At 63.1% G+C, this 55,180-nt stretch carries 59 protein-coding genes (1 of these 59 cut by a window edge); 25 read left to right on the top strand and 34 right to left on the bottom strand.

Going from position 1 to position 55,180, the window contains the following annotated elements:
• The 16 genes from AC0QH1_RS27490 to AC0QH1_RS27415 form a co-directional block, all read left to right on the top strand.
• Window positions 1-812, top strand: partial view of a replicative DNA helicase gene (locus AC0QH1_RS27490; RefSeq protein ID WP_239367630.1) — the 3' portion only. 706 nt of this gene lie to the left of the window's left edge; 812 of the gene's 1,518 nt are visible here — the last part of the coding sequence; its start codon lies off the left edge, out of view; the stop codon is at window positions 810-812.
• A 195-nt stretch (window positions 813-1,007) separates the two neighbouring features.
• Window positions 1,008-2,045, top strand: a complete 1,038-nt coding sequence (gene alr / locus AC0QH1_RS27485; protein ID WP_324634631.1) for an alanine racemase — start codon at window positions 1,008-1,010, stop codon at window positions 2,043-2,045.
• Entirely contained in the window at window positions 2,042-2,824 is a 783-nt protein-coding gene (locus AC0QH1_RS27480; RefSeq protein ID WP_239367634.1) for an MlaE family ABC transporter permease, read from the top strand. Before alr ends, AC0QH1_RS27480 begins: the two co-directional genes overlap by 4 nt.
• On the top strand, window positions 2,821-3,579 hold the full coding sequence (locus tag AC0QH1_RS27475) for an ATP-binding cassette domain-containing protein (protein ID WP_324634630.1): 759 nt from the start codon (window positions 2,821-2,823) through the stop codon (window positions 3,577-3,579). Before AC0QH1_RS27480 ends, AC0QH1_RS27475 begins: the two co-directional genes overlap by 4 nt.
• Window positions 3,580-3,616: 37 nt before the next feature.
• Window positions 3,617-4,333, top strand: coding sequence for a hypothetical protein (locus AC0QH1_RS27470; RefSeq protein WP_324634629.1), 717 nt, complete (start codon window positions 3,617-3,619; stop codon window positions 4,331-4,333).
• Window positions 4,330-4,818 carry a paraquat-inducible protein A gene (locus AC0QH1_RS27465; RefSeq protein ID WP_324634628.1) on the top strand — a complete coding sequence of 163 codons (489 nt, stop codon included), beginning with the start codon at window positions 4,330-4,332 and terminating at the stop codon, window positions 4,816-4,818. The genes AC0QH1_RS27470 and AC0QH1_RS27465 overlap by 4 nt, the downstream gene beginning before the upstream one ends.
• A gap of 287 nt (window positions 4,819-5,105) precedes the next feature.
• Complete coding sequence (gene radA, locus AC0QH1_RS27460; protein WP_324634627.1) at window positions 5,106-6,470, top strand: DNA repair protein RadA; 1,365 nt, start codon at window positions 5,106-5,108, stop codon at window positions 6,468-6,470.
• Between the two features lie 43 nt (window positions 6,471-6,513).
• A complete protein-coding gene (locus AC0QH1_RS27455; protein WP_239323390.1) occupies window positions 6,514-7,068 on the top strand; it encodes a CvpA family protein in 555 nt (184 codons plus the stop codon).
• Between the two features lie 397 nt (window positions 7,069-7,465).
• Complete coding sequence (locus AC0QH1_RS27450; protein WP_324634626.1) at window positions 7,466-8,194, top strand: Hint domain-containing protein; 729 nt, start codon at window positions 7,466-7,468, stop codon at window positions 8,192-8,194.
• A gap of 453 nt (window positions 8,195-8,647) precedes the next feature.
• Complete coding sequence (purF, locus tag AC0QH1_RS27445; protein WP_239367642.1) at window positions 8,648-10,174, top strand: amidophosphoribosyltransferase; 1,527 nt, start codon at window positions 8,648-8,650, stop codon at window positions 10,172-10,174.
• A gap of 186 nt (window positions 10,175-10,360) precedes the next feature.
• Window positions 10,361-10,924 (top strand): DUF2199 domain-containing protein, encoded by a 564-nt coding sequence (locus tag AC0QH1_RS27440; RefSeq protein ID WP_324634625.1) that lies wholly within the window; start codon window positions 10,361-10,363, stop codon window positions 10,922-10,924.
• Between the two features lie 208 nt (window positions 10,925-11,132).
• Entirely contained in the window at window positions 11,133-11,396 is a 264-nt protein-coding gene (locus AC0QH1_RS27435) for a hypothetical protein (RefSeq protein WP_324634624.1), read from the top strand.
• Between the two features lie 89 nt (window positions 11,397-11,485).
• Entirely contained in the window at window positions 11,486-12,133 is a 648-nt protein-coding gene (locus tag AC0QH1_RS27430) for an SDR family NAD(P)-dependent oxidoreductase (RefSeq protein ID WP_324634623.1), read from the top strand.
• A 218-nt stretch (window positions 12,134-12,351) separates the two neighbouring features.
• Window positions 12,352-13,134 (top strand): 5'/3'-nucleotidase SurE, encoded by a 783-nt coding sequence (gene surE / locus AC0QH1_RS27425; RefSeq protein ID WP_324634622.1) that lies wholly within the window; start codon window positions 12,352-12,354, stop codon window positions 13,132-13,134.
• The gene (locus tag AC0QH1_RS27420) at window positions 13,131-13,778 is read left to right on the top strand and encodes a protein-L-isoaspartate(D-aspartate) O-methyltransferase (RefSeq protein WP_239323383.1); all 648 of its coding nucleotides are present in this window, start codon (window positions 13,131-13,133) and stop codon (window positions 13,776-13,778) included. The genes surE and AC0QH1_RS27420 overlap by 4 nt, the downstream gene beginning before the upstream one ends.
• A 126-nt stretch (window positions 13,779-13,904) precedes the next feature.
• Window positions 13,905-15,131, top strand: a complete 1,227-nt coding sequence (locus AC0QH1_RS27415) for a peptidoglycan DD-metalloendopeptidase family protein (protein WP_324634621.1) — start codon at window positions 13,905-13,907, stop codon at window positions 15,129-15,131.
• Window positions 15,132-15,202: 71 nt separating this feature from the next.
• Here the strand turns inward: AC0QH1_RS27415 and AC0QH1_RS27410 are convergent, their stop codons facing one another.
• Together AC0QH1_RS27410 and AC0QH1_RS27405 are read right to left on the bottom strand one after the other, a co-directional pair.
• On the bottom strand, window positions 15,203-15,925 hold the full coding sequence (locus AC0QH1_RS27410) for a YafY family protein (RefSeq protein WP_324634620.1): 723 nt from the start codon (window positions 15,923-15,925) through the stop codon (window positions 15,203-15,205).
• 18 nt (window positions 15,926-15,943) lie between these two features.
• Window positions 15,944-16,267: a hypothetical protein gene (locus AC0QH1_RS27405; protein WP_239367656.1), complete on the bottom strand. Its 324-nt coding sequence runs from the start codon at window positions 16,265-16,267 to the stop codon at window positions 15,944-15,946.
• Window positions 16,268-16,507: 240 nt separating this feature from the next.
• On the opposite strand from AC0QH1_RS27405, the gene AC0QH1_RS27400 reads away from it, so the two are divergent.
• The 4 genes from AC0QH1_RS27400 (at window position 16,508) to AC0QH1_RS27385 (ending at window position 19,126) form a co-directional block, all read left to right on the top strand.
• Complete coding sequence (locus AC0QH1_RS27400) at window positions 16,508-16,723, top strand: twin-arginine translocase TatA/TatE family subunit (protein ID WP_239323379.1); 216 nt, start codon at window positions 16,508-16,510, stop codon at window positions 16,721-16,723.
• Between the two features lie 7 nt (window positions 16,724-16,730).
• Window positions 16,731-17,219 carry a Sec-independent protein translocase protein TatB gene (gene tatB / locus AC0QH1_RS27395; RefSeq protein ID WP_239323378.1) on the top strand — a complete coding sequence of 163 codons (489 nt, stop codon included), beginning with the start codon at window positions 16,731-16,733 and terminating at the stop codon, window positions 17,217-17,219.
• Window positions 17,216-18,106, top strand: coding sequence for a twin-arginine translocase subunit TatC (tatC, locus tag AC0QH1_RS27390; RefSeq protein WP_324634619.1), 891 nt, complete (start codon window positions 17,216-17,218; stop codon window positions 18,104-18,106). The genes tatB and tatC overlap by 4 nt, the downstream gene beginning before the upstream one ends.
• A gap of 165 nt (window positions 18,107-18,271) precedes the next feature.
• The gene (locus AC0QH1_RS27385) at window positions 18,272-19,126 is read left to right on the top strand and encodes an ATP-binding protein (protein ID WP_324634618.1); all 855 of its coding nucleotides are present in this window, start codon (window positions 18,272-18,274) and stop codon (window positions 19,124-19,126) included.
• Between the two features lie 170 nt (window positions 19,127-19,296).
• Here AC0QH1_RS27385 and AC0QH1_RS27380 read toward each other — a convergent pair whose 3' ends face one another.
• The 4 genes from AC0QH1_RS27380 to AC0QH1_RS27365 form a co-directional block, all read right to left on the bottom strand.
• Window positions 19,297-20,148 (bottom strand): GNAT family N-acetyltransferase, encoded by an 852-nt coding sequence (locus AC0QH1_RS27380; RefSeq protein WP_324634617.1) that lies wholly within the window; start codon window positions 20,146-20,148, stop codon window positions 19,297-19,299.
• A 42-nt stretch (window positions 20,149-20,190) separates the two neighbouring features.
• Window positions 20,191-21,318, bottom strand: a complete 1,128-nt coding sequence (locus AC0QH1_RS27375) for an ABC transporter ATP-binding protein (RefSeq protein WP_324634616.1) — start codon at window positions 21,316-21,318, stop codon at window positions 20,191-20,193.
• A gap of 68 nt (window positions 21,319-21,386) precedes the next feature.
• Window positions 21,387-22,505 (bottom strand): hypothetical protein, encoded by a 1,119-nt coding sequence (locus AC0QH1_RS27370; protein ID WP_324634615.1) that lies wholly within the window; start codon window positions 22,503-22,505, stop codon window positions 21,387-21,389.
• A 3-nt stretch (window positions 22,506-22,508) separates the two neighbouring features.
• Window positions 22,509-23,288, bottom strand: coding sequence for an SDR family oxidoreductase (locus tag AC0QH1_RS27365; RefSeq protein WP_239323373.1), 780 nt, complete (start codon window positions 23,286-23,288; stop codon window positions 22,509-22,511).
• Between the two features lie 210 nt (window positions 23,289-23,498).
• On the opposite strand from AC0QH1_RS27365, the gene AC0QH1_RS27360 reads away from it, so the two are divergent.
• On the top strand, window positions 23,499-24,518 hold the full coding sequence (locus AC0QH1_RS27360) for a Hint domain-containing protein (RefSeq protein ID WP_324634614.1): 1,020 nt from the start codon (window positions 23,499-23,501) through the stop codon (window positions 24,516-24,518).
• Between the two features lie 101 nt (window positions 24,519-24,619).
• On the opposite strand, the gene AC0QH1_RS27355 is transcribed toward AC0QH1_RS27360, so the two are convergent.
• Complete coding sequence (locus AC0QH1_RS27355; protein ID WP_324634613.1) at window positions 24,620-25,003, bottom strand: hypothetical protein; 384 nt, start codon at window positions 25,001-25,003, stop codon at window positions 24,620-24,622.
• A gap of 4 nt (window positions 25,004-25,007) precedes the next feature.
• Window positions 25,008-25,301: an ElaB/YgaM/YqjD family protein gene (locus tag AC0QH1_RS27350; protein WP_239323370.1), complete on the bottom strand. Its 294-nt coding sequence runs from the start codon at window positions 25,299-25,301 to the stop codon at window positions 25,008-25,010.
• Between the two features lie 349 nt (window positions 25,302-25,650).
• Here AC0QH1_RS27350 and AC0QH1_RS27345 point away from each other — a divergent pair, with 349 nt between their 5' ends.
• The 4 genes from AC0QH1_RS27345 to AC0QH1_RS27330 all read left to right on the top strand — a co-directional run bounded on the left by AC0QH1_RS27345 (window position 25,651) and on the right by AC0QH1_RS27330 (window position 30,321).
• A complete protein-coding gene (locus AC0QH1_RS27345) occupies window positions 25,651-27,258 on the top strand; it encodes a peptide chain release factor 3 (protein ID WP_239323369.1) in 1,608 nt (535 codons plus the stop codon).
• Between the two features lie 55 nt (window positions 27,259-27,313).
• Window positions 27,314-28,267 (top strand): glycosyltransferase family 2 protein, encoded by a 954-nt coding sequence (locus AC0QH1_RS27340; RefSeq protein WP_324634612.1) that lies wholly within the window; start codon window positions 27,314-27,316, stop codon window positions 28,265-28,267.
• A 194-nt stretch (window positions 28,268-28,461) separates the two neighbouring features.
• Window positions 28,462-29,958, top strand: coding sequence for a DEAD/DEAH box helicase (locus AC0QH1_RS27335; protein WP_239323367.1), 1,497 nt, complete (start codon window positions 28,462-28,464; stop codon window positions 29,956-29,958).
• Window positions 29,959-30,147: 189 nt separating this feature from the next.
• Entirely contained in the window at window positions 30,148-30,321 is a 174-nt protein-coding gene (locus tag AC0QH1_RS27330) for an RSP_7527 family protein (protein WP_239323366.1), read from the top strand.
• A gap of 169 nt (window positions 30,322-30,490) precedes the next feature.
• Here the strand turns inward: AC0QH1_RS27330 and AC0QH1_RS27325 are convergent, their stop codons facing one another.
• The 26 genes from AC0QH1_RS27325 to AC0QH1_RS27200 form a co-directional block, all read right to left on the bottom strand.
• The gene (locus AC0QH1_RS27325; protein ID WP_324634611.1) at window positions 30,491-32,158 is read right to left on the bottom strand and encodes a ribonuclease J; all 1,668 of its coding nucleotides are present in this window, start codon (window positions 32,156-32,158) and stop codon (window positions 30,491-30,493) included.
• On the bottom strand, window positions 32,155-32,937 hold the full coding sequence (locus tag AC0QH1_RS27320) for a type III pantothenate kinase (protein WP_324634610.1): 783 nt from the start codon (window positions 32,935-32,937) through the stop codon (window positions 32,155-32,157). Before AC0QH1_RS27320 ends, AC0QH1_RS27325 begins: the two co-directional genes overlap by 4 nt.
• A gap of 14 nt (window positions 32,938-32,951) precedes the next feature.
• Window positions 32,952-33,668: a biotin--[acetyl-CoA-carboxylase] ligase gene (locus AC0QH1_RS27315; RefSeq protein WP_324634609.1), complete on the bottom strand. Its 717-nt coding sequence runs from the start codon at window positions 33,666-33,668 to the stop codon at window positions 32,952-32,954.
• A gap of 121 nt (window positions 33,669-33,789) precedes the next feature.
• Window positions 33,790-35,226: an NADH-quinone oxidoreductase subunit NuoN gene (gene nuoN, locus AC0QH1_RS27310; protein WP_324634608.1), complete on the bottom strand. Its 1,437-nt coding sequence runs from the start codon at window positions 35,224-35,226 to the stop codon at window positions 33,790-33,792.
• 12 nt (window positions 35,227-35,238) lie between these two features.
• Window positions 35,239-36,807 (bottom strand): NADH-quinone oxidoreductase subunit M, encoded by a 1,569-nt coding sequence (locus AC0QH1_RS27305; protein WP_324634607.1) that lies wholly within the window; start codon window positions 36,805-36,807, stop codon window positions 35,239-35,241.
• Entirely contained in the window at window positions 36,807-38,942 is a 2,136-nt protein-coding gene (gene nuoL / locus AC0QH1_RS27300; protein ID WP_324634606.1) for an NADH-quinone oxidoreductase subunit L, read from the bottom strand. The genes AC0QH1_RS27305 and nuoL overlap by 1 nt, the downstream gene beginning before the upstream one ends.
• Window positions 38,943-38,947: 5 nt before the next feature.
• The gene (gene nuoK, locus AC0QH1_RS27295) at window positions 38,948-39,253 is read right to left on the bottom strand and encodes an NADH-quinone oxidoreductase subunit NuoK (protein ID WP_324634605.1); all 306 of its coding nucleotides are present in this window, start codon (window positions 39,251-39,253) and stop codon (window positions 38,948-38,950) included.
• 3 nt (window positions 39,254-39,256) lie between these two features.
• On the bottom strand, window positions 39,257-39,859 hold the full coding sequence (locus AC0QH1_RS27290) for an NADH-quinone oxidoreductase subunit J (protein ID WP_005624623.1): 603 nt from the start codon (window positions 39,857-39,859) through the stop codon (window positions 39,257-39,259).
• Window positions 39,856-40,266: a carboxymuconolactone decarboxylase family protein gene (locus tag AC0QH1_RS27285; protein ID WP_005624621.1), complete on the bottom strand. Its 411-nt coding sequence runs from the start codon at window positions 40,264-40,266 to the stop codon at window positions 39,856-39,858. Before AC0QH1_RS27285 ends, AC0QH1_RS27290 begins: the two co-directional genes overlap by 4 nt.
• Window positions 40,263-40,757: an NADH-quinone oxidoreductase subunit NuoI gene (gene nuoI / locus AC0QH1_RS27280; RefSeq protein WP_005624618.1), complete on the bottom strand. Its 495-nt coding sequence runs from the start codon at window positions 40,755-40,757 to the stop codon at window positions 40,263-40,265. Before nuoI ends, AC0QH1_RS27285 begins: the two co-directional genes overlap by 4 nt.
• 1 nt (window position 40,758) lies before the next feature.
• Complete coding sequence (gene nuoH, locus AC0QH1_RS27275) at window positions 40,759-41,796, bottom strand: NADH-quinone oxidoreductase subunit NuoH (protein ID WP_065330698.1); 1,038 nt, start codon at window positions 41,794-41,796, stop codon at window positions 40,759-40,761.
• A 6-nt stretch (window positions 41,797-41,802) separates the two neighbouring features.
• The gene (locus AC0QH1_RS27270; protein WP_009178839.1) at window positions 41,803-42,153 is read right to left on the bottom strand and encodes a hypothetical protein; all 351 of its coding nucleotides are present in this window, start codon (window positions 42,151-42,153) and stop codon (window positions 41,803-41,805) included.
• 38 nt (window positions 42,154-42,191) lie between these two features.
• Window positions 42,192-44,174: an NADH-quinone oxidoreductase subunit NuoG gene (nuoG, locus tag AC0QH1_RS27265; protein WP_239367690.1), complete on the bottom strand. Its 1,983-nt coding sequence runs from the start codon at window positions 44,172-44,174 to the stop codon at window positions 42,192-42,194.
• A gap of 3 nt (window positions 44,175-44,177) precedes the next feature.
• On the bottom strand, window positions 44,178-44,627 hold the full coding sequence (locus tag AC0QH1_RS27260) for a DUF5333 domain-containing protein (protein WP_324634604.1): 450 nt from the start codon (window positions 44,625-44,627) through the stop codon (window positions 44,178-44,180).
• Window positions 44,628-44,725: 98 nt separating this feature from the next.
• Window positions 44,726-45,088: a hypothetical protein gene (locus tag AC0QH1_RS27255; RefSeq protein WP_324634603.1), complete on the bottom strand. Its 363-nt coding sequence runs from the start codon at window positions 45,086-45,088 to the stop codon at window positions 44,726-44,728.
• A gap of 9 nt (window positions 45,089-45,097) precedes the next feature.
• Window positions 45,098-46,396 carry an NADH-quinone oxidoreductase subunit NuoF gene (gene nuoF / locus AC0QH1_RS27250; RefSeq protein ID WP_239323353.1) on the bottom strand — a complete coding sequence of 433 codons (1,299 nt, stop codon included), beginning with the start codon at window positions 46,394-46,396 and terminating at the stop codon, window positions 45,098-45,100.
• Between the two features lie 6 nt (window positions 46,397-46,402).
• A complete protein-coding gene (locus AC0QH1_RS27245) occupies window positions 46,403-46,633 on the bottom strand; it encodes a DUF5337 domain-containing protein (protein ID WP_065326950.1) in 231 nt (76 codons plus the stop codon).
• A 52-nt stretch (window positions 46,634-46,685) separates the two neighbouring features.
• Window positions 46,686-47,945 carry an NADH-quinone oxidoreductase subunit E gene (locus tag AC0QH1_RS27240; protein ID WP_324634602.1) on the bottom strand — a complete coding sequence of 420 codons (1,260 nt, stop codon included), beginning with the start codon at window positions 47,943-47,945 and terminating at the stop codon, window positions 46,686-46,688.
• Window positions 47,890-48,462 (bottom strand): hypothetical protein, encoded by a 573-nt coding sequence (locus AC0QH1_RS27235; protein WP_324634601.1) that lies wholly within the window; start codon window positions 48,460-48,462, stop codon window positions 47,890-47,892. The genes AC0QH1_RS27240 and AC0QH1_RS27235 overlap by 56 nt, the downstream gene beginning before the upstream one ends.
• Window positions 48,459-49,676 (bottom strand): NADH-quinone oxidoreductase subunit D, encoded by a 1,218-nt coding sequence (locus AC0QH1_RS27230; protein ID WP_324634600.1) that lies wholly within the window; start codon window positions 49,674-49,676, stop codon window positions 48,459-48,461. The genes AC0QH1_RS27235 and AC0QH1_RS27230 overlap by 4 nt, the downstream gene beginning before the upstream one ends.
• Window positions 49,673-50,278 carry an NADH-quinone oxidoreductase subunit C gene (locus AC0QH1_RS27225; RefSeq protein ID WP_005618556.1) on the bottom strand — a complete coding sequence of 202 codons (606 nt, stop codon included), beginning with the start codon at window positions 50,276-50,278 and terminating at the stop codon, window positions 49,673-49,675. Before AC0QH1_RS27225 ends, AC0QH1_RS27230 begins: the two co-directional genes overlap by 4 nt.
• Window positions 50,279-50,293: 15 nt before the next feature.
• Complete coding sequence (locus AC0QH1_RS27220) at window positions 50,294-50,827, bottom strand: NuoB/complex I 20 kDa subunit family protein (protein ID WP_239323350.1); 534 nt, start codon at window positions 50,825-50,827, stop codon at window positions 50,294-50,296.
• Window positions 50,818-51,174 (bottom strand): NADH-quinone oxidoreductase subunit A, encoded by a 357-nt coding sequence (locus AC0QH1_RS27215; protein ID WP_206027098.1) that lies wholly within the window; start codon window positions 51,172-51,174, stop codon window positions 50,818-50,820. Before AC0QH1_RS27215 ends, AC0QH1_RS27220 begins: the two co-directional genes overlap by 10 nt.
• Window positions 51,175-51,423: 249 nt before the next feature.
• Window positions 51,424-52,209 carry a crotonase/enoyl-CoA hydratase family protein gene (locus tag AC0QH1_RS27210; protein WP_324634599.1) on the bottom strand — a complete coding sequence of 262 codons (786 nt, stop codon included), beginning with the start codon at window positions 52,207-52,209 and terminating at the stop codon, window positions 51,424-51,426.
• Window positions 52,210-52,238: 29 nt separating this feature from the next.
• On the bottom strand, window positions 52,239-53,105 hold the full coding sequence (locus tag AC0QH1_RS27205) for a hydroxymethylglutaryl-CoA lyase (protein WP_324634598.1): 867 nt from the start codon (window positions 53,103-53,105) through the stop codon (window positions 52,239-52,241).
• A 32-nt stretch (window positions 53,106-53,137) separates the two neighbouring features.
• A complete protein-coding gene (locus AC0QH1_RS27200; RefSeq protein WP_324634597.1) occupies window positions 53,138-55,075 on the bottom strand; it encodes an acetyl/propionyl/methylcrotonyl-CoA carboxylase subunit alpha in 1,938 nt (645 codons plus the stop codon).
• Between the last annotated feature and the right edge of the window lie 105 nt (window positions 55,076-55,180).

Below are 55,180 nucleotides of genomic sequence, written 5' to 3'. Positions count from 1 at the left end.
CCTCGATGGGGAAAACCTCGCTGGCCACCAACATCGCCTTCAACGTGGCCAAGGCCTACAAGCGCGGCATCAAACAGGACGGCAGCGAAGGCGCGGTGGACGGCGGTGTCGTCGGCTTCTTCTCGCTTGAGATGTCAGCCGAACAGCTGGCGGGCCGTATCCTGGCCGAAGCCTCCGAGATTTCCTCGCACAAGATCCGCCAAGGTGACATGACCGAGGAGGAATTCCGCCGCTTCGTGCAGGCCGCCAAGGACCTGGAGAGCTGCCCGCTCTTTATCGACGACACCCCCGCGATCCCGATCTCGCAGCTTGCGGCGCGCGCGCGACGTCTGAAACGGACGCATGGGCTCGATCTGCTGGTGATCGACTATCTGCAACTTTGCCGCGGCATGTCCGACAATCGGGTGAACGAAATCGCCGAGATTTCCATGGGGATGAAGGCCATCGCCAAGGAATTGAACATCCCCGTGGTCGCCCTCTCGCAGCTGTCACGTCAGGTGGAAAGCCGCGAGGACAAACGCCCGCAGCTGTCGGACCTCAGGGAATCGGGCTCAATCGAACAGGACGCCGATGTGGTGATGTTTGTGTTCCGCGAAGAATACTACAAGGAACGCGAAAAACCCGGCGATCACGAGCTTGACAAGATGGAAGAGTGGAAACAGGCGATGGAGCGTCTGCACGCCAAGGCCGAAGTCATCGTCGGCAAGCAGCGTCACGGCCCCATCGGCACGGTGGAACTGGCGTTCGAGGCGCAATTCACCCGCTTTGGCAACCTTGCTAAATCCTGGCAACAGCAGCCCGACGGCTATTGAGCGCAAAACCGCGCCGGGGCCACTGACCTCCTTCATCTGGCCCCTTCATCTTTTTAAAAAATATCTCGGGGGAGGCCCTTCGGGCCGGGGGCAGCGCCCCCTCCCCGCCCGCAAACACAGCGCAACAGCCTGCCCAAAGCCACACCGCTGCGGTTTCCCCCTTGACCCCGGTGGCCTCCATGTCATGAACGACGCATGAGTACGGCACGTTTGAAAATCAACCTCGATGCGCTGGCGATCAACTGGCGCAATCTGGATGCCAAGACCAACTGCGAGACCGCAGCGGTGGTCAAGGCCAATGGCTATGGCCTGGAGGCTGGCCGCGTCGGCAAGGCGCTGGCCCAGGCAGGCGCACGCAACTTCTTTGTCGCCATCGCCGAAGAGGGCATCGCGCTCCGGCGCGCGCTGGGACCGGGACCCGGGATTTCGGTCTTTTCCGGTCATATGGAGGGGGACGCAAAACTGTTGCGCGACTTCCAGCTGACGCCGATGCTCAATTCGCTCGACCAGATGCTGCGCCATTTCGAGAGCCTTCCGGGACATCCCTTTGGCGTGCAGCTCGACAGCGGCATGAACCGGCTCGGGATGGAGGCCGCCGAATGGATGGCGGTGCGCGACATTGCACTGGATCAGAACCCGGTCCTCTTGATGTCGCATCTGGCCTGTTCGGATGAACCCGGCCACGGCATGAACCCCTATCAGCTCAAGAACTTCATCGAGATGACCGAGGGGCTGAACCTGCCCCGCTCGCTCGCCGCCACCGGCGGTCTACTTCTGGGCCGCGACTATCACTTCGATCTCTGCCGCCCGGGCATCGGTCTTTATGGCGGTGCGCCCTACAGCGACGCGCTGCCGGTGGTCGAACTGGAAGTGCCGGTGATCCAGATCCGCGACCTCGCGCCCGGCGAAAGCGTGGGCTACGGCAACACCTGGATCGCACAGCGCGACACCCGCATTGCCACCATTGCCGCCGGCTACGCAGACGGTCTGCACCGCGCCTTTCAGCGGCAGGGCATCATGGCCTATGCAGGCTCCACCCCCTGCCCCGTGGTGGGGCGGATCTCGATGGATCTGGTCACCGTTGACGTCACCGATCTGGACGATGTGCCCCCTTATCTGAGCCTGATGAACGAGGCGCAGACGGTGGATGTGCTGGCCAATGCCGCCGATACCATCGGCTATGAGGTTCTGACCGCGCTCGGCAACCGCTATGCGAGGACCTATAGCGCATGAGCCCCATCTCCGCCCTTGGGATGATCGGCCGCACCTCGCTGGGCCGCCTCGCGGCCCTCGGGCGGATCACCCGCTTTGCCGCCTCGACCTTCAGCCACATGCTGCGCCCGCCGTTTTACCCGCGCGAGTTTGCCAATGCGCTGCTGCAGGTCGGCTGGCTCAGCCTGCCTGTCGTTGCCCTGACCGCGATTTTCACCGGCGGCGCGCTGGCGCTGCAGATCTACGCCGGCGGCGCGCGCTTCAATGCCGAGGCCGTGGTACCGCAGATCGTCGCCATCGGCATGGTCCGCGAGTTGGGCCCGGTGCTGGTTGGCCTGATGATCGCCGCGCGCGTGACCTCTTCGATTGCCGCCGAAATCGCCACCATGAAAGTCACCGAGCAGATCGACGCGCTGGTGACGCTCTCCACCAACCCGATGAAATACCTTGTCGCGCCGCGTGTGCTGGCGGCCCTGATCACCGTGCCGGTGCTGGTTGGCGTCGGTGACATCATCGGCATCATGGGCGGCTATGTGGTCGCCACCGAGACCTTGGATTTCAACGCCGCTGCCTACCTCAAGAACACGGTCGACTTTCTCGAGTTGCGCGACATTGTCTCCTCCCTCGTGAAGGGCGCAGCCTTCGGCACCATCGCCGCCCTCATGGGCTGCTACTACGGCATGCAGTCGGGCCGCGGCGCGCAGGGCGTGGGCCGCGCCACCAAAGGCTCGGTCGAGGCCGCGGCCGTGCTGATCCTCGCCGCCAACTTTGTGCTGACCGGGGTGTTCTTTTCGCTATGACCCATCCGATGATTGAAATGCGTCAGGTCGCCAAGGCCTTCGGCTCCAACGAAGTTCTGCGCGGTGTCGATCTGGAGGTCGCCAAGGGCTCCTCTCTGGTCATCATCGGCGGCTCCGGCACCGGCAAGTCGGTGGCGCTGAAATGTGTGCTTGGCCTGATTGAGCCCGACACCGGTGAAATCCGCGTGGATGGCAAACCCGTGGGCCAGGGCGACCGCGATGCCTTCCTTGCCCGCTTTGGCATGTTGTTTCAGGGGGCGGCGCTGTTTGACAGCCTGCCGGTCTGGCAGAATGTGGCCTTTCGCCTGTTGCGGGGCCGCCTTGCTCGCCCCCGTGATGAGGCCCGCGAGATCGCCATCGAGAAACTCCGCCGTGTGGGCCTGAAGGCCGATGTCGCCGACCGCCTGCCCGCAGAGCTGTCCGGCGGTATGCAAAAACGCGTCGGCCTCGCCCGCGCAATTGCCGCCGACCCGGAGATCATCTTTTTCGACGAGCCCACCACCGGGCTCGATCCGATCATGTCCGGCGTCATCAACGACCTCATCCGCGAGATCGTGGTGGAGATGGGCGCCACCGCCATGACCATCACCCACGACATGACCTCGGTGCGTGCCATTGCCGACAATGTCGCCATGCTCCACGGTGGCAAGATCCGCTGGACGGGTCCTGTGGCAGAGATGGATCAGTCGGGCGATCCTTACGTGGAACAGTTCATCTCCGGCAGCGCGGAGGGTCCGATCGAGGCGGTGCGGTAGAACAGCGTTAGCTCCAATTTTTTAAAGAGTTTTATTTATGAATTTAAACGTATTACTCGGCGACATGATCGCCGCCATATTCGCGCCAATCGTTGAGGCTATACTCGGCCTGTTTGCAGCCTTTGTCAGCCTGATCGCAGAATTGCTCTCACCTGTACTTGCCCCGATTGTTGCCCCCGTTGTCGACGCCATCATCTGGGTTTATCTGGCCCTCATTGCAGCATTCAGCCACTTGATATGGGGCCTTGTGCGGCTCTTGGGACTTGCAAGCCATGCACGCGGCATTTCGTTTGTGTTCTTCGCCGTTGCGATCGCGGCGATGCTTTATCTTCTGGCAGGGATGGCGCTTTTCTTTGAAGGCGACACTCAGAACATCCTGAGATCAGCCTACAGCACCCATTCCGTATTGGCTGCGTTTGTGGGCATGCTGGTCGCCGCCGCAATCGGCTCTTGTTTGCGCAACGATCCATCGGCCCCGAAACCAAAAGACACAATTGCCCAGACCACCGACGCGCCGCCCGTGGACACATCACATGTCCGCAGTCGCCGCCGCTCCTACGTCACGGGCGCTGTTCTGGCTGTGGGCTGCGGGATTCTGGGCCTGTGGGTCTACAACAATGTGCTGGCAGCAAAAGAGAAACGCCCTTGCACAAATACCGAAACCGCGATCATCGTGGCAGAACGGATTGTCGCATCGAAATCCGGCGCGCAAAACAGCTTTGATACGGAGAACCTGAAGTGTCGGCTTCCATGACTGCAGGCAGCGCGCGCGGCAAAACGCCTCTTCTCCTCCGCCTCGCCAACCTCTCCCTGCTGATCCTCTACCCCGTCGCGTGGTTTGCGCCTCTGTTGCGGGCGGGCCTGCTGCCGATCTTCGGCCTGTCGGAAATCTCCGTCCTCACCGGCCTTCAGAGCCTTTGGGACAGCGACATCGTGCTGGCGCTGGTGGTCACCGCATTTGCGCTCTTCGCCCCCTACCTCAAGACCATCGGCCTCGCCTTGGTGCAGTTCCGCCTGCTGGATGCGCGCAGCCTGCCCGTACTGAATATCCTCGGCAAACTTGCGATGGCAGATGTCTTCCTGATTGCGCTCTATATCACGCTGGCAAAAGGCATCAGCTACGCCACGATCGAGGTGGCCTGGGGGATGTATCTCTTTACCGCCTGCATCCTGGCCTCCATCACTCTGTCGATTCTGACGGACCGCCAGATCAAACGCGAGTCGGCGGCGGGTCAATGACGGCCCAGCGGGCCGCCGCGCCCCGCGCGGTCGCAGATCATTGAGGCGCAGGCGACTCGCATTAAGGCTGGACAAGGCGCGTTCAGGGCAGACCTGCCCCTGAACCGCTTCTCAGCAGCCCTTTCGCGCCGCGCCAGCGGCGCGCGGCCCAACAGGAGGAGATCATCTGTGATGATCGTGCGACTGGCGGGAGCGCCCCCGTGCGGATTGCAAACGCCCAGGGTCAGAATGGCACCAGGCCCCGGCGCCCCCTTGAACAAACCGGAAACATCTGCCACTGATCGCCCATGGCAAAGACAACTTTCTCCTGCTCCGCCTGTGGGGCCTCCTATTCAAAATGGTCCGGCCGCTGCGAGGGCTGCGGCGAATGGAACACCATTTCAGAGGACAAGGGCCTCACCTCCGCCGGTCCGGCCAAGAAATCGCTGGGCGCCATGCGCGGCAAGCGGGTGCCGCTCACCGATCTAGCGACGCAGGAAACACCCCCGCCGCGCACATTATGCGGGGTCGCCGAACTCGACCGCGTGCTTGGGGGCGGTCTGGTGGAGGCGTCGGCCATCCTTGTGGGGGGCGATCCCGGTATCGGCAAATCGACGCTCTTGTTGCAGGCGGCGGCGCAGTTCGCCCATGCGGGGTTGAAGACCGTCTATGTCTCCGGCGAGGAAGCCTCTGCCCAGGTGCGGATGCGGGCGCAGCGGCTGGGGCTGGAGCAGGCGCCGGTCAAGCTCGCAGCAGAAACCAATCTGCGGGATATCCTGACCACGCTGGAGGCGGAAAAGCCGCAGCTGGCCATTATCGATTCCATCCAGACCATGTGGGCGGACAATGTCGACAGCGCACCGGGGTCGGTCAGCCAGGTGCGCGCCGCCGCGCATGAGCTGACCACATTCGCCAAGACCAACGGCATCAGCATCATCATGGTGGGCCATGTCACCAAGGAGGGCCAGATCGCAGGCCCCCGCGTGGTGGAGCATATGGTCGACACGGTGCTCTATTTCGAGGGCGAGCGCGGTCATCAGTTCCGCATCCTGCGTGCGGTCAAGAACCGCTTTGGCCCCGCCGACGAGATCGGCGTGTTTGAGATGACCGGCGGCGGGCTGGCACAGGTCCTCAACCCCTCGGCGCTGTTTCTGTCCGAACGCGGTCAGCCCTCGCCCGGGTCGGTGGTCTTTGCCGGCATCGAGGGCACCCGGCCGGTGCTGGTGGAGATGCAGGCGCTGGTGGCGCCCTCGCCCCATTCACAGCCGCGCCGCGCGGTGGTGGGCTGGGACAGCTCGCGCCTTGCGATGATCCTCGCGGTGCTGGAGGCGCGCTGCGGCATCCCCTTTGCCGGGCTTGATGTTTATCTGAACGTCGCGGGTGGGATGAAAATCACCGAACCTGCCGCCGACCTGGCGGTGGCCGCGGCGCTGCTCAGCGCCCGCGAGGACACGGCACTTCCGGCGGATACGGCAATATTTGGCGAAATATCCCTGTCCGGGGCGCTCAGACCGGCGCCACAGACGGAAAACCGGTTGAAAGAAGCGCAAAAACTTGGTTTCACGTCAGCGATCGCTCCGAGCGGTGGCAAATCTGTCTCTGTCCCCGGCCTGACCCTGCGCCCGGCCGCCGACCTCACAGGATTTGTTGGCGAATATTTCGGAGCAGGCTAAAAGGCCACTCAAGAGATATTTCGCGGGCAAACAGGCGAGGGACATGGAAGGTTTCACCATAATCGACGGCGCAGTGGCGCTGGTTATCGTAGTGTCGGCGCTACTCGCCTATGCACGCGGCTTCGTACGCGAAGTCATGGCCATCATCGGCTGGGTCGCCGCCGGTATCCTGGCCTATATGTTCGCGCCACAGGCGGAACCGCTGATGGCGGAAATCCCGGTGGTCGGCGAATTCATCGCCGACAGCTGCGAATTGTCGCTGATCGCGGCGTTCTTTGCGGTCTTTGCGATTGCGCTGATCGTCGTCTCCTTCTTCACGCCACTGCTGGCCGGGCTGGTGCAACGGTCGGCGCTTGGCGGGCTGGATCAGGGGGCCGGGTTCTTCTTTGGCGTGCTGCGCGGCATCCTGCTCGTGGTGATCGGGTTCTTCGTCTACAATGTGGTGATGACCGGCCAGAGCTTTACCATGGTCGACGAAAGCCGCTCGGCGGCGGTGTTCAACCGGGTGATCGGCAAGGTCGAGGAACAGAACCCCGAACAGGCACTGGGCTGGGTGACGCAGAAATACGAAGATCTGATCTCCTCCTGCGAGGGCTGATCTCCGCATCACAGTTACCGTATGATTGGGCGCTCCTGCGGGGCGCCCTTTTACATTTTTGAAAACGGTCAGAGGCAGTGGCGACTATACACAGAGTTATCCCCACCGCTGCCGTAACGTTAACCCCAAGAGGCCTGGCATTAACGTTTTGTTAAGAATGAAGAATCGATTCTTAACTCCGTAAAGTTTTCGCAAACGCGCTGCCGATTATCTTAACAAACCCTTAATTACCCCCAGATCGGGCGTTAACCTTTGGGTTTGACTGTGATTTTCCTGCATGAAAGCGGCTCTGGTACCGAAACCGACGCAAGCCTGCCCCATTCTTGTCCCAATTCAGAGGCCAATTGAGATCAACGAAGGCAAAAAGCCTCGACGCTCTCAGAAGGGACATTTGGACATGCTGCTGGATCACACCACCGCGTTTACAAACTATCAGCCGGTTGACCTGCTTCTGGACCTGCGCTCGCAGGAGGCCGAAGATCAGGCAAACACCCGTCTGCGTCCGCAACATGGCGGCGTGCTGCCCGGCACCCTGATCGAGACCGAATTCGGCTTCAAGCAAGCCCGCGCCCTGCGCCCCGGCGACATGGTTCAGACCTTTGACGGCGGCCTGCGCGAAGTGGTCAACATCCGCCACTCGGTTCCGCGTCTGACGGCCATGGTGCATGTGCCCGCCGGCGCGCTTGGCAATGACGCCGACCTCGACCTGCCCTCCGATGCCATTGTCGCCATCGAGGGCGATCTGGCGCTGGATCTCTTTGACCTGCCGGTGGTCACGGTCAAGCTGGTGGCGCTGATCGGCCATAACGGCATCAGCACCGCCCTGCCCCAGCGCCTGGCCCGTATTCATGTCGATTGCGAAGAAGAAGAGCTGCTCTGGACCGAAGGCGGCATGGTGATGAATGCCGGTGCGGTCGAGGACGAAAGCTACTACAGCGTGCTGTCCCTCGCCGAGACCCGCCTGATCGTCAACGCCGGGCGTATGGAGCCGGAACAGAATGCTGCGGACGCCGCGGACCAGATCGCGGACGAGGACGCCGAGGATGCGCGTTTCTTTGGTGGCGACATGGCACCGGCGCCGGCCTTCGACCCGATCGACCTGCTGTTTGGTCGCTACGCCGCCTGATCGCGCGCCGTTTTCCGGCCCATGACGGGCCAGGACCCCGTTCCGCTTGCCTGCGGAACAGGCGCAGCCCGCGCCAGATGTGAATTCCCGCCCCGATCTGTCTGTTGAATGTGATCCTTTGGTGACATTGCCTGCCAGACCGCCTATGTGAGAGCCGTCACTGTTCGACAGGATTCGGAGCCAAAGCCCCTGTGTTGACCCAGTCCCCAGCTGACCTGCGCCGCCCGTCGTGCGCGGCAGGATCTGCCCCTCTGGCCCGCCACAGCCGCAGTGCAGCCAAGGCATGCCGCCCGCTGCACCGCCTGCGCTCCGCCTCCCCGTTCACGAGAAATTCCCCTAGTATTGTCCCGGTGCCCCGCATCGGGCTCGCGACTCGTGGCACCCTTGCCCGGGTCTCTCCTGCCGCAGCCTGCGGGCTGTAAGCCACACGAACGACTATATTGGAGCCTCGCCATGTGCGGTATCTTGGGCATCGCAAGCAGAACCGAACAAGTGTTTGCGGAACTCTATGACGGGCTGTTGATGCTACAGCATCGCGGCCAGGATGCCTCTGGCATCGTGACCTATGGCGACGGGTTCTTTCGCGAACGCAAGGCCAACGGTCTGGTCAAGGATGTCTTTGGCGCCAAGGATGCCGAGACGCTTCAGGGCCGGGTCGGCATGGGCCACGTGCGCTACCCCACCGCCGGATCGCTGTCGGCCGCCGAGGCGCAGCCGTTTTTCGTAAACGCGCCCTATGGCATCTATCTGGTCCACAACGGCAATATCACCAACACCGAAGAGCAGCGCGCCAAGGTCACCGGCAAATACAGCCGCCACCTGCGCACCACCTCGGATTCCGAGATCCTGCTGAACGTGCTGGCCGACAAGGTGGCCGATGCGATCAAGGTCAACGGCAACGCCGATCCGATCCGCAACATCTTTGCCGGGGTGAAGATGACCATGGAGCGGGTGCAGGGCGCCTATTCGGTGATCTGCCTCATCGCCGGTGTCGGCATGCTGGCCTTCCGCGACCCGCATGGCATCCGGCCGCTGTCGGTCGCCCAACGCAACGCCGATGGCGCGGGCGACGGGGCCGACTACGCCTTTGCCTCGGAAGATGTGGCCTTTGGCATCAACGGGTTCACCAAACTGCGCGATCTGAAGCCCGGCGAGGCGATCCTGATTGATCTCGACGGCAACAAACATGAGTTCCAGGCGGTCGAGGGCAAACTCACCCCCTGCATCTTTGAATATGTCTACCTCGCGCGGCCCGACAGCCTGCTCGACGGGATTTCGGTCTACAAGACCCAGATCCGCATGGGCCAGACCCTGGCCAAGCAGATCGAGGCCTCCGGGCTGGACATCGATGCGATCATCCCGGTCCCGGACAGCGCCCGGCCCGTGGCATTGGAAGTCTCCAACATCACCGGCATCCGCTACCGCGAAGCGCTGGTCAAGAACCGCTATGTGGGCCGAACCTTCATCATGCCCGGGCAGGAAGAGCGGCAGAAATCCGTGCGTCGCAAGCTGAACGCGATCCCGCGCGAAATGCAGGACCGCAACATCCTGCTGATCGACGACTCGATCGTGCGCGGCAACACCATCAAGAAGATCGTGCAGATGTGTCGCGAAGCGGGCGCCAAGAAGGTCTATATCGCCTCCGCCTCGCCGCCGGTGAAATACCCCAATGTCTATGGCATCGACATGCCGACCAAGCATGAGCTGATCGCCAATGGCCGCTCGATCGAGGAGATTCGCGAGGAGCTGGGCGCGGATGAGCTGTTCTATCAGAACCTCGACGATCTGATCTGGGCGGCGCAGGGCGGCAACCCGGATATCGAAGCCTTTGATTGTTCCTGTTTCGACGGCCAGTATGTCACCGGCTCGGTGAGCGCGGAATATCTCGACACGCTCGAAGGCAGCAGCCGCGTGAGCAAGAAAATCAAGGACATGCCCGATGCAGGGGCGTCCTGGAACGGGGCCACGCTGGCCACCTGAGCGCGACGGGCCGCGCATGTGTCCTGCACGAAGAGCGCGCCGCCGCCCGGCGGGTTCTGGCGCGTGCTGCGGCGCGGTGATTGCAAGTTGCCGCCAACAGGCGTAAGGGAGCCGCGTGTAACGCGATGGCGCTGACCCGGACAGGTCGGCGCCATTCTCTATTTGACTTTCGAAAGGGGCGCCTTCTTGGACGCGCATCTCGCCCGCATGCTGAGCTCATCGCGTCAGTGCCGCTGTTGCGGCGCGACCTTTGCCCAGCTCCTCAGCCTCTCCTGCGACCGGCCCGACATCGTGCCGGCGGATCTGCAGGTGCAGGACAACGCCGCCATCTTCGTCTCCGAAGGCGATGTGCTGACCGAGGATTTCTGCCGCTTCGGCAGCCTGCGGTTCCTGCGGGCGGTGCTGGCGATCCCGCTGGCGGATTCGCGCGGCGAGGAATTCATCCTCGGCACTTGGGCCGGTGTCAGCGAAGAGGTGTTCGACGCGTATCTCGACCTGTTCGAGCTGCGCGAGGCGGAGAGCATGGGCAGCCAGCCCGCGTGGCTGTCGAACCAGATCCCGCCCGAAAGCGGCGGCCCGCTGGCCTGCATGCTGCATATGCGCCCCGAAGGCCAGTACCCGGAGTTGCAGGTCTCCGAGGTGAATCACGACCTCGCCCGGATGCAGGAGATCGGCCTCGACCTGGAGGATCTGCTGACCTTCCTGCATGCCTATGGGCATGATCTTGCCTCGCTGGTCTATGATGCCTGAGCACGCCGGCTGACCGGCAAGCTGCCGCGCATTTTCCGGGGCACCTCGGCCATCTCTGGCCGGTTGCATCGGCGGTTGGCGGGATCTGCTTTTGCTGCCGCGACGGGCCTGATACCGACCTGCCGATATACCAGACACCACTCACCACTCACACAAGACAGTTCCCGTGGCGGCGCGGTCGACGGACCGGTCGCCGCGGGAGAACCGGATGCCAATGGCCAACACAGCACAGACCACCGCAGAATCCATCGCCACCCAGAAGGACGCCCTGCCGGATCGCCGCGTCACCCTGATCGGGCTGTTTGGTCCGCAGGACGCCTTGCAGGGACTGGTCCGCCTGTCGTCGGGCCGGATCAAGACGGTGCAACCCGGCGCGCGCCTGCCGATCGGCCGCATCGTCGCCATCGACCCCGACGGTCTGCTGGTGGAGCGCGGCGGCACCGTCGGGCGGTTGCCGATCCTGGCCAACTGAGGCGCGCAGCCGGCGCATCTCGTCGCATCCGCCGACACCGCCGCCCGGCGGGGCTTGACCCCGGCGCGAGGTCGCCGCATGTAGGCGCCATGACCGACAGACTCGCCCTTATCACCGGGGCCTCGCGGGGCCTTGGCGCCGCTTTGGCTGAGGCGCTTGCGCCCACCCATCACATCATTGCCGTCGCCCGGACCACCGGCGCGCTGGAAGAGCTGGACGACCGGATCAAGGCCGCGGGCGGTTCTGCCACGCTGGCCCCGATGGATATCACCGTGCCGGAGGCCATGGCGACCCTGTGCCGGGGCATCTTTGACCGCTGGGGCAAGCTGGATCTCTGGCTGCACAGCGCCATCCACGCCGCCCCGCTGAGCCCGGCGCATCATGTGGCCGCCAAGGACTGGCAGAAGTCGATGGAGATCAATGCCACTGCGACCTCGGTCCTGATCCCCTATGTTGCGCCGCTGCTGGGACAGCACGGCAAGGCGGTGTTCTTTGACGATCCGCGCGCCGGCGAGAAATTCTTTGGCGCCTATGGCGCGACCAAATCGGCACAGATCGCCCTGGCCCGCAGCTGGCAGGAGGAAACCCTGCGCACCGGCCCACGGGTCACGCTGCTGACGCCGCCGCCGATGCCAACCGCCCTGCGGGCGCGGTTTTTCCCCGGCGAGGACCGGACCGTGCTGACCTCGCCCGCTGAGGCTGCGGCCGATCTCCTGCCCCAGATCCTGTCGGACTAGCGCCCGGCCGGCCGCGCCATCACGCCCCACAACGGCCAGCGCCCGTTGGCCCGCGCATGGGCGGCGGGTGATTTGGCCACACCCCGGCGCATCCGCCCGGTCACCGGCCTGCAAATTCCTTGCCCTGCCCGCCCCTGCCGCCTATGCAGGGCAGCAACCGGCGCGGGGGCGAATTCCCGCCGACACCGGAGAAAACCGCACGCAGGCAAGGGGGCAAAATGCGCATTCTGGTCACCAACGACGACGGCATCAGCGCCCCGGGGCTGGCGGTGCTGGAAGCGATCGCAGCCGAGCTTGCCGGTCCCGACGGCGAGGTCTGGACCGTGGCGCCCGCGTTTGAGCAATCCGGCGTTGGTCACTGCATCAGCTACACCCATCCCTCGATGATCTCGGAACTGGGGCCGCGCCGCTTTGCCGCCGAAGGCTCTCCGGCCGATTGCGTGTTGGCCGGCCTGCATGTGGTGATGAAGGATCATCGCCCCGATCTGGTGCTGTCGGGGGTGAACCGGGGCAACAACTCCGCCGAGAACGCGCTCTATTCCGGCACCCTGGGCGGGGCGATGGAAGGCGCGTTGCAAGGGCTGCCCGCCATGGCGCTGTCGCAATATTACGGGCCTGCCAATCGCGATCTGGACAACCCGTTCGAGGCCGCCCGCCAGCATGGTGCCGAGGTGCTGCGCAAGCTGTTGGCGGCGCAGCCCGAAAACGATCATGACTATGGCCTGTTCTACAACATCAATTTCCCGCCGGTGGCGGCTGCGGATGTGAAGGGCCTGCGGGTCAGCACCCAGGGCGCCCGTCCCGGCACCCGGTTTTCGGCCGAAGAACAGTTCTCGCCCAACGGGCGGCGCTACATGTGGGTCAAGGGCGGCGACCAGCAGGTGGCGACCGCGCCGGGCACCGATGCGGCGGTCAATCTGGAGGGCTATGTCTCCGTCACGCCGATGCGGGCGGATCTGACCGCCCATGACGCGCTGGAGGCCCTGAAGGCGATCGAATGACTGGCCCGGACGCGGAAACCAAAATGCAGTTCCTGTTTGCCCTGCGCTCGCGCGGGGTGACGGAGGCTTCTGTGCTGGAAGCCATGGAAGCGGTGGACCGCGGCCTGTTCCTGCGCGGCTTCTTCTCCGAACGCGCCTATGAGGATGTGCCGCTGCCGATCGCCTGCGGGCAGACCATCTCGCAGCCCTCGGTGGTGGGGCTGATGACGCAGGCGCTTCAGATCTCGCCCCGCGACACCGTGCTGGAGGTGGGCACCGGCTCGGGCTATCAGGCTGCGATCCTGGCCAAGCTGGCGCGCCGGGTCTACACCGTCGACCGCCATGGCCGCCTGGTGCAGGAGGCCCGGCAGGTGTTCCAGACCCTGGGACTGGCCAATATCACCTCGCTGGTGGGCGACGGCAGCCATGGGTTGCCGGAACAGGCGCCCTTTGATCGAATCATCGTGACCGCCGCCGCCGAGGACCCGCCCGGCCCGCTGTTGGCGCAGCTCAAGGTCGGCGGTATCATGGTGGTGCCGGTCGGCCAATCCGACGCGGTGCAGACCCTCATTCGCGTCCGCAAGAGCGAAAATGGGCTGGAATATGACGAATTGCGCCCGGTGCGCTTTGTTCCGCTGCTGGAAGGGCTTGGAAAAGACACCTGAGCTGTCCTATTCCGGGGTCAGCCCCGTTGCACTGTAGCGGTCCACCGGTCAGGCCCGGGCAAGACAGAACCGCTGCCGTCCAAGTCTCCGCCCAACAGGAGACGTCATTCGAGGAGAGCAAGAGACATGACCCGCCCCCAGACGGTCTTCCGCCCGAAGTTCCTGCGCCCCGCCGCCCTGCTGCCGCTGGCGCTGATCGCCGCCGCCTGCACCGCGCCGCTGGATTACGACCTGCGCGGGCAGATCGGTGCCTTCAACACCACCAAGGCCGCCCAGACCGCAACCGAGAGCCGCCCGGCGCCGGACTCGCGCGGGCTGATCACCTATCCGTCGTATCAGGTGGCGGTGGCGCGCAATGGCGATACCGTCGCTGATCTGGCCACGCGGGTCGGCCTGCCTGCGGTGGAGGTCGCCCGGTTCAACGGCGTCGAAACCCGCGATCCGCTGCGCAAGGGCGAGGTGCTGGTGCTGCCGCGCCGTGCCCCCGACGCCTCGGCGCGCGGCGGCAACCGCAGCCCCGGCGGCGTCGACATCGCGTCGCTGGCCGGCAACGCCATCGACAGCGCCCCGGCCAGCTCGCCCAATCCGGGGTCGGTGACCACCACCACGCTTCAGGAGACGCCGGCCAAACCCGCACCCACCCGCGTTCAGGAGGGCCCGGAGCCGGTGCGCCACAAGGTGACGCGCGGCGAAACCGCCTATACCATTGCCCGGCTCTACCAGATCCCGGTCAAATCGCTGGCGGAATGGAACGGGCTGGGCAGTGACTTTGCCATCCGCGAAGGCCAATACCTGCTGATCCCGCTGAAGGACCCCAACGCCCCGGCCCCCACGCCGGAGGCCACCGAGGCCGCGGTGACCGCGCCCGGACAGGGCAGCGCCACCCCCACGCCGCCCAGCGCCACCAAGCCGCTGCCGGATGAGGAGGTCGCCCCCGTCGCCGACGTGAAGTCGGAACCCAAACCTTCGGTCGATGTCGAACAACCCACCCGCGCCTCGCAGGCGGCGATGGGCTATCCGGTGACCGGCAAGATCATCCGGGCCTACTCCAAGGGCAAGAACGACGGCATCGACATCTCCGCCGCGCCAGGCAGCGCGGTAAAGGCCGCCGAGGCCGGCACGGTGGCCGCGATCACCGCCGATTCCAACAAGGTGCCGATCATCGTCATCCGCCACGACCGCAACCTGCTGTCGGTCTATGCCAATGTGGATGGCATCAAGGTCAAGAAGGGCGATCGCGTCAATCGCGGCCAGTCCATCGCCCAGCTGCGCGGCACGGCGGAAGAGGCCTATGTCCATTTCGAGGTGCGCGACGGCTTCGAAAGCGTCGATCCGCTGCCCTATCTGCAATAAGGCCACGGCAGGGGCCAGCTGCCCCGTCCGGCTGACCTTTGTGCCCCACAAGGGGATCGCGCGCCGCGCCCTCAGGGTGCGGCGCCGCCGCGTGAGGCTCCGTGCTTTTCCGCGTCGGGTTCGTAGTCCTGCAAACGCTTGCCGGGTTCATCGACAAACAGTTCGGGCAAGGGCTCGGCGCTCTCGATCAGGTCGACGCGGAACACCCGGAAATCCCCCCGCGTCTCGCACCATGCGGTCAGGGTCCAGACCCGGCCCCAATACTCCATATGCAAGGGGCGGATCACCCGTTCGGTCAGGGTCTCGTCAATGCGGCGATAGCGCAGGGCGAGTTTCTGGCGGGCCTTGATCGCAGCCCGCAGCGTCGGCATCCAGGTAAACCCGCGCGCCGCATCGGCAAAGGGGTAGACCGCGAATTTCCAGGCATCCGCCTCTGTCACCGTCTCAATGGGCAGCACCGCGTCGACCTTGGTGGCGAGGCTCTCTGCCGCGGCCTTCAGCTCCGGATCGGCGGCCTCGGCCACGATCGCCATGCCGAGGTTGAGCGCCTCCAGCTCGGACGGGGTCAGGGTCAGCGGTGGCAGGGTGATCGCCTCGCGCACCAGATAGCCGACACCGCGCTCGCCCTCGACCGGCACGCCCGAGGCCACCAGCGTGTCCATATCGCGATAGATGGTGCGGGTTGAGACCTCCAGCCGTGCGGCAATGTCCTGCGCCCGGTGCAATTTCCCGTCGCGCAGGATCTGGATAATCTCGAAAAGGCGGTCGGTGCGGCGCATGGAGAGATCTTTCACCTGCGCCGCACCTCAAGGTCAACCCATGGCAGGCGCCGGTTGCATCGTCCACATCTGCGTTTCATGCCGCATCACCAGGCTGCTCTGGTCGATCATGCGCATGATGTCGGCGGTGCAGTCGGCTTGCGGAAACTTGGCGCTGGCCTCCTGCGCGGCCGCCAGATCGGCCCAGATCACATAGTCCATCCAGGTGCCGTCCTCGCCCTTGGACAGGCGCCGGTCGACAAAGCCGCGCATGCCGCCGATGAAGCTCTCGGTCTTTTGGGTTGCGGCCACATAGTCGGCGTCGCTGACGCCCGGGTTCAGTTTGAAGGTTACCACTTCCACCACGGTCTTGGTCATCTGTCGTCATCCTTGTCTTGACGGTTTCGATGATCCTGTCCTAGACCAGAGCAACTGACACGAACCTGTCAGTTGAGTGCGGGCCTGCGGAAAAAATCGCAGATCCGGGGCCGATCAGAGGGCGCGATTGCCAGCCTGTGCTTTGCTCCGGCCCATGCAGCGCCTAACACTCGAGGCAGGACACCGTATTTCGGCGCATCGGACCAGGTCCCGCGCCCCGCATAACGAAAGGCAAACCCCATGCTGAACAACATCGGCCTTCCCGGCATTCTCCTCATCGCTGTCGTGGTTCTGGTTCTCTTTGGCCGCGGCAAGATCTCTTCGCTGATGGGCGAAGTGGGCAAAGGCATCACCTCCTTCAAGAAGGGCATCAGCGAGGGCAGCAAGGAACTGGAAGACGACGCCGCCGCAGAGGCCAAGGACGTCACCCCCGAAGCCGACAAAGACAAGGCGTAACCCCTAGATGTTCGATCTTGGCTGGACCGAGCTTCTGGTCATTGGCGTTGTGGCCCTGATCGTGGTCGGGCCCAAGGATCTGCCCAAGTTGTTCCGCAACGTGGGCCGGTTTGTGGGCAAGGCACGCGGCATGGCCCGCGAATTCAGCCGCGCGATGGAAGACGCGGCGGATGAGGCGGGCGTCAGTGACATCCAGAAGAGTTTTAAAACGGCGACGAACCCGATGGGGTCGGCGATGGACAGCGTCAAACAGGCCACGCGTGACCTGACCGATTCCATCGACCCGACGAAATTCGACCCCGACAGCGAGACCGGCAAGCTGGCCGCAGAACGGGCCGAAAGCGCCAAGAAGATCCAGGCCGCCACCGCGCGGGCCGCGGCAGAGCGCAAGGCCAAGGAGGCCGCCGAGGCGATGGCCAAGGCAGAAGAAGCCGAGGCGGCCCTGTCTGCACCAGCCAGCAGCGCGCCGTCTTCCGACAGTGAGACCAAGGCATGAGCCAGACAGAAGATCTTGACGATTCCACAGCGCCGCTGATCGAGCATCTGGCGGAGCTGCGCAGCCGCCTGATCCGGGCGGTGATCGCCTTTGCCGTCGGCATCGTGCTGGCCTTCATGGTGGCAGAGCCGATCCTGCAGTTCCTGGTGGCCCCGATCGAGCAGACCCTGCGCGAATTGGGCGATCCCTCCCCGACGCTGCAATATACCTCGCCGCAGGAATATCTGTTCACGCTGTTCCGGATCTCCATGGTGTTTGGCTTTGCGCTGTCCTTCCCGGTGATCGGCTTCCAGCTGTGGCGGTTCGTGGCACCGGGCCTCTACAAGAGCGAAAAGGGCGCGTTTCTGCCGTTCCTCATTGCCTCGCCCTTCATGTTCCTGCTGGGCGCGAGCTTTGCGCAGTTTGTGGTCACGCCGCTGGCGATGCAGTTCTTTCTGGGCTTTGCGGACGTGAGTTCGATCTTTGCCGGTCTGTTGTCGCAGGCCACCGGCGGCGAAGTGCCCGTGGATGTGGCAGTGGTGCCGGAAACCTCGGAAGGGGTGAAGATCACCTTCTTTGGCAAGGTGAACGAGAGCCTTGATATCACGCTCAAATTCATCATGGCCTTTGGCCTGTGCTTCCAGTTGCCGGTGCTTCTGACCCTGATGGGCAAGGCCGGTCTGGTCAGTGCCGAGGGGCTGGGCGGCATGCGCAAATATGCGGTGGTGGCCATTCTGGTGCTGGCCGCGCTGGTCACCCCGCCGGATGTCATCACCCAGGTCATCCTCTTCACGGTGGTCTACGGGCTTTATGAGGTGTCGATCTTCCTCGTCGCCCGTGTCGAGAAAAAGCGCGAGGAACAGCTGCGCGCCGAAGGCTACTACGATGACGAGCTGGACGGCGAGTAAGCTCCGCCCCCTGCAATGACCCAATCAGAAGGCGCGTCCCACGGGGCGCGCCTTTTTGGTCTCGGCCCGGGCAGGCCGGCGGCGGCCGGATCTGGCGGCTGCCTCTTGCCGGGTGCGGCGGAACATGGTTTGTCACGCCCGAGACGCACAGGAGGACCCCGAGCGATGGCACAGGATTTGGATCACGACACACTCAGCCGCATTGCCGAGGCGCTGGAGCGCATGGCCCCGGCCCCGCTGGCGACACCGGATTTTGCGGCGGCTTCGGGGTTCGTCTGGCATGTGGGCCCGGACCGGCTGGAGCCGGTGCCCGAGATCAACCGGGTGGAGCTGGATCTCCTGGTGGGGATTGATCGCTCGCGCGACACGCTGTTGGACAACACCCGCCGGTTTGCGGCAGGTCACGCGGCCAACAATGCGCTGCTGTGGGGCGCGCGCGGGATGGGGAAATCCTCGCTGGTGAAGGCGATCCATGGCTCCCTGGTGGCCACGCATCCCGACCTCAAGCTGGTGGAGCTGCAACGGGAGGATCTGCCTTCGGTCGCGCGCCTGCTGAACCATCTGCGCGGCGCGCCCTACCGGTTCATCCTGTTCTGCGATGACCTGTCGTTCAGCCATGACGACCAGCATTACAAGAGCCTGAAGGCCGTGCTGGACGGCGGCATCGAGGGCCGGCCCGAGAATGTGGTATTCTACGCCACCTCCAACCGCCGTCACCTGATGCCCCGCGACATGATCGAGAATGAGCGCTCCTCGGCGATCAACCCCTCCGAGGCGGTGGAGGAGAAGGTCTCGCTCTCGGATCGTTTTGGTCTTTGGCTTGGGTTCCACCCCTGCAATCAGGACGCCTATCTGGCGATGATCGCGGGCTATTGCGCGGCCTATGGCGTCGAGGTCGATGCCGAAACGCTGCGGGCCGAGGCCGTCGAATGGCAGGCCACGCGGGGCGCGCGGTCGGGCCGGGTGGCGTGGCAGTTCTTCACCGATCTGGCCGGGCGCAAGGGGGTGGCGCTGCGCTGACATTGGCGCAGGTCCCCGCCGCGTCCCGTCAGGGGCGCGGCGCCCGGCCCAACGGTTTTGATCGCCGCCCTGCGGCGGTGGAAACGGGCGGGAGCGCCCCCGGCGGGCCTTCTACCCCAAGGGCGGTCGTCCCCGATCTCCGGGAAACCGCCCCCTTCCTCGGGTAGCCCTTACCCCAGTTCGAAACTTGTCACGCCGTAGATCAGGTCCTGTGCCACCTCGGGCGCCTTGCCGCGATACATCCGGGCGGTCTCGAACACCGGTTGCAATCCCAGCGATTTCGCCAGCTCTACCGCGCTGGTGTTGGTCTCGGGCACGTCGAGAAAGATCTCCTGATCCTGCGGCCAGTCCTTCAACAGCCCCGCCAGAACCGACAGCGCCGCCGCCCGATGGGTGGCCACCAGCGGGCCGATCTTGGCCCCGGTGCGACAGCGGCGCAGGGTGCCGACCCCCTGCATTTCGCCGTCAGCATGTACCGCGATGCTCACATGCCCCGGCGCGCTGAGCCAGGCCTGCCAGAAACTCGGCCGCGGCGCGGGAAACACCCGCGCATCCAGCCCCGCCACCTCGGGCGACAGCCCGTCGAGCCAGGTCAGCGTAAAAGCATCCGACACCTTGAGCCGCCCCTTGGGCACCCCGCCGAACCGGATATTGCGCCAGGCAAATTCGAACCCGGAACGGCGATAGGCCTCCTGCTGCGCCACCACCCCGTCGAGTCCGACCGTGCGCCGACCGGCATGCTCCAGCGCCTTTTGCCACAACGCATAGCCGTAGCCCTGCCCCCGGTGCACCGGGTCAACGATATAGAAACCGAGAAAGGCAAACGCCGCGCCATAGGTCACGACCGAAATACAGGCAATCATCTCGCCGTCGAGGAAACCGCCCCAGAACCCCTGACCGTCCTGCACGGCGAAACAGGCCGCATCCTGGGCGCCCGGGTTCCAGCCCTCGCGCGCGGCCCAATCCACGGCGGTGTCGATTTCATCCCGCGACAGCGGGCGGATTTCATAGTGTTCCAACATGGCGACCTCCGTCGATTCCGCGGCCACCATGACGGAGGAAGATCACCGTGGAAAGACGAAACACCGATCACGCGGAACCGTCAGCCACATCGCGCGCCCCACCGCCGGCAGAAAGACATTGGGCACCGTCGCCTTCAGGATCGACCCGTCGAAATCCATACGGAACTCGACCAGGCTCTCATTGCCGAGAAACCGCGCCCGCTGGACCACGCCACGGGCGGGCACACCCTGCGTGTGGGTAGCCTCCGGTCCGCGACCGTTGCGGTCGAAATCGATACGGATGTGTTGCGGGCGAAAGACGATCTCCACATCCGTGCCATCCGGCACCCCGGGCGCCAGGAACTGCCCGAAGGGCGTATCCGCCAGAGCGCCGTTGACCCGCGCCGGAAGCGTGTTCACATCGGAAAAGAAAGCCACCGCCGCCTTGTCCACCGGGCGGGTGTAGACATTGTAGGGCGCCCCCTGCTGCACGATCCGGCCATCGCGCATCAGCGCGATCTCGTCGGCCATGCGCATCGCTTCCTCCGGCTCATGGGTGACCAGCAGGACAGCGGTGTCCTCCTCTTTCAGCAGGCTCAGCGTTTCATCGCGAATACCGTCGCGCAGCCGATTGTCGAGCCCGGAGAAGGGCTCATCCATCAGCATGATCTTGGGGCGTGGCGCCAGCGCCCGGGCCAGCGCCACCCGCTGCTGTTCGCCGCCAGACAGCTGATGCGGATACTCGTCGATATACTGGCCAAGCGAGACCCGATCCAGCAGCTCGCGGGCGCGGGCGCGTTTCTTCTCCTTCGCGCCCTTCAGGCCAAAGGCCACGTTGTCCCCGACGCTCAGATGCGGAAACAGCGCAAAATCCTGAAACATCAGTCCGATCTCGCGCCGCTCCGGCGGCACCCGGAACACGGTGTCGCAGATCAGGCTGCCGTCGACATAGATTTCGCCAGCGTCCTGCATCTCCACGCCTGCGACCATGCGCAGGGTTGTGGACTTGCCACAGCCCGACGGGCCGAGGAGACAGGTGACCTGCCCCGGCAGGACCCGGAGGGACACGTCATCCACCACCGCGCGCCCGTCAAAGAAACGGCGCAGGTTGCGGATCTCCAGCCGCGGCGTCACCTCATGGCCGTCAGCCTGGGCGGGCGGCAGCGCGGATTGGGTCATCTGCTCGGACATTGCGGGGCCTTCTATCCTGTGTCGGGTGCACATTGGGGCATCGCGGGCTGATATCAAGCCGGCGCAGGTCAGGCAAGGAGCTCCACCTCGCCTTCGGCCCGCGGCACCCCATTGACCAGCAGCGTCACCCGATGCGCCCCCGGCAGCAATGTAAAGGTGGAGGCCTGCGCCTTCAGCGGATGTGATTTCTGCAGGCTGAGCCCGTCGGCGCCGAGGCTGCCGGTCTTCCACTTGAAGACCTTGGTGGCGGTCTTGCCACCGGCGCGCTGAAAGGTCAGCGCATAATCCACGAGCACCCGCGCGCCCCGCGCCCCCTGCACATCGGCCCCGAGGGCCAGCTTGTCGCCGATGCGCACGCTGGCGGGCAGCTGCAACCGCGCGGTCAGCTCCAGATCCGGGTCATAGCCCAACAGCCGCAAGGCCCGTGGATCTCCCGCCTTCACCAACCCGCGCAGCGCGTGTGCGGTGATCCAGTCCAGCTCTTTCTGCGCCTGCATCCCCTGCCCTTGCCAATCGGTCAGCCGGTCGATGACGATCTGCGGCTCCTTCTTGGCAATGTCGTTGAGGTGGTTGGCAACCGATCGGGTCACAAAGCGCGCCGGATCCCGATGCAGCCGGTCGAGGATCGGCAGCGGCGCCTCCAGCGGCAGGTTCACCGCCAGCCCCCATGGCAGACGCGGCCGGCTGCCCTCGCTGGCCAGCCGGCGCACGTGGTAATGGTCATGATCTGTCCACTGCATCATGCGGGAGAGCACCGGATCGGGCCAGCGTTTCAGCAGGGGGCGCAGGGCAAACTCCATCGAAAAGCGCTGGGTGAGCGCTTCAAGCGTGTCGAGCGCCAGCGGCAGATCAGCCTCCTGCGTGGTCAGCGCCGTGACCCATTCGCCCAGCGGGGCAAAGATGAAATCGCCGAAATCGTCATCGCGCAAGCTTGGATCAAGCGGCGGCGGCAGGGCCGCCACGATCACCGGCGCCACCTGCGACAAGGGGCCCGGCACATGCACCGCAAGCTGCTCGGCAATCCAGTTGATACGGTCCTTCAGCTCCAGATCCAGCAGCCGCGCCATCACCGACGCCTCGAATCCCGCAGCGTCGAAATCGGAGGTCGCGCCCGCAAACAGACCAGCGAGGTAGCGGGTCTTCTGGAGGTTGAACAATTGATCCTTCAAGGAGAATTTCTCAGCCATGGATCAGATCGTCATATTGGTGGCACCACCGTCCAGGAGGATATTCTGGCCCACGATGAACCCTGCGTGCTGCGAACAAAGGAAGGCGCAGGTTGCGCCGAACTCCTGCCGGGTGCCGTAGCGCCCCGCCGGGATGGTGGCGGCGCGTTGGTCGCGGGCCTCGTCGAGACTGATCCCCTGGGACTGCGCCACCCCGGTATCAAGCGACACGGCCCGGTCGGTGGCATGGATCCCCGGCAGCAGATTGTTGATCGTCACGCCCGCCCCGGCCACCTGGCGCGCGGTGCCCGCCACATAGCCGGTCAGCCCGGCGCGGGCGGAATTGGACAGGCCCAACGCTGCGATCGGCGCCTTGACGGATTGCGAGGTGATATTGACCACCCGGCCCCAGCCCTTGTCCATCATTTCCGGCAGCAGCGCTTTCATCAGCGCGATCGGCGTCAGCATGTTGGCGTCAAGCGCGGTGATGAAATCGTCGCGGTCCCAATCGCTCCAGACGCCCGGAGGCGGGCCACCGGCGTTGGTCACCAGGATGTCGACCCCTTTGGCTCGTTCGATCAGCTCTGCGCGCGCGCCTTCATCGGTCACATCGCAGGCGGCCGTATCCACGCGAACGCCAAACCGATCCCGGAGATCCTGCGCCGAGGCTTCCAGTGCCTCGGCACCACGGGCATTCATCACCAGGTCGACACCGGCCTCTGCCAATGCTTCTGCACAGCCCAGACCCAACCCTTTGCTCGATGCACATACCAATGCGCGCTTTCCGCGAATACCCAGATCCATGACACTTCTCCCCATGCGTGTGGTTTGCCAGACCCTGCCAGCCGCGCAGGGGATTGACCAGCCGGCACAGAGCGCCCGGACCAGAATTTTTCCCGCCAGCGCCCGGTTCTCGCCCAAGTGTGAACCTAGTGTTTACCAAGAGCCGCGCAATATCGGGTGTCCTGTTCGAGGCGCCGCGCCCCCTGAAACCCAAAGCCTGGACCACCACGCATGATCAACGTGAGCCGCACCGCCCATTCCATCCAGTCGCTGCCGGCCTATCCGGCGGACCTGTTCCGCGCCAGTTTCGGTGTGAACGCAGGCGATCCGATCAGCATCCTGGACGAGCTGGTGATGGATGATGTCTATGAATTGCGCAGCAGTGCCAGCCCGGCGCGGCTGGGCATTTGCGCGCAGCTGGATGGCGGGTTTTCCGTGCATCGCGACAGTGCGCTCGGCACGCCGGGGGCGCCCTTGTTCCTGGATGGCGTCGTGACGCTGATGCCAGAGCTCGGCGCTGCGGTGGAGGCGCTGTTGATCGTCGAAACCGATCCGGAGGGCATGATCGCGGCGATCTACCTGCTGCCACAGGCCCCAATGGCCCCGTTTACAGGCTATCGTCTGGTGAACGGCACGCGGCAGGGCCTGCAGCACCGGCTGGCGCAAATGTCCTGCGTCGCCTTTGCGCGTGGCACCCGCATCACGCTGGCCACCGGCGCGCAGCGCGCCATCGAGGATCTGCGCCCCGGTGATCGCATCCTGACGCGCGACAGCGGCGCGCAGCCCATCACCTGGATCGGCCAGACAACGCTGCGGGCGGTGGGGGAAATGGCGCCGATCCTGATCCGCGAGGGAGCGTTGAACAACGCGCGCGACCTGCTGGTCAGCCCGGATCATCGGCTGATGGTCTATCAGCGCTCCGATGCCCTGCAGGCGGGTCGGCTGGAACTGTTGCTGCGCGCCCGTGATCTGGTCAATGGCGATACCGTGGTGGTGCAGGATGGCGGCTTTGTCGACTATTTCCAGATCCTGTTTGACCGGCATTACATCATCTATGCCGAGGGCATCGCGGCGGAGTCGCTCCTCGTGGACCCGTTCTCGCAGCCGACCCTGCCGGCAGACGTGCAATGGCGCATGCGCAGCACGCGACGCCATGGCGCGCGCGCCGATCATGGGCTGGACGTCAAGCGGCCGCTACTGGAAGAGCGGCCGGATGCGGTGGACCTGCTGCGGCGGGCCTCGCTGCGCTGATCTGCGCCCACGGGCAGCGGAGCTGCGCGTACACTCAGCCCCCGCAACGTCGGCGCCTGTCGCGGCACGCAGGCCCCGGCCCGCGGACGAGCGGGCCGCGGTCAGTCACCGCGCCGCTGCTGCATCCGGGCAAAGCCCGCGCCTTCGTTCATGCCAGCAAGAAACGCATCGGCCACCCCTGGCGCGGTCGCCGCATGACCATTGGGATGCGCCACCGGCGGCGCGGTTGCGACCGGGGCATCCTCGCGGTCAGACGTCCGGTCACCGACCATCCCCTTCAGCAGCAGAAATACCCCTGACAGGCCGAACCAGATGCAGGTCAGCACAAAGGCGGCCATCGCGTGCCCCTGCCCCGCCTGCAACAATGCGACATAGAGCGAGGCAGAGCCAAACCCGGCACCAACCGCGGCACACCCCGCGCTCAGCAGGGAGAACTGGACCCGGCGCGCGCCACGCCGGGCCTTTGATTTGATGTGACCCAGCATCGGATCAGCGGCGATTGCTCAGATACCCCAGGGCAAAGCCCAGCCCGGCCGCAATTGCGGTGGCGGTCAGGGGCTGCGCGCGCACCGCGTCTTCGGCCTGACGGGTCATCTGGGCTGCGCCATCGGCCACGGCCTGGCTCTGTTCGCGTGCAGTGTCCCGCGCGGCATCCCGCGCCTTGCCTGCGCGATCCTTGGCGAGGTCGGACACGGATTTGCTGAGCGCGGAAATGTCGGAGCGCAGCACGTCCATCTGGGTTGCAATGTCTTCGGTGGACGGGGCGGCTTGATCCTTCGGCATGGGAAATTCCTTTCCGTTTTGTTTCGCGTTCGCAGAGGAAACGTGACGCCGCAGGATTTTGTTCCGCGAAAATTTAGGGGCGTCGCAATTCCTCCCGCCTCCGGTCTGGTGTCTCGTCTGACGACAAGACGCCCAGTCCGGCGTTGGGCATGGCTCACAGCCCCGGTGCGGGGCTGTGAGCCTCGCCGGGCCGAATGGCCCGGCGCCCGGCCCAACCGGACGCGGGGTGCCCCGTATGGGGCGCACCGACGGATGGGCGGGAGCGCCCCCGGTCCTGCGTCCCCTCCGATCATGGCACAGACACCGCTTTTCCTTGCCTCCCACCCGCTTTCTGGCTAAGGCCAGCCCCATGTTGGACACCGCTCATAACCGCCCCGATCTGCCGCCGGAAATCGCGCGGCGCCGCACCTTTGCGATCATCTCGCACCCGGATGCGGGCAAGACCACACTGACCGAGAAGTTCCTCCTCTATGGTGGCGCCATCCAGATGGCCGGACAGGTGCGCGCCAAGGGCGAAGCGCGGCGCACGCGCTCTGACTTCATGCAGATGGAAAAAGACCGCGGCATCTCCGTCTCGGCCTCCGCGATGTCCTTTGATTACGGCAATTTCCGCTACAATCTCGTCGACACCCCCGGCCACTCGGATTTTTCCGAGGACACCTACCGCACGCTTACGGCGGTGGATGCAGCCGTCATGGTGATCGACGGTGCCAAGGGCGTGGAGAGCCAGACCCAGAAGCTTTTTGAGGTTTGCCGTCTGCGCGACCTGCCGATCCTGACCTTCTGTAACAAGATGGACCGCGAAAGCCGCGACACCTTTGAAATCATTGACGAGATTCAGGAGAACCTCGCCATCGACGTCACCCCGGCCAGCTGGCCCATCGGTGTGGGGCGCGATTTCATCGGCTGTTATGACCTCTTGCGTGACCGGCTGGAGCTGATGGACCGCGCCGACCGCAATAAGGTTGCCGAGAGCATCTCCATCAACGGCCTTGATGATCCCAAACTGGCCGAACACGTGCCCGAACACCTCTTGGAAAAGCTGCTCGAAGAGGTCGAAATGGCGCGCGAGCTGCTGCCCGCACTCGACCCGCAAGCGGTGCTTGAGGGGCATATGACCCCGATCTGGTTCGGCTCTGCGATCAACTCCTTTGGCGTGCGCGAGCTGATGGACGGCATCGGCGCCTACGGCCCCTTGCCGCAGGTCCAGTCCGCCGAGCCCCGCCAGATCGCCCCCGAAGAGAAAAAAGTCGCGGGCTTTGTCTTCAAGGTGCAGGCCAATATGGACCCCAAGCACCGCGACCGCGTCGCCTTTGTTCGACTGGCCTCCGGCCATTTCAAGCGCGGCATGAAGCTGACCCATGTGCGCACCAAGAAACCGATGGCGATCTCCAACCCGGTGCTGTTCCTCGCCTCCGACCGCGAGCTTGCCGAAGAGGCCTGGGGCGGTGACATCATCGGCATCCCCAACCACGGCCAGCTGCGCATCGGCGACACGCTGACCGAGGGCGAGGCCTTGCGCGTCACCGGCATTCCGTCCTTTGCGCCGGAACTGCTGCAAGGCGTGCGGGCGGGCGACCCGATGAAAGCCAAGCATCTGGAAAAAGCGCTGATGCAATTCGCCGAAGAAGGGGCCGCCAAGGTGTTCAAACCCTCGATCGGCTCGGGCTTTATCGTCGGCGTCGTCGGCCAGTTGCAGTTCGAAGTGCTCGCCAGCCGGATCGAGATGGAATACGGCCTGCCGGTGCGTTTTGAGGCCAGCCAGTTCACCTCGGCACGCTGGGTGCATGGCGACAAGGCGGCGGTGGACAAATTCACCAACGCCAACAAACAGCACATCGCCCATGATAACGATGGCGACATCGTCTATCTGACGCGTCTTCAGTGGGACATCGATAGGGTGGAACGGGATTATCCCGACTTGAAACTCTCCTCCACCAAGGAAATGATGGTCTGAAACGCGGGCACCCCTCACCGGGTGCCCGTTTTCAATCATGCAGGCAGGTGGACAGATGAAAGATCCCGCAACTACGGGAGAATGGGGCCTCGTTGCCACCCTCAAAGCCGAGGCACGCGCGATCCTGAACTTTGCCGCCTGGCACCTTGAACAGGGGGCCCACCGGCTGTTTCTCTATCTGGATGCGCCCTGCCCCGCGGCCCTGCCGCATCTCAAGGCGCATCCGCGTATCCGGGTGATCGAGACCACCGAGGCCCATTGGCAAAAACGCCGGGGCCGGGTGCCACAGAAACATCAGGTCCGTCAGAGCCTGAACGCCACCCGCGCCTATCGCCGTCAGGCCCGCGACCTGGATTGGCTGATCCACATCGACGTGGATGAATTCCTCTGGTCGGACACGCCAATCTCGGCGCATCTGGCAGGCCTCGCGCCCGACACGCTCTGCGCCCGCGTGCGCCCCTTGGAACTGCTGGCCGGCAGTGCGGATCACTACAAGGCGCGCCTCCCTGCCGGTAAGGACGCCGAGGCGACGGGCACCCGTCTCTATCCCCGGTTCGGCAGCTACCTGAAGGGCGGGTTCATCAGTCACGTGCAGGGCAAGTTGTTCGTGCGCACCGGCCTCGACGACGTCGATCTGCGCATCCATAACGTCTTTGTCGGCGGGGCGGAGAATCCCGCCCAGGCGGAACTGGACGCGGTCGACCTGTGTCACCGGCATGCGACCGACTGGGATCATTGGCTGCACCACTACCGCTACCGCCTGCAAAAAGGATCCTACCGATCAGATCTGCGCCCGGCGAAACCGCGCGCGGCAGGCGGTGTCACGCTGCACGAGGTGCTGTCCGCGCTCGAGGCCGAACAGGGCGAATCTGGGCTGCGGGCCTTTTTTGACGAGGTCTGCGCCGATGGTCCCGAATTGCGCCGGCGGCTTCAGGCGGAGGGCCTGTTGCGCACCCGCCCGCTGGACCCAACGCAGGCGCGGCAGAAACATTTCCGCGACTTCCGCTGAACTGTTCCCAAAATACTGCAAATGCCCAGAACCTCCGGCGAATTCTCGGCGGAAATTCGCGATCATTTGACCATATCATGCAATTTTGCTATGTGCCGCCTCAACCGGGGACTCCTGTCTGTTCAGGCGTCCGACTGATACCGGCATAGAGACACACGCGCGGGCCAGGTCAGTGTCCGCAAAAACGGACGCATATGACAAAATTCACCGATCTGAACCTTAATCCGAAGGTCCTCAAAGCCATTGAGGAAGCAGGATATGAAAGCCCGACCCCGATCCAGGCAGGCGCGATTCCCGCCGCCCTGGAAGGACGCGATGTCCTCGGGATCGCTCAGACCGGCACCGGCAAGACCGCCTCTTTCACCCTGCCGATGATCACCCGCCTTGCCCGTGGCCGCGCCCGGGCGCGGATGCCGCGCTCGCTGGTGCTCTGCCCGACGCGCGAATTGGCCGCACAGGTGGCGGAAAACTTCGACACCTACGCCAAACACGTCAAGCTGACCAAGGCCCTGTTGATCGGCGGCGTCTCCTTCAAGGAGCAGGATGCAGCCATCGACCGCGGCGTTGACGTGCTGATCGCCACACCGGGCCGCCTTCTGGACCATTTCGAGCGCGGCAAGCTGCTCTTGACCGGCATCGAGATCATGGTGGTGGATGAGGCCGACCGGATGCTCGATATGGGCTTTATTCCCGATATCGAACGCATCTTCTCGCTGACGCCCTTCACCCGCCAGACGCTGTTCTTCTCCGCCACCATGGCGCCGGAGATCGAGCGCATCACCAATACGTTCCTCTCCGGCCCCGAACGGGTGGAGATCGCGCGGCAAGCAACCACCTCCGAGACGATCGAACAGGCGGTGGTGATGTTCAAAGCCTCCCGTAAGGATCGCGAAGGCAGCGAGAAACGCCGGGTTCTGCGCGAGCTGATCAATCAGGAAGGCGAGGCAGTCAAGAACGCCATCATCTTCTGCAACCGCAAAACCGACGTGGATATCGTCGCCAAATCGCTGAAGAAATACGGCTATGACGCGGCGCCGATCCATGGCGATCTGGATCAGAGCCAGCGGACAAAAACGCTGGACGGGTTCCGCGATGGCGCGCTGAAGATCCTCGTGGCCTCTGACGTGGCCGCACGCGGTCTGGATGTCCCGTCGGTGAGCCATGTGTTCAACTTCGACGTGCCCGGCCATGCCGAGGACTACGTGCACCGCATCGGCCGCACCGGGCGCGCGGGTCGCGACGGCAAGGCGATCACCATCTGCACCCCGCGCGACGAGAAGGCGCTGGATGCGGTTGAAGGCCTGGTCCAGAAGCAGATCAACCGGCTGGACAACCCGGTCAAGCCGGCGCCGCGCAAAGCCGCCGCCAAGGACGCAGCGGATGCGCCCGAGACCACCGACAAGCCCAAACCCAGCCGTCGCAGCCGCAGCCGTGGTGGCAACAGCGAGGCCGCTGCGGAGGCCCAGACCGCCGCACCGACGCCTGCACCCGCGCCCGAACAGGCGGCTGAACAGCCGACCACCAAGGCAGCAAACAAATCCGACCGTGCAGACAAGCAGGACAGCCAGAAATCCGGCAAGTCCCGTGGACGCGGCCGCAAGGATGATCGCCGCGACGACAAGGTCGTGGGCATGGGCGACCATATGCCCAGCTTCATCGCGCTGAGTTTCGACGAGCGCCGCGCCAGCTGACCCTTGATCGGATCGCTTTATCGGAAAACCGCCCTGCCCCAGGCACGGGCGGTTTTTTGTGGCCACACGCGCGCCCAATCGGTGCTGCATTGCAGCAGCGGCATAGCGGGATTGCCGAGCTATGCGATGTCATCAGGCCCGACATCCTCTACATCGGCGGTATCAACACGATACCCCCAAGGTGATGTTATGGACTTGATGACAACCGCACCGCTTCTGAGCGACGACCTGAAAGAAATCGAACTGCGTGCCCGCAAGATGCGTGCCGAAGCCTTCCGCAGCATGTTGCTGGCCATCGGTGCCGGTCTTCAGCGCGTGATCAAGGCCCCGGCCCTGCTGCTGAGCCGCCCGCGCCACGCCTGATCAGGGCTGCGGCCCTGTGCCGACCTGCGCGCTTGCGAAAAACGCCCGGACCAGAGCGGTCCGGGCGTTTTCCGTTCCAGAGGCCTGCACCCCCTTCATCTTTTTAAAAATACCTCGGGGGTGACGTGACCCGAAGGGGCACGAGGGGGCAGCGCCCCCTCCTCCCCGATCAGCGCATACGGCTGACGACAACCGTCACTTCGGGCTTTTTGCCGATCTCGGACTGGGCAGTCTGACGCGCGATGCGCTTCAGTTCCTGTTCCAGCTTATCGTCATCCTTGAGGGTCTTCTTGCCCGCCCGCATCAGGAACTGGTTCAGGTCCTCTTCCATGACCTCGGCCAATGCGGCGTTGAACTGACCGGTCTCGGCAAGGCCCTTGAGGTCCACCCAGGGTTCGCCCAGCGGTTCGTCCTCTTCGTCGAGGATGGCCGTGACCACCACATGACCGTTAAGCGCCATACGAATGCGGTCGCGCACGATGCCATCCATGGCGCCGATCTTGACCGAACCGTCCAGATAGGTACGGCCCGTGTCGATATAGTCAGCAACCTTGGGCGTATCGCCCGTGAGGTCGATCATCATGCCGTTGACGGCAATGGCAGAGGCGATGCCCTTGTCCTCGCCGAGGCGCGCGTGCTGGCGCAGATGACGGTGTTCGCCGTGCATCGGGATCAGGATCTTGGGCTTCACGATGTCATGCATCTGCTCAAGGTCGGGGCGGTTGGCGTGACCAGACACGTGGTAGAGACCGGAGCTGTCATCCACCACATCAACGCCCTTCTCGGAGAACTGGTTGATGATCCAGATCACGCCTTTTTCATTGCCGGGAATGGTCTTGGAGGAGAACAGGAACAGATCGCCTTCCTTGAGTTCCATGCCGCGATACTTGCCACGGGCCAGCTGCGCGGAGGCGGCGCGGCGTTCGCCCTGCGATCCGGTGGTGATCAGCATCAGGTTTTCGCGCGGAATATCAGCCGCTTCCTCGGGTTGCACCACTTTGGGAAAATCGCTCAGCACCCCGGTTTCGATCGAGGCTTCGATCATCCGGCGCATGGCACGGCCCAACAGCACAATGGAGCGCCCTGCCCGTTCGCCCGCTTGCGCCAGCGTTTTGACGCGCGCAACATTCGAGGCAAAGGTGGTCGCCGCCACCATGCCGGAGGCCTCTGCGATCAGCTTGGTGATGTTGTCGCCCAGATCGCTCTCGGAGCGGCCCGCATGCGGTGAAAACACATTGGTGGAATCGCACACCAGCGCCTGCACGCCATCCTTGGAAATCTCGGCCCAGAGGTCGGGATCAAAGGCTTCGCCGACGATGGGGTTGGCGTCCAGTTTGAAATCACCGGTATGGATCACCCGGCCTGCGGGGCTGTCGATCACCAGACCGCCCGATTCCGGGATCGAGTGCGAAATGGGCACCGCGCCGATGGTGAAGGGGCCGAGCTTGGTCACTTCGGGCCAGGGCGAGATCGTCACCACGGCGTCGGGGTCATGGCCCTGCTCTTCCATCTTGCGACGGGCGATATTGGCGGTAAAGGCGCGCGCATAGACCGGCACATTGAGGCGGCTATAGAGATGCGCCACCGCGCCGATGTGGTCCTCGTGGGCGTGGGTGATGAAAATCCCCTCCAGCTGATCGGCGCGTTCCGCCAGCCAGCTGATGTCGGGCATGATCAGATCCACGCCGGGTGTGGTGTCCATGTCTGGAAAGGCCACGCCCAGATCCACCAGGATCAGGCGTTCCTTGCCCGGCGTGCCATAGCCATAGACGTAGGCGTTCATGCCGATTTCACCTGCCCCGCCGAGGGGCAAATAGATTAAACGTTCACTGCTCATGCGTGAGTACCGATATCCTTATTATGTTCGTGGATGCGCCGCAGACCTTGCATGGTCAGGTCATCCTCGTATGCGTCAAATAGATCTGCTGTCTGCTGGAAGAGCGGCGCCAGCCCGCCGGTTGATATGACTGTCATCGGCACGCCGGATTCGGCCTTGATGCGATCGCAGATCTCGCGCACGAGGCCGACATAGCCCCAGAACACGCCGGATTGCATACAGGCGACCGTGTTGGTGCCGATGACATTTTGTGGTTTCGAGATGTCGACATGGGGCAGCGCGGCGGCAGCATGGTGCAGCGCCTCAAGGCTGAGGTTCACCCCCGGCGCGATGACGCCGCCCACATAGGCGCCGTCCACGGCCACCACGTCGAATGTGGTTGCGGTTCCGAAATCAACGACGATCAGATCGCCGCCGTATTTGTGATACCCGGCGACCGTATTGACCAGACGGTCGGGGCCGACGGTGGTGCCTTCGTCGACGCGCACATCCACCGGGAGCGCGCATTCGGGTTTGCCCACCACCAGCGGGCGGGTCTTGAAATACCGGTCCGAGAGCACACGCAGGTTGAAAACCACGCGCGGCACAGTCGACGAGATAATCATATCAGTGATTTGCGCCTTGATGCCTTGCAGGTTCATCAGGGTGGAGAGCCAGACGTAATACTGATCTGCGGTGCGCTGCCATTCGGTCGAGGTGCGCCAATGGCCGATCATCTGATCGCCATCCCAGAGTGCAAAGACAGTGTTGGTGTTGCCGCAATCAACCGCGAGAAGCATGTGCCCCGCCTCCGTCAGAAAAAGATATCCGCGGCGGGGATGGTGACGGTCCCCTTTGCGGTCTTGAGAACGAGGTTGCCCGCGTCGTCGATGGTTTCAAAGGTGCCCGAGGTTTCCTCGCGCGCGGTGCGGGCGGTGATCACCTCACCCAGCTTGGCCGCGCGTGACAGCCACAGTTCGCGGATGGGCGCAAAGCCGTAGGTGGTGAACTGGTCCTCATGGCGGGCAAATGCAAGGGCAAGCGCCGACAGAAACGTCTCCGGGTCAACGCGCACGCCGGTTTCCGACTGGAGAGACACCGGCCACACTGCGCCGGGTTCCAGCCATTCTTTCATCGGGGTTTCGGCCAGATTGACGCCAATCCCGATAGAAAGATGATCGACACCGGATTTGACGCCTGCGCTTTCAAGGAGGATGCCCGCAAGCTTGCCGCCATTGAGCAGCACATCATTGGGCCATTTGAGCGCAAGTCCGCTGGTGCGGCCAGTCACGGTCTCCACGGCGTCATAGAGCGCAAGAGCGGCGATAAAGCTGCGCAGGGCGATCTGGTCGGGCGTGCCCTTGGGGCGATAGACCAGCGTGCCTGCAAAGTTGCCCTTGGGATCGGTCCACGCGCGTCCGCGTCGTCCGCGGCCTTTGGTCTGGCGCAGGGCGAGTATCCACTCCGGCCCGGTAAGGCTGGGCGCAAGGCGGGCGGCCTCGTCTAAGGTGCTGTCGACTTCTGCCAGCACACGGCGCCCGTATCCGATAGGCCAATCTGTCATGCGCGCCCCTTTAGCACCCGGTTTGACAAAAGGCAAAAGGCCCGGTCGCTCCGGACCGGGCCTTTTGACGAATTATTGCCTGCACTCATCAGTTGACCAGCATGGCCGCCGCAGAGGCCGCAGCACCTTCCAGCCCGAAGGTGGTGATAACCCCCACCAGCATCAGCGCGGCACCAACCGTAAAGAAGGCCAGCAGCACCGGCGAGCGGGAGGTTTCCACGTCATCGCCCTCAGAGCCGAAGTACATGAAGAACACAATGCGCAGGTAGTAGTAGGCCCCGATCACCGAGGCGATCACACCGGCAATCGCAAGCCATGCCATGTCCGCCTCGACCGCGGCGCGCAGCACGAAGAACTTGCCAAAGAAGCCCAGCATCGGCGGCACGCCTGCAAGCGAGAACAACAGCACCAGCATCCCAAGCGCGCGGCCCGGCTCTCGTTTGGCGTATTGGTTCAGCGCGGCGATGTCGGTGACGGGTTTGCCGTCACGGTGCAGCATCATGATGAAGGCAAAGGTGCCGATATTCATCGCCACATAGATCGACATGTAGATCAGCAGCGCCTGCACACCCAGCGCAGTGCCCGCCGCCAGACCGATCAGCGCATAACCCATATGGGCAATCGACGAATAGGCCATCAGGCGTTTGAGGTCGGTCTGGCCAATGGCCGCGACCGCGCCGAGGAACATCGACAGCACTGACAACAGCGCGATGACCTGGCTCCAGTCCTCGATCGCGTAGCCAAAGGCATCATGCAACACGCGGGCAAAGAGACCCATCGCGGCCACTTTGGGTGCGGAGGCAAAGAAGGCGGTGACCGGGGTCGGCGCGCCCTCGTAGACGTCCGGCGTCCACATGTGGAACGGCACCGCAGAGACCTTGAACGCCATGCCGGAGATCAGGAAGACGATCCCGAACAACAGGCCGATGGAGACCTCGCCGTGCTGGGCGACCTCGATGATGCCGGCAAATTTGGTGGTGCCCGCAAAGCCATAGACCAGCGACGCGCCATAGAGCAGCAGACCGGAGGAGAGCGCGCCAAGCACGAAATACTTCAGGCCCGCCTCGGTGGATTTGACGCTGTCGCGGCGCAGGGCGGCCACCACATAAAGCGCCAGCGATTGCAGCTCCAGCCCCATGTAAAGCGCCATCAGATCGCCTGCGGAGACCATCACCATCATGCCGATGGCAGAAAGCGCGATCAGGATCGGGTATTCAAACCGCAGCATGCCACGTTTGGACATATAGTCCTGCCCCATCACCATCACGGCGGCGGCAGAGAACAGGATCGCAACCTTGGCAAAGCGCGCGAAGGCGTCGTTGACGATCATGCCGCCAAAGGCCTCGGTCGAGCCGGAGCCGGAGGTTCCGATCCAGATGCCCAGCACCACCATCAGCGCGGCGGTCACCCACACGAGCATCGGCGCCAGCTTGTCCTTGACGGTGTAGACAGCCCCGAGCAGCGCCGCCATCGCAAAGATGGCGAGGATGATCTCGGGCAGGATCACGGAGAGATCAGCTTGCATCTCATCAGCTCCTTAGTGGGAATTGGTGGCGGCGACATCGACCTCGGCGGCATCCCAGAGGGGCCCCGCGTCGGCAACGGCCGTGTTGACGGATTGCACCAGCGCTTCGGTCGAGGGACCGATCACATCAGTGACGACGGACGGGTAGACACCAAGCAGCAGCGTCATCGCGATGAGCGGCGCAAAGATCCATTTTTCGCGGGCGTTCATGTCCTGAATGGCCTTGAGGCTCTCCTTGATCAGATCGCCAAAGACCACCCGACGATAGAGCCAGAGCGCATAGCAGGCCGAGAAAATCACGCCGGTGGTGGCGACAAAGGCAACCCAGGTGTTCTCCTGGAAGGTGCCGACCAGCGTCAGGAACTCCCCGATGAAACCAGAGGTGCCCGGCAGGCCCACGTTGCCCATGGTGAAGAACATGAACACCAGCGCATAGGCAGGCATGCGGATCACGAGACCGCCATAGGCGTCGATGTCGCGGGTATGCATGCGGTCATAGATGACCCCTACGCAGAGGAAGAGTGCGGCAGAGATGAAGCCGTGGCTGAGCATCTGGAAAATCGCCCCATCCACACCCTGCTGGTTCGCCGCAAAGATGCCCATGGTGACAAACCCCATGTGGGCGACCGAGGAATAGGCGATCAGCTTTTTCATGTCGTCCTGCACCATCGCCACCAGCGAGGTGTAGACAATCGCGATCGCCGACATCCACAGGACCACATCGGTCATCACCTCCGCCCCGATCGGGAACATGGGCAAGGAGAACCGCAGGAAGCCATAGCCGCCCATCTTCAACAGGATCGCCGCCAGCACCACGGAGCCCGCCGTCGGGGCCTGAACGTGTGCGTCCGGCAGCCATGTGTGCACCGGCCACATCGGCATCTTCACCGCAAAGGAGGCAAAGAAAGCGAGGAACAGCAGCGTCTGCATGCCGCCCACCACGTGAACGCCCAGCACGTCAAAGCCCGCATAGGAGAACTCATGCGCCAGCAGCCGGACCATATCGGTGGTGCCCGCATCGAAATACATCGCCACCATCGCCACCAGCATCAGCACAGAGCCAAAGAAGGTGTAGAGGAAGAACTTGAACGAGGCGTAGATCCGGTCCTTGCCGCCCCAGATGCCGATGATCAGGAACATCGGAATAAGGCCGGCTTCGAAGAACAGGTAGAAGAGCACCATGTCCAGCGCCATGAACACGCCGAGCATCAGCGTCTCCAGCACCAGGAAGGCGATCATGTATTCCTTGACCCGGGTGGCGACGGACCAGCTGGCCAGGATGGTCAGCGGCATCACAAAGGTCGTCAGCAGCACAAACAGCACCGAGATGCCATCAACACCCATCTTGTACTTCAGGCCAAAGATCCAGGCGCGCTCCTCGACGAACTGAAAGCCGGGATTGGCCGGGTCAAAGCCCGCATAGATGAACAGGCTCACCACAAAGGTGATCGTGGTGGCAAAGAGCGCCAGGATCTTTGCGTTGCGTCGTGCGGCTTCGTCGTCACCGCGCATCAGCAGCGCCATAAACGCCGCCGCCAGCGCAGGAATGAAGGTTACGATGGAAAGGAGATTGTGATCCATCAGTGCGATCCTCCGCCGATCGACATCCAGGTGACAAGGGCTGCGATCCCCAGCACCATCCAGAAGGCGTAAGTGAAGATGTAACCGGACTGGGCCCGGCCAGCGAGACGGGTGAAGAAGGGCACGATGCCCATCGCCACACCGTTGAGGAACCCGTCAATGGTCTTGCCGTCGCCCTTCTTCCAGAAGAAGCGGCCAAGCGCCAGCGCCGGTTTGACAAAGACCACGTTATAAAGCTCGTCAAAGTACCACTTGTTCTTGAGGAACAGGTAAAGCGGACGCTGCTGCTGCGCGAGGCGTTTGGGCAGCTCCGGGTTCACGATGTAGAACAGGACCGCCAGACCAAGGCCCAGGAGCATGGCAATGAAGGGGGAGACCTTCACCCATTTGGGCGCGGCATGGGCGTCATCCAGAACATGGTTGTCCGGTGCCATATACAGCGCGCCCTCACCCGGCTTGCCGACAAAGGCATAGTGATGTTCGCCCTCGGCGCCATGGGTGGTATCCGTCCCGTGATCCGCCGAACCGTGGTCCTCTTCTGCGGCATGCGAGTCACTTGCATGATCGTCGCCGTGGGAGGCGGCATCGCCGTGCGCAGCTGCCTCGGCCACCGGGATGCCGTAGAATTTGCCCACCTTGTCGGCGTGACCAAAGAAGGAGTTGTACCAGAGCATACCGGCAAACACCGCCCCCAGCGCCAGAACGCCCAGCGGGATCAGCATGACCATCGGGCTTTCATGCGCGTGATCATGGGTGTGTTTGTCGCCACGCGGTTTGCCGTAGAAGGTCAGGAAGATCAGGCGCCAGCTGTAGAAGGACGTCATCGCCGCTGCGATCACCAACATCCAGAAGCCATACATGGAGCCGCCCGCATAGGCGCTTTCGATAATGGCGTCCTTGGACAGGAAGCCTGCAAACCCGATGTGGGTGAGCGGAATGCCAACGCCAGTGATGGCCAGCGTGCCGATCATCATCGCCCAGAAGGTATAGGGGATCTTTTTGCGCAGGCCGCCGTAGTTCATCATGTCCTGTTCGTGGTGCATCGCGTGAATGACGGAGCCCGCGCCCAAGAACAGCATCGCCTTGAAGAACGCGTGGGTGAACAGGTGGAACATCGCCGCCGAATACATGCCGACGCCCGCGGCCACGAACATGTAGCCCAGCTGCGAGCACGTCGAATAGGCAATCACGCGCTTGATGTCGGTCTGAACCAGACCCACGGTCGCGGCAAAGAACGCGGTGGTGGCACCGAGAACGGTGATAAAGGTCGTCGCTTCGGGCGCAACCTCCATCAAGGGCGACATGCGGCACACAAGGAACACACCCGCCGTCACCATGGTTGCGGCGTGAATGAGTGCCGACACCGGGGTCGGCCCTTCCATCGCGTCCGGCAGCCATGTGTGCAGGATCAGCTGCGCCGATTTCCCCATCGCACCGACAAACAGCAGGAAGGCAATCAGGTTGGCCGCGTTCCAGTCGGTCCAGAGGAACGACACGGTGGTTTCCGCCAGATCCGGCGTCTCGGCAAAGATGGTGCCAAGGTTGATGCTGTCCGTCAGGAAAAACAGCGCAAAGATCCCGAGCGAGAAGCCAAAGTCGCCCACACGATTGACGATGAAGGCCTTCATCGCCGCCGCCCCGGCAGAGGGCTTGCGGTAGTAAAACCCGATCAACAGGTAGGAGGCAACGCCCACGCCTTCCCAGCCGAAGAACATCTGCACCAGGTTGTCGGAGGTCACCAGCATCAACATGGCGAAGGTGAAGAACGACAGATAGGCAAAGAAGCGCGGCTTGTAGCTCTCGCCCTCTTTGTACTGCGGGTCGTGATCCATGTAGCCGAAGGAATAAAGATGCACGAGCGCCGACACCGTAGAGATCACGATCAACATGATCGCGGTCAACCGGTCCAGTCGGATCGACCAGGAGGTCGACAGGCTGCCGCTCTCGATCCAGCGGAAAATCTCGATGATGCGGGTTTCGCCGTCAAAGGTCAGGAATGTGATCCACGACAACAGCGCCGTGAGGAACAACAGGCCGGTGGCGGTCCACATGGCGGCTTTTTCGCCGATGATCTTATGGCCAAAGCCGCAGATCACCGCCCCCACCAGCGGGGCAAAGAGGAGAATGGTTTCCATCTGGATTAGCCCTTCATCACGTTGATGTCTTCGACAGCGATGGTGCCGCGGTTCCGGAAGAAGCAGACGAGGATCGCAAGGCCAATCGCGGCCTCAGCGGCGGCGACGGTCAGCACGAACAGCGTGAACACCTGCCCCACCAGATCGCCAAGGAACGACGAGAAGGCGACGAGGTTGATGTTCACGGCCAGCAGCATGAGTTCGATGCTCATCAAAAGGATGATCACGTTCTTGCGGTTCAGGAAGAGCCCGAAAATGCCGATAACGAACAGCGTCGCCGCGACGGTGAGATGATGTTCAAGTCCGATCATTGATCAAAGCCCCTGCCCCGGTTTGATGTCCTTGAGCTCCATTGCCTTGGCCGGATCGCGATACATCTGGGCGAGCACGTCCTGACGCTTCACATCCTGGCGGTGGCGCAGGGTCAGAACGATGGCACCGATCATGGCCACCAGAAGGATCAGACCCGCTAGCTGGAACAGAAGGAAATATTGGTCGTAGATAATGAGGCCAAGCGCCTCGGTGTTGTGCCGATCAACAGGGATCGGCTGGCTCAGGTTCTGCGCCACGTCATGCGCACTCTCCCAGGAGCCATAGGCGATCACGAACTGCATCAGGATCACCAGCCCGATCAGCAGTGCCAGCGGCATGTAGCGGGCCATTTCGGCCTTGAGCTCGGCAAAGTCGACGTCGAGCATCATCACCACAAAGAGGAACAGCACCGCGACCGCGCCCACGTAGACGATCACCAGCAACATGGCGACGAATTCCGCCCCCAGCAGCACAAACAGCCCGGCCGAGGAAATAAAAGCCAGAATCAGCCACAGCACCGAATGCACTGGCTGACGGCTGATCACAGTGAACAGCCCGCCGGTGATGGCGCTGATGGCGAAGAGGTAAAAGGCAAACACGCTCATGTCTCATCGTCCCCTTTGTCGTCCATGACCTCCTGCGCCAAATCCATCGCGCGGGTCATGGCCGGAATGCCGGCAAAGACCGACATCTGTCCGATCGTTTCAACGATCTCTTGTTTCTTCGCGCCCGCCGCAAGAGCGTGGCGCACGGTCTGGCGCACGGCCGTATCGGCCTGCGCGCCCTGCATGGTCAACCCCGCCAGCGTCAGCAGCAGCCGGGTTTTGGCATCAAGCCCGTCTTTGTTGACGGTGTTGCCGAACATCATCTCCATGACCTCTTTGGGCATGGTGGGCCAGAGCGCCTCAAACCCTTTGGGAGAGAAACTCTCAAGCGCAGGATTGAGGGCCTTCGCCATCTCCTGCGCCTGGGCCATCATGGCCTCGAAAGGGTTTTTTGGCGTCTCACTCATCTGTACGGCGCGTCCAGCTCAAGGTTGCGGGCAATCTCGGCTTCCCAGCGCTCGCCATTGGCCAGCAGCTTGTCCTTGTCGTAGAACAGCTCCTCGCGGGTCTCGGTGGCGAATTCAAAATTCGGCCCCTCGACAATGGCGTCCACCGGGCAGGCTTCCTGACAGAAACCGCAGTAGATGCATTTGGTCATGTCGATGTCGTAGCGCGTGGTGCGGCGGCTACCGTCCTCGCGCGGTTCGGCATCGATGGTGATGGCCTGCGCCGGGCAGATCGCCTCGCAGAGTTTGCAGGCAATGCAGCGTTCCTCGCCGTTGGGATAACGGCGCAGGGCGTGCTCACCGCGAAAACGCGGGCTGAGCGGGCCTTTTTCATGCGGGTAGTTCAGGGTCGCCTTGGGGGCGAAGAAATACTTCAGCCCTAGTTTGAACCCCTGCCACACGTCTTGCAGCAGGAAGTATTTGGCGGCGCGGGTGTAATCGATCTGGGTCATATCAGCCTCCTGTGCTCCAGCGGGCGAACGCCCCCCAGAACCAATCGAAACGTGCGGCAAAGGCCACAAAGACCACCCAGACCAGGCTGAACGGCAGGAAAACTTTCCAGCCCAGACGCATCAGCTGGTCGTAGCGGTAACGCGGGGTGATGGCCTTGACCATGGCAAAGAGGAAGAAGAAGAACGCCATCTTTGCGATCATCCACAGCGGGCTGTCCGGCAGGAACGGCACCGGCGACAGCCAGCCGCCGAAGAACAGCAGCGAAGTGAGCGCGCACATCAGGAAGATGGCGATATATTCACCGGCCATGAACAACAGGAACGGCGTCGAGGAGTATTCCACCTGATAGCCTGCCACCAGTTCGGACTCCGCTTCGGGCAGGTCGAACGGTGGGCGGTTGGTTTCCGCAAGGCAGGAAATGAAGAACAGGAACACCATCGGGAAATGCGGCAGCCAGTACCAGTTGAACAGGCCTGCATTGCCGTCCTGTGCCCGCACGATATCGCCAAAGTTCATGCTGCCTGTCGACAGGATCACACCAATGATGATGAGACCGATGGAGACCTCATAGGAGATCATCTGCGCCGCAGAGCGCAAGGAGCCAAGGAACGGGTATTTGGAGTTCGACGCCCAGCCGCCCATGATGACGCCGTAGACCTCAAGCGAAGAGACCGCGAACACATAGAGGATGGCGACATTGATGTCCGAGAGCACCCATGTGTCGTTGAACGGGATCACCGCCCAGGCGATCATCGCCAACACAAAGGAGGTGAGCGGCGCCATGATAAACACAGTCCGGTCAGAGCCGGCCGGGATGACCACCTCCTTGACCACGTATTTCAGCGCATCCGCGACGGTCTGCAACAGGCCATAGACGCCCACCACATTGGGACCGCGCCGCATTTGGACAGCCGCCCAGATTTTGCGGTCGCCGTAGACAAGGAACAGAAGCGAGATCATCACAAAGGCGACAACCGCCAGGGTCTGCGCCAGGATGATGACAGCAATGCCGCCTGGGGTGTTAAAGAATTCAGCCATGGGTCCTCACACCGTAGGTATTCCGTTTGCCTTGCAGTCCTGCACCACGACTTCGGCGTCGAGCGTGCGCAAACCGCGCGGTAAGGCTGGCGAGATGGTGTAGACCGCATCGGCCTTCCAAATACCAGCCTCTTGTTTCGTTTTTGTGCGCACATGACGCGCAAAGCCGTATCCCCGGATCAGCGCATATTGTGCTGCCGCGCAATCGGCATAGTCGTTCAGATCCTCAAGCGCCCCGACCCGGTCCATGGTGACATGGAACTGCACCAGATCCCCATCGAGGAGGCTGGTGTCCACGCCCAGATAATCGGGCGCGGCGCGGCTCACCTCATCGCCCGACACATCCGTGCAGGCCATGAGGGCAAGCCCCGCGAGCGATATGAGCGCCGCCCGGATCACTCTGCCGCAATCGCCGTGTCGCGGCGCGCCTTGGCCTGAGCGGAGAGCTCTGCCATCAGCTGCGATGCGCGCGCAATCGGGTTGGTCAGGTAGAAGTCTTTGACCGCAGGCAGGAAATCCGCCTTGCCGAGTTTTTCAACCGGCAGCGCCTCGCCTTCATTGGCAACAACGCGATCCACCTTGGCCAGATGCGGGACGTCCTTGATCAGCGCCTTGCGCAGTTGCGCGAGGCTGTCATAGGGCAGTTTAGCATCGAGTTCCGCCGACAGCGCCCGCAGGATGGCCCAGTTTTCCTTGGCCTCACCCGGAGCAAAACCTGCACGCATGGCAAGCTGCGGACGGCCTTCGGTGTTCACGAACAGGCCGTTTTCCTCGGTATAGGCCGCACCCGGCAGGATCACATCGGCGCGGTGCGCGCCACGGTCGCCGTGGCTGCCCTGATAGATCACAAATGCACCTGCATCGATTTCGACCTCATCGGCCCCGAGGTTGTAGATCACCTCTGCACCGTCGATTGCAGCCGCCATGCCACCCTCGGTGACGGCCCCGACGTCCATGGCGCCCACACGAGCGGCGGCGCTGTGCAGGACCAAGAGCTTGCCCAGAGATTGCGCCTTGGCGAGAACCGCGAGACCGTCGGCTTCGCGCAGCGCGCCCTGCCCCACGATGACGATCGCGTCTTCCGGGGCTGTCAGCCCGTCAAGCGCGGCGCGATCCGTTCCCACATGATCGTGATCATAGGTCAGATCAGCGGCCGGGCCGACCAGTTTCACATTGGCCCCCTTGAGCCACGCCTTGCGGATGCGGGCATTCAGCACCGGCGCCTCGTCGCGCGGGTTGGTGCCAATCAGGATGATGTCCTTGGCGGTGTCGATATCCTCGATGGTGGCGGTGCCGACATAGCCCGCGCGGTTGCCGATGGGCAGGCGCGCATTATCGGTGCGGCATTCGACCTTGCCCTCAAGGCTCTCGATCAGGTTCTTCAGCGCATAGGCGGCCTCAACCGGAACCAGGTCACCGATCAGGCCTGCGACTTTCTTGCCCTTCATCGCGGTGGCGACAGCCTCCAGCGCCTCGGGCCATGTGGCGGGCTTCAGCTTGCCATCCACACGCACATAGGGGCGGTCCAGACGTTGGCGACGCAGGCCATCCCAGACAAAACGGGTCTTATCGGAGATCCATTCTTCGTTCACGCCATCATGGTTGCGCGGCAGGATACGCATCACTTCGCGGCCCTTGGTGTCCACGCGGATGTTCGATCCCAGCGCGTCCATCACGTCGATGGTCTCGGTCTTGGTGAGCTCCCACGGACGCGCGGTAAACGCATAGGGTTTCGAGGTCAGCGCACCGACCGGGCATAGGTCAATGATGTTGCCCTGAAGGTTCGAATCCAGCGTCTCGTTCAGATAGGAGGTGATCTCCGCATCCTCGCCGCGTCCGGTCTGCCCCATCTGCGAAATGCCTGCGACCTCGGTGGTGAAGCGCACGCAACGGGTGCAGGAGATGCAGCGGGTCATTGCGGTGCCCACAAGCGGGCCGAGGTTCAGATCGTCCACCGCGCGCTTGGGTTCACGGAAGCGCGAGAAATCAACGCCGTAGGCCATCGCCTGATCTTGCAGGTCGCATTCGCCGCCCTGATCGCAGATCGGGCAATCCAGCGGGTGGTTGATCAGGAGAAACTCCATCACCCCTTCGCGCGCCTTTTTCACCATCGGTGAATTGGTCTTCACCTGCGGCGCCTGGCCCTCGGGACCGGGGCGCAGATCACGCACCTGCATCGCGCAGGAGGCAGCGGGCTTGGGCGGGCCGCCGACGACCTCCACAAGGCACATACGACAGTTGCCCGCAATCGAGAGACGCTCGTGGTAGCAGAAGCGCGGGATCTCGATCCCGGCCTGCTCGCAGGCCTGGATCAGGGTCATCGCCCCGTCGACTTCGATCTCGGTTCCGTCAATGTTGATCTTGCGGAGGTCAGACATGGTCTATTTCGCCCTCAGTAACACGCCGATCGCGCTGTTTTTCTCGATTTCCGCCAGCCCGTAGGCGCAGAATGTTTCTGGCTGGTCCAGTTTGACCCCTTCCTGCCGCAGCAGGCGCTCGCCCTTGGCGCGCATCCGGGATTTTTCCTGGTCCGACTTGATGTAGGACTTGATTTCAGCGTCGCTGTAGCCAAGCGCATTGGCGCGGCTGCGGATCTGATAGAGCTGGTTCAGCCCTTTGAGCGTGCGCGGCGCGAGGCGATCACATTGATCGGCCACTTCGCTGGCCACGGCCACGGCAAACAGCGGATCCTCGATTTCCTGCACATCGCGCAACGACGGCCTGGCCTCGCCCGCGTTGGCACCAAAGGCCAGAAGCAGGGCCGCCAAAGCCGCCAGAGAGGTGGCCATCACGGCGGTGCGTGCCGGGGAAATGGCAATTGATTCAGACATGTCAGACTCCTGTGTGGTTCTGTCTGAACCACAGGAGTGAGACGCGCTGTTATACAATAGCACCCCGCCGGACCGGCCATGATATGCCGACCTGCGCATCAAGACTCGCAACGTCCCGTATAGACCGCATCGCCCTTGTCGAGCTGGATATTGTAGTTGCCCTCGGCGTCCAGCGCGATGTTGGTCCAATCAAACCGCGAGGTGCCGAAGTTCACGATGCAATAGCGTTTGGCCTGGTGATCGGCAGCCGCCAGCGCCCCCCGCTGGGATTGCAGCGCATCACGCACCTCGATGCGGAAATCGGCGAGGGTCTCTCTCTTGTTGATCGCTTTGGCACTGGTGCGGAACGCGATGCCGTCAAACCGCATGCGCTTTTCCTCGCGGGTCTTGCCTCCACAGGCCGCAAGCCCCACCGAGGCCGCCAGTATCAGCGTCAAAGTCATACGTGAAGTCATCATCATCTCTTCAGGTTATTCCGCTGCCATCACGCCGACGCGACCCGTTTTCTGAGCCTTGATGCGGTCTTCGATTTCTTCGCGGAAGTTGCGAATGAGACCCTGAATGGGCCAGGCAGCTGCATCACCCAATGCACAGATGGTGTGGCCTTCAACTTGTTTCGTGACATCCCAGAGCATGTCAATTTCTTCGAGTTCCGCTTCGCCCCGGACCAGACGATCCATGACGCGCATCATCCAGCCGGTACCCTCACGGCACGGGGTACACTGGCCGCAGCTCTCGTGTTTGTAGAATTTGGACAGACGCCAGATCGCCTTTACGATGTCGGTCTGTTTGTCCATCACGATCACCGCCGCGGTGCCAAGGCCGGAGCCCAGCTCGCCGCGCAGGTAATCAAAATCCATGATCGCGTCGCGCATCTTCTCGCCGCGCACACAGGGCACGGAAGAACCGCCGGGGATCACCGCCAGAAGGTTGTCCCAGCCGCCGCGAATGCCGCCGCAGTGTTTGTCGATGAGTTCCTCAAAGGAAATGCTCATCGCTTCCTCAACAACGCAGGGGTTGTTGACGTGGCCGGAGATCGCAAAAAGCTTGGTGCCCGCGTTGTTCTGACGGCCAAAGCCCGCAAACCACTCCGCCCCGCGCCGCAAGATGGTCGGCACCACGGCGATGGATTCCACATTGTTCACGGTGGTCGGGCAGCCATAAAGCCCCGCGCCCGCCGGGAACGGCGGCTTCATGCGCGGCATGCCTTTTTTGCCCTCAAGGCTCTCGATCAGGGCGGTTTCCTCGCCGCAGATATAGGCCCCTGCCCCGTGGTGCAGGAAGACGTCGAAGTCCCAGCCGGAGCCTGCAGCGTCTTTGCCCAGAAGCCCCTTGTCGTAGCATTCGTCAATCGCTGCCTGCAGCGCCTCGCGCTCGCGGATATATTCGCCGCGCAGGTAGATGTAGCAGGTGTGTGCGTTCATCGCGAAGGAAGCGATCAGCGCGCCCTCGATCAGCGTATGCGGATCGTGGCGCATGATTTCGCGGTCTTTGCAGGTGCCGGGCTCGGACTCATCAGCGTTGATCACTAGATAGGCCGGACGCCCGTCGCTTTCCTTGGGCATGAAGGACCATTTGAGGCCGGTGGGGAAGCCCGCACCGCCGCGTCCGCGCAGGCCGGAATCCTTCATGGTCTGGATGATCCAGTCGCGCCCTTTTTCAATGAGGCCCGCCGTACCGTCCCAATGGCCACGCTTTTGTGCGCCCGCTAACGTGCGTTCGTGCATCCCGTAAAGGTTGGTAAAGATCCGATCCTGATCCTTCAGCATGTGTGCCTACCTTTGACTGTTCTGACGCATGCGCCAGAGTTGAATGATGTTGACGCCCGCATAGATCATCGCCGCCAGAGCGGCGAAATCGAACAGCAGCGCATAGCGGCCCGGCAGGCCGATCGCGGGACCAATGAGAAGCGACAGGATCAGCCAGGCCACCATCGTGCCGGCGATCACCAGCGAGATGTGCCGCCCCTTGGCTGCAATGGCCTTATCCTGTTCGTCCTTCGTCATCGGGTCCAGTCATCCTTGACCACAGCGCACGGCCCATGGCCGCGATCTGCGATTATGATTTGTCTTTGTAACGGCCGTCTGTCTTGGCCGATTTGGCAAACTCGGTCTCTTCACCCGCTGCCAGTTTCTTGGATTGTTCGATCCAGCCGTCCCGTTCGATGCGGCCCTTGAACTTCAGGCGCGCATCCACCCAAGCCATCTCGGCCTCGGTCCATTTGGCGATCTGGTCGAAGTGGAAAAAGCCCAACTCATTCAGTGTCTGTTCAAGCTTCGGCCCCACCCCTTTGAGGAGTTTGAGGTCGTCCGCCCCGCCCTCGCGCGCCGCGGTCAGCGTCTCGGGCTCTTTTTCCTCGACCGCATCTGCCGCATCCGCCTTGGGCTCTGTCACCTTTGCGGCGGCGGCCTCGGGCTGTGCCGGGGTGGCGGCGTCGGATTTCTTGGCGGGAGGTTTGGAGGGCGTCTCTGCCTTGGCCGCTTCCGCCTGCTTGGCGGCGGGTTTCGGACGCTCCGGTGCTGCCGGAGTGGGCTCTGCCGCAGCACGCCCCGCAACCACGCCATCCTTGCCCACCCAAGGGGTCAGCAGCGGTACTTCATCGCCCTGAATGCGCTTCACACCGTCGCCAAGCTCGGTCGCGAGTTCGGCAGACGCGTTGTACTGCGGCTTGTCCGCCTCATAATCCTTGAGCGAGGTAAGACCGGATTTCGGCTCTGCCGCGTAACGGCCATTTTGCGGGCCAGGCACCACGTCCTTGCCAGCGGCCAGATCGTCGATCAGCTTGGTAAAGCTCGCGGCGGTCAGATCCTCGTAGTAGTCCTTGCCGATCTGCGCCATCGGCGCATTGGTGCAGGACCCGAGGCATTCCACCTCTTCCCAGGAAAACTTGCCATCCTCGGACACGGTGTGCGGCTTGGGCGCGATCTTGTCCTTGCAGACCGCAATCAGATCCTCCGCCCCGCAGATCATGCAGGAGGTGGTGCCGCAGACCTGAATATGCGCAACAGAGCCGGTGGGTTGCAGCTGGAACATGAAGTAGAAGGAGGCCACCTCCAGCACGCGGATATAGGCCATGCCGAGCATATCGGCGACATATTCGATCGCCGGTTTGGTGATCCAGCCTTCCTGTTCCTGCGCACGCCACAGGATCGGGATCACCGCCGAGGCCTGACGGCCCTCGGGGTATTTGGTCATTTGCGCCTCTGCCCAGGCCTGGTTGGCCGGGGTGAAGGCAAAACTATCGGGTTGTTCGGAATGGAGCCTACGCAGCATCGTTTTCACCGTGTATTTTTTCTGCACAAAGACGCGAAATTTCACTTCTATGCACCGAAACCTTCTTCTTCTCTGCAAGAGTAGCATCTCTCACTTGCTGAGTTTTTTTAAGTGCTCGCTCCGAGTTGACGAACACAAGTTCTCCCGAACTCGCGTGTTCCAAGAAAGCAACGTAAGGTGAGAAAAACGAGAAGCTCATTTTAATTTCAAGGTCACCCGGAAATAAAACATGAGCCATATTGAGTGCACTACTCAGCTGCGCTTGTACTTCAAGAACCGGTGCAAGATGATCTACCTCGGCTGCTTTGAGGGAAAAATAGTTTGGATCAGCAGCGATCTTGCCTTGTTCCAATTCCGCCGCAAGTTCGATCAACGTCAACTTAGCGTCGTAGTCATTTAGCGCCGCAATCATCTTGCTGCATTCCAAAATTACTGCGTTGTTCCTGTTCGCTTCCAGAGCGTTAGCTAAACTACTAGCCGACCAAATGAGCCCTACAACCGCTGCAAGGGATGCAGCAAATTGTGCTGCACCAGCGCAATTTTTTACGACTGCCCCGATCACCGGTCAATCTCTCCAAAAACGATGTCCATGGTGCCGATGATGGCCGCGACGTCGGCGAGCTGGTGGCCCTTGGCGACGTGGTCCATCGCCTGCAAATGCAGGAAGCCCGGCGCGCGCAGCTTGGCGCGGTAGGGTTTGTTGGTGCCATCCGCCACCAGATAGACCCCGAATTCGCCCTTGGGCGCCTCGACCGCGGCGTAGACCTCGCCCTCGGGGACGTGGAAGCCTTCGGTATAGAGCTTGAAGTGGTGGATCAGGCTCTCCATCGAGGTTTTCATGTCGGTGCGCTTGGGCGGGCTGATCTTGCCGCGCGCCATCACGTCGCCGGTGGCCTCGCGCAGCTTGTGGATCGCCTGACGGATGATCGACAGCGACTGGCGCATCTCTTCCATCCGGACAAGGTAGCGGTCGTAGCAGTCGCCGTTCTTGCCCACCGGGATCTGAAAGTCGAACTCGTCGTAGCATTCATAGGGCTGCGCACGGCGCAAATCCCAGGCCAGACCGGAGCCACGCACCATGACGCCGGAGAACCCGTATTGCTGGATCTCCTCCTCGGTGACGACGCCGATGTCGCAGTTGCGCTGCTTGAAGATGCGGTTCTCGGTCAGCAGCCCGTCGATGTCGTCCATCACGGCGGGGAATTCGATCGCCCATTCCTCGATATCATCGAGCAATTCATCCGGCAGGTCCTGATGCACACCACCGGGGCGGAAGTAGGCCGCGTGCAGACGTGCACCACAGGCCCGCTCGTAGAAGATCATCAGCTTTTCGCGTTCTTCAAAGCCCCAGAGCGGCGGCGTCAGCGCGCCCACGTCCATCGCCTGCGTGGTGACGTTCAGCAGGTGATTGAGGATGCGGCCGATTTCCGAATAAAGCACCCGAATGAGCTGGGCGCGGCGCGGCACCTCAACCCCGGTGAGTTTCTCGATCGCCAGACACCATGCGTGCTCCTGGTTCATCGGCGCCACATAATCGAGGCGGTCGAAATACGGCAGGTTCTGCAGGTAGGTGCGGCTCTCCATCAGCTTTTCGGTGCCACGGTGCAAGAGGCCGATATGCGGATCGCAGCGTTCCACGATCTCGCCGTCCAGTTCCAGAACCAGGCGCAAAACGCCGTGGGCCGCCGGGTGTTGCGGGCCGAAGTTGATGTTGAAATTACGGATCTTCTGCTCGCCCGTCTGGGCGTCGTCAAAACCTTTGGAGCCGTCCATCATTTCGCCCCCTCTTTCTCGTCACCGGGCAGGATGTAGTCGGCACCCTCCCATGGGCTCATGAAGTCAAACTGGCGGTATTCCTGCACCAGTTTCACCGGCTCGTAGACCACGCGCTTTTGCGCCTCGTCATAGCGGACTTCGGTGTAGCCGGTGGTCGGGAAATCCTTGCGCAGCGGGTGGCCGCGAAAGCCGTAGTCGGTCAGCAGGCGGCGCAGGTCCGGGTGGCCTGTGAACAGGATGCCGAACATGTCAAAGACTTCGCGCTCGAACCAGTTGGCGGAGGGGTGCACATCCACGATGGAGGGCACCATGTCCTCTTCGCGCACCGCAACCCGCAGGCGGATGCGGTGGTTCTGGTACATCGACAGCAGGTGATACACCACGTCAAAGCGCTTGGTGCGCTCGGGGTAATCCACGGCGGTGATGTCAACCAGGGTGGAGAACCGGCAGGCGCTGTCCACGCGCAGGAACTCCACAAGACCTGCGATATTGGCCGGTTTCACGTCGATATTCAGCTCGCCATGCGCGATGTCCCAGGACAACACACAATCGGGGCGCTTGGCTTCGATCTGATGGCCAAGGTCTTGCAATGCTTCAATCATCTGTGTCTCCTGCCCTTAGCGCACAAGGGTGCCGGTGCGGCGGATCTTGCGCTGCAGTTGCATCAGCCCATAAAGCAGCGCCTCTGCGGTGGGCGGGCAGCCGGGCACGTAGATGTCGACCGGCACGATCCGGTCACAACCGCGCACGACGGAATAGCTGTAGTGGTAATAGCCACCGCCATTGGCGCAGGACCCCATCGAGATCACATAGCGCGGTTCTGGCATCTGGTCGTAGACCTTGCGCAGCGCCGGGGCCATCTTATTGGTGAGGGTGCCCGCAACGATCATCACATCCGACTGACGCGGGCTCGCGCGTGGCGCGATGCCAAAGCGTTCGGCGTCATAGCGTGGCATGGAGGTATGCATCATCTCGACCGCGCAGCAGGCCAGACCAAAGGTCATCCAGTGCAGCGATCCGGTGCGCGCCCAGTTGATGATGTCCTCGGCAGAGGTCAGCAGAAACCCCTTGTCCTGCAATTCCGCATTGAGGGCCTGGGTGACCATTTCCTTGTCGACACCCGCGGTGTTCGCGCCAGCTGTCACTCCCATTCCAATGCCCCCTTCTTCCATTCGTAGGCAAAGCCGATCGTCAGCACGCCCAGGAACACCATCATGGACCAGAAGCCGGTATCGCTGATGTCCTTAAAGCCGACGGCCCAGGGAAACAGGAAGGCAATCTCCAGATCGAAGATGATGAACAGGATCGAGACCAGATAAAAGCGCACGTCGAATTTCATGCGGGCGTCATCGAATGCGTTGAAACCGCACTCATAGGCGCTGACTTTTTCCGGGTCGGGATTGCGCACCGCAACAACAACGGCAGCAAGAATAAGCACGAGACCAAGGCCGATGGCGACGGCCAAAAACACCAGAATGGGCAGGTATTCCCGCAACATCTCTTCCACGAGTGGCTCCTTTCCGCGCACACGGCAAGATCTGCTCGTGCACCGTCAATTGGCGTGTTGACTTGGGCCGTTACTACTCCCGTCCCCCTACACCGTCAACCAAGGGGAAGTTAATGTGAAAAGCTTTCTCGACCAGACCGGCAGACACGCAACAACGCCTTAAAAACTGATGGTTTTAGTCGGAATTTAGCGCGCGGCAAGTTGGTGCAGACCGGCCCGGCCAAAGCGGCGGGAAACCCCTTATTTGCTACGCCAGGCGGGGGCGCGTTTTTCAAAAAACGCGTTGATCCCATCCACGGCCTCGGGGCTTTCCCAGCGGTCCACAAGGGCCGAAATGGTAAAATCAATCACGGTTTTATCGATCTGCGGGCCCAGGGCGCGCGCCAGTGCCTTGGCGTCAGCGACCGCGCCCGGCGCACAATCAAGGTATGGCACCACTTCTGCCTCGACCGCGGCATCGAGTGAGTCGGCTGGAACCACCCGGGCCAGAAGCCCCAGCTCCACCGCTTCCGACGCGTCAAAGAGCCGCGCCGACATGAACACGCGCCGCGCGCGCGCCTCGCCCATGCGGGCGATGACATAGGGGCCGATGGTGGCGGGGATCAGGCCAAGGCGGGTCTCGGTGAGGCCCATCTTGAGGCTGTCGACGCCGATCGCCACATCACAGACCGAGGCCATGCCCACGCCACCGCCAAACGCGTTGCCCTGTAGCCGCCCGATCAAGGGCTGCGGCAAGGTGTTCAGAAGGTTCAGCATGTCCGCCAGCACCCGCGCCTCGCGGGCGCGGGTCTCGGCATCCGCATCCATCTGCGCCTGCATCCACGCCAGATCGCCCCCAGCGCAGAAGCTTTTACCCGCGCCGGTCAGGACCACCACACGCACGCTTCGGTCCGCCGCCAGCGCGCGCGCTGCATCCTGCAATTCCTGCAGCATCTGCCCCGACATGGCGTTGTGCTTTTCGGAACGGTTGAGCGTCAGGGTCGCCACGCCGCGATCATCGCGTGTGAGCGTTAGCGTGTCATACATGGCCAAAGGGTCCTTATTGTGATGAAGTATCAGGCATCGGCGGCAACGGGACGCAGAGCGCGCGCCATAACAGCGGCCTCCTGCAGGACATCGCCATCCAGCCCAGTGTCATAGCCCAGCCGGGTCAGGTGTTCGTGCACGACCTCAGTGGCGACATTGCCCGCCGCACCCGGCGCATAGGGACAGCCGCCAAGCCCGCCCACGGCGGCATCAAACACCCGCACGCCCAGCGCCAGCGAGGCGTCGATATTGTCCACGGCCCGGCCTGCGGTGTCGTGGTAATGCCCCGCAAGCCGCGTCACTGGCACGGCGTCTTTGACCGCAATCAGCATCTTGGCGATCTTGTCGGGTGTCGCCTTGCCGATGGTGTCGCCCAGCGAGATCTCATAGCAGCCCATCGAGAACAGCCGATCCGCGACCTCGGCCACTTTGTCGGGGGCGACAGCGCCATCATAGGGGCAGTCGGTCACGCAGGAGACATAACCCCGCACCGGCAGGTCGATATGGCGCGCGGCCTCCAGAATGGGGGCAAAGCGTTCAATACTCTCGGCAATCGAGGCATTGATATTGGCCTGCGAAAACCCCTCGGATGCGGAGGCAAAAATGGCGATTTCATCGGCGCGCGCGGCCAGCGCGTCCTCATAGCCCCGCATATTCGGGGTGAGCGCCGCATAGCGCACGCCTTTGGCCTTGGTGATCCCAGCCAGCACTTCGGCGCTGCCCGCCATCTGCGGCACCCATTTCGGCGACACGAAGCTTGCCACCTCGATCCGGGAAAAGCCTGCGCGGCTGAGGCAATCCACCAGCGCCACCTTGTCGGCGACGGGGATGTCGCGCTTTTCATTCTGCAGCCCGTCGCGTGGGCCCACCTCAAAGATCTCGACGCGGTCTTTCATGGGTTTTGCTCCTCCCGGTTCATGGGCGCGGCTCAGGCGTCTTCCTCCAGCCGGACCAGCGCTGCTCCAGCCTCCACCTGATCGCCGGCTTGCGCAAGAACTTCTGCAACCACGCCGTCCCGGGCGGCCAGCAAAGAGTGTTCCATTTTCATGGCCTCAAGGATGGCGAGCCGGTCGCCTTCCTTGACGGTGGCGCCCGCCTCCGCAAAGACCGCCTTGACCAGGCCAGGCATCGGGGCCTCGATCAGGTTGCCGTCCCCGGCAGCCCCTGCGGCGCGCTCCAGCGGGTCGATCACCGTAAAGCTCAGCCCGTAGTGATCAAACACCGTGATCGTGTCGCCGCAGATCGACAGGGGCGGCAGGGGCATGCTGCCAATCACCCAGCCTGAGGCCATGCGGTTCACGGCGATATGCGTGCCCTCAATCGTCCAATCCTGACGGTCGGGGCCGTTGACCTCGACGGTGGCCTCAAACCGCTCGCCCTGCCACTCCAGCGTGACGGAGCGATGCAGGTCGGCCCATAGCGTAAAGCCCATGTCAGGGCGCGCCTCGATCAGATCGAGCGCAGCCATTGCAGCGGCGGCCTTATGCTCGGGCTTTGCGACCGGTGCCGCCGCGAGCGTGTCGAGATCCCGTGCGATCAGGCCTGTGTCCACGTCGCCCGCGGCAAAGCCGGCATGCCGCGTGAGCGCGCCAAGGAAGGCAAGGTTGGTGACAGTTCCGGCAACCTCGGTGCGGGCCAGCGCGTCATCCAGCTGGCGCAGCGCTGCGGCGCGGGAGGGGCCATGTACGATCACCTTGGAGATCATCGGATCATACCACGGGCTGATGGTGTCCCCTGCCCGCACCCCGCTGTCGGCGCGCACACCTTCGGGAAAGGCCAGATGCGAGAGCGTGCCGGTGGCGGGCAAAAAGCCCTTGGGCACGTCTTCGGCATAAAGCCGCGCCTCGAAGGCGTGGCCGCTGATGGTGAGGTCGTCCTGCTGCAGGGGCAGCCCTTCGCCAGAGGCGACGCGCAACTGCCATTCCACCAGATCAACGCCGGTGATGAGCTCCGTGACCGGATGCTCCACCTGCAAACGGGTGTTCATCTCCATGAACCAGAACCCGTCCGCACGCAGCCCGTCCGAGCCGTCCACAATGAACTCGACCGTGCCCGCGCCCGCATAGCCGATCGCCTCGGCCGCGCGCACGGCGGCCTGCCCCATGGCGGCGCGCATCTCTTCGGTCATGCCGGGGGCCGGCGCTTCTTCGATCACCTTTTGGTGGCGGCGCTGCAGCGAACAGTCGCGCTCAAACAGATGCACCGCCGATGTACCGTCGCCAAAGACCTGCACCTCGATATGGCGCGGTTTCTGGATGTATTTTTCAATCAGCACCGCCGGGTTGCCAAAGGACGTTGTGGCCTCGCCCTGCGCCGAGGCCAGCGCATCGTTGAAATCCTTGGGATCCTCGACCAACCGCATGCCCTTGCCACCGCCGCCCGCGACCGCCTTGATCAGGACCGGATAGCCGATGCTCTCCGCCTGTTCGGCGAGGAAGCCCGCGTCCTGAGTGTCGCCGTGATAGCCCGGAACCACCGGAACGCCCGCCTCTTCCATCAGCGCCTTGGCCGCGTCCTTGAGCCCCATCTTGCGGATCGCGCTGGCAGAGGGACCGATGAAGGCAAGGCCTGCCGCCTCGACCTTTTCCACAAAATCGGGGTTCTCCGACAGAAACCCATAACCCGGATGTATGCCTTGCGCGCCGGTGGCTTTGGCGGCGGCGAGGATCTCGTCCTGCAGCAGGTAGCTATCCGCTGGGGCCGGTCCGTGGCCGATATGGACAGCCTCATCCGCAAGCGCCACATGTTTGGCACCTCGGTCCGCATCGGAGTAGACGGCGACGGTGCGTACACCCAGACGACGGGCGGTTTCCATCACCCGGCATGCAATTTCGCCACGGTTGGCAATCAGGATCTTGTTGAACATCTTGCGGTGCTCCTTTTGAGGGACCGTCGCGGGGGGGGGGGGGGGGGGGGGGGGGGGGGGGGGGGGGGGGGGGGGGGGGGGGGGGGGGGGGGGGGGGGGGGGGGG

The organism is Phormidium sp. CCY1219 (assembly GCF_055795085.1).
The sequence above is the reverse complement of the archived record's forward strand: the minus strand, read 5'-3'. Positions and strand labels throughout refer to the sequence as shown.

What these genes read in the sequence shown, in the direction of transcription:
- alr (WP_324634631.1), top strand. Translation starts at nt 1,008, where the DNA reads ATGAGTACGGCACGTTTGAAAATCAACCTCGATGCGCTGGCGATCAAC.
- AC0QH1_RS27480 (WP_239367634.1), top strand. Translation starts at nt 2,042, where the DNA reads ATGAGCCCCATCTCCGCCCTTGGGATGATCGGCCGCACCTCGCTGGGC.
- AC0QH1_RS27475 (WP_324634630.1), top strand. Translation starts at nt 2,821, where the DNA reads ATGACCCATCCGATGATTGAAATGCGTCAGGTCGCCAAGGCCTTCGGC.
- AC0QH1_RS27470 (WP_324634629.1), top strand. Translation starts at nt 3,617, where the DNA reads ATGAATTTAAACGTATTACTCGGCGACATGATCGCCGCCATATTCGCG.
- AC0QH1_RS27465 (WP_324634628.1), top strand. Translation starts at nt 4,330, where the DNA reads ATGACTGCAGGCAGCGCGCGCGGCAAAACGCCTCTTCTCCTCCGCCTC.
- radA (WP_324634627.1), top strand. Translation starts at nt 5,106, where the DNA reads ATGGCAAAGACAACTTTCTCCTGCTCCGCCTGTGGGGCCTCCTATTCA.
- AC0QH1_RS27455 (WP_239323390.1), top strand. Translation starts at nt 6,514, where the DNA reads ATGGAAGGTTTCACCATAATCGACGGCGCAGTGGCGCTGGTTATCGTA.
- AC0QH1_RS27450 (WP_324634626.1), top strand. Translation starts at nt 7,466, where the DNA reads ATGCTGCTGGATCACACCACCGCGTTTACAAACTATCAGCCGGTTGAC.
- purF (WP_239367642.1), top strand. Translation starts at nt 8,648, where the DNA reads ATGTGCGGTATCTTGGGCATCGCAAGCAGAACCGAACAAGTGTTTGCG.
- AC0QH1_RS27435 (WP_324634624.1), top strand. Translation starts at nt 11,133, where the DNA reads ATGCCAATGGCCAACACAGCACAGACCACCGCAGAATCCATCGCCACC.
- AC0QH1_RS27430 (WP_324634623.1), top strand. Translation starts at nt 11,486, where the DNA reads ATGACCGACAGACTCGCCCTTATCACCGGGGCCTCGCGGGGCCTTGGC.
- surE (WP_324634622.1), top strand. Translation starts at nt 12,352, where the DNA reads ATGCGCATTCTGGTCACCAACGACGACGGCATCAGCGCCCCGGGGCTG.
- AC0QH1_RS27420 (WP_239323383.1), top strand. Translation starts at nt 13,131, where the DNA reads ATGACTGGCCCGGACGCGGAAACCAAAATGCAGTTCCTGTTTGCCCTG.
- AC0QH1_RS27415 (WP_324634621.1), top strand. Translation starts at nt 13,905, where the DNA reads ATGACCCGCCCCCAGACGGTCTTCCGCCCGAAGTTCCTGCGCCCCGCC.
- AC0QH1_RS27405 (WP_239367656.1), bottom strand. Translation starts at nt 16,267, where the DNA reads ATGACCAAGACCGTGGTGGAAGTGGTAACCTTCAAACTGAACCCGGGC.
- AC0QH1_RS27400 (WP_239323379.1), top strand. Translation starts at nt 16,508, where the DNA reads ATGCTGAACAACATCGGCCTTCCCGGCATTCTCCTCATCGCTGTCGTG.
- tatB (WP_239323378.1), top strand. Translation starts at nt 16,731, where the DNA reads ATGTTCGATCTTGGCTGGACCGAGCTTCTGGTCATTGGCGTTGTGGCC.
- tatC (WP_324634619.1), top strand. Translation starts at nt 17,216, where the DNA reads ATGAGCCAGACAGAAGATCTTGACGATTCCACAGCGCCGCTGATCGAG.
- AC0QH1_RS27385 (WP_324634618.1), top strand. Translation starts at nt 18,272, where the DNA reads ATGGCACAGGATTTGGATCACGACACACTCAGCCGCATTGCCGAGGCG.
- AC0QH1_RS27380 (WP_324634617.1), bottom strand. Translation starts at nt 20,148, where the DNA reads ATGTTGGAACACTATGAAATCCGCCCGCTGTCGCGGGATGAAATCGAC.
- AC0QH1_RS27375 (WP_324634616.1), bottom strand. Translation starts at nt 21,318, where the DNA reads ATGTCCGAGCAGATGACCCAATCCGCGCTGCCGCCCGCCCAGGCTGAC.
- AC0QH1_RS27370 (WP_324634615.1), bottom strand. Translation starts at nt 22,505, where the DNA reads ATGGCTGAGAAATTCTCCTTGAAGGATCAATTGTTCAACCTCCAGAAG.
- AC0QH1_RS27365 (WP_239323373.1), bottom strand. Translation starts at nt 23,288, where the DNA reads ATGGATCTGGGTATTCGCGGAAAGCGCGCATTGGTATGTGCATCGAGC.
- AC0QH1_RS27360 (WP_324634614.1), top strand. Translation starts at nt 23,499, where the DNA reads ATGATCAACGTGAGCCGCACCGCCCATTCCATCCAGTCGCTGCCGGCC.
- AC0QH1_RS27355 (WP_324634613.1), bottom strand. Translation starts at nt 25,003, where the DNA reads ATGCTGGGTCACATCAAATCAAAGGCCCGGCGTGGCGCGCGCCGGGTC.
- AC0QH1_RS27350 (WP_239323370.1), bottom strand. Translation starts at nt 25,301, where the DNA reads ATGCCGAAGGATCAAGCCGCCCCGTCCACCGAAGACATTGCAACCCAG.
- AC0QH1_RS27345 (WP_239323369.1), top strand. Translation starts at nt 25,651, where the DNA reads ATGTTGGACACCGCTCATAACCGCCCCGATCTGCCGCCGGAAATCGCG.
- AC0QH1_RS27340 (WP_324634612.1), top strand. Translation starts at nt 27,314, where the DNA reads ATGAAAGATCCCGCAACTACGGGAGAATGGGGCCTCGTTGCCACCCTC.
- AC0QH1_RS27335 (WP_239323367.1), top strand. Translation starts at nt 28,462, where the DNA reads ATGACAAAATTCACCGATCTGAACCTTAATCCGAAGGTCCTCAAAGCC.
- AC0QH1_RS27330 (WP_239323366.1), top strand. Translation starts at nt 30,148, where the DNA reads ATGGACTTGATGACAACCGCACCGCTTCTGAGCGACGACCTGAAAGAA.
- AC0QH1_RS27325 (WP_324634611.1), bottom strand. Translation starts at nt 32,158, where the DNA reads ATGAGCAGTGAACGTTTAATCTATTTGCCCCTCGGCGGGGCAGGTGAA.
- AC0QH1_RS27320 (WP_324634610.1), bottom strand. Translation starts at nt 32,937, where the DNA reads ATGCTTCTCGCGGTTGATTGCGGCAACACCAACACTGTCTTTGCACTC.
- nuoN (WP_324634608.1), bottom strand. Translation starts at nt 35,226, where the DNA reads ATGCAAGCTGATCTCTCCGTGATCCTGCCCGAGATCATCCTCGCCATC.
- AC0QH1_RS27305 (WP_324634607.1), bottom strand. Translation starts at nt 36,807, where the DNA reads ATGGATCACAATCTCCTTTCCATCGTAACCTTCATTCCTGCGCTGGCG.
- nuoL (WP_324634606.1), bottom strand. Translation starts at nt 38,942, where the DNA reads ATGGAAACCATTCTCCTCTTTGCCCCGCTGGTGGGGGCGGTGATCTGC.
- nuoK (WP_324634605.1), bottom strand. Translation starts at nt 39,253, where the DNA reads ATGATCGGACTTGAACATCATCTCACCGTCGCGGCGACGCTGTTCGTT.
- AC0QH1_RS27290 (WP_005624623.1), bottom strand. Translation starts at nt 39,859, where the DNA reads ATGAGCGTGTTTGCCTTTTACCTCTTCGCCATCAGCGCCATCACCGGC.
- AC0QH1_RS27285 (WP_005624621.1), bottom strand. Translation starts at nt 40,266, where the DNA reads ATGAGTGAGACGCCAAAAAACCCTTTCGAGGCCATGATGGCCCAGGCG.
- nuoI (WP_005624618.1), bottom strand. Translation starts at nt 40,757, where the DNA reads ATGACCCAGATCGATTACACCCGCGCCGCCAAATACTTCCTGCTGCAA.
- nuoH (WP_065330698.1), bottom strand. Translation starts at nt 41,796, where the DNA reads ATGGCTGAATTCTTTAACACCCCAGGCGGCATTGCTGTCATCATCCTG.
- AC0QH1_RS27270 (WP_009178839.1), bottom strand. Translation starts at nt 42,153, where the DNA reads ATGGCCTGCACGGATGTGTCGGGCGATGAGGTGAGCCGCGCCGCGCCC.
- nuoG (WP_239367690.1), bottom strand. Translation starts at nt 44,174, where the DNA reads ATGTCTGACCTCCGCAAGATCAACATTGACGGAACCGAGATCGAAGTC.
- AC0QH1_RS27260 (WP_324634604.1), bottom strand. Translation starts at nt 44,627, where the DNA reads ATGTCTGAATCAATTGCCATTTCCCCGGCACGCACCGCCGTGATGGCC.
- AC0QH1_RS27255 (WP_324634603.1), bottom strand. Translation starts at nt 45,088, where the DNA reads ATGATGATGACTTCACGTATGACTTTGACGCTGATACTGGCGGCCTCG.
- nuoF (WP_239323353.1), bottom strand. Translation starts at nt 46,396, where the DNA reads ATGCTGAAGGATCAGGATCGGATCTTTACCAACCTTTACGGGATGCAC.
- AC0QH1_RS27245 (WP_065326950.1), bottom strand. Translation starts at nt 46,633, where the DNA reads ATGACGAAGGACGAACAGGATAAGGCCATTGCAGCCAAGGGGCGGCAC.
- AC0QH1_RS27230 (WP_324634600.1), bottom strand. Translation starts at nt 49,676, where the DNA reads ATGATGGACGGCTCCAAAGGTTTTGACGACGCCCAGACGGGCGAGCAG.
- AC0QH1_RS27225 (WP_005618556.1), bottom strand. Translation starts at nt 50,278, where the DNA reads ATGATTGAAGCATTGCAAGACCTTGGCCATCAGATCGAAGCCAAGCGC.
- AC0QH1_RS27220 (WP_239323350.1), bottom strand. Translation starts at nt 50,827, where the DNA reads ATGGGAGTGACAGCTGGCGCGAACACCGCGGGTGTCGACAAGGAAATG.
- AC0QH1_RS27215 (WP_206027098.1), bottom strand. Translation starts at nt 51,174, where the DNA reads ATGTTGCGGGAATACCTGCCCATTCTGGTGTTTTTGGCCGTCGCCATC.
- AC0QH1_RS27210 (WP_324634599.1), bottom strand. Translation starts at nt 52,209, where the DNA reads ATGTATGACACGCTAACGCTCACACGCGATGATCGCGGCGTGGCGACC.
- AC0QH1_RS27205 (WP_324634598.1), bottom strand. Translation starts at nt 53,105, where the DNA reads ATGAAAGACCGCGTCGAGATCTTTGAGGTGGGCCCACGCGACGGGCTG.
- AC0QH1_RS27200 (WP_324634597.1), bottom strand. Translation starts at nt 55,075, where the DNA reads ATGTTCAACAAGATCCTGATTGCCAACCGTGGCGAAATTGCATGCCGG.